Annotated in this window: 51 protein-coding genes and 1 tRNA gene (1 of these 52 only partly in view); 19 read left to right on the plus strand and 33 right to left on the minus strand. The window is 62.5% G+C overall.

Annotation, left to right across the window (positions count from 1 at the left end):
• The 4 genes from ACR0EF_RS16575 to ACR0EF_RS16590 all read right to left on the minus strand — a co-directional run.
• Window positions 1-54: the start of an NAD(P)H-dependent oxidoreductase gene (locus ACR0EF_RS16575; protein WP_170367509.1), read on the minus strand. It extends 432 nt beyond the left edge of the window; only the first 54 of its 486 coding nucleotides appear in the window; its start codon is at window positions 52-54; its stop codon lies off the left edge, out of view.
• A 5-nt stretch (window positions 55-59) separates the two neighbouring features.
• Window positions 60-530, minus strand: coding sequence for a 23S rRNA (pseudouridine(1915)-N(3))-methyltransferase RlmH (gene rlmH / locus ACR0EF_RS16580; RefSeq protein ID WP_170372503.1), 471 nt, complete (start codon window positions 528-530; stop codon window positions 60-62).
• 44 nt (window positions 531-574) lie between these two features.
• Entirely contained in the window at window positions 575-934 is a 360-nt protein-coding gene (gene rsfS, locus ACR0EF_RS16585) for a ribosome silencing factor (RefSeq protein ID WP_093963679.1), read from the minus strand.
• A gap of 164 nt (window positions 935-1,098) precedes the next feature.
• Window positions 1,099-2,460, minus strand: coding sequence for a mechanosensitive ion channel family protein (locus tag ACR0EF_RS16590; RefSeq protein WP_170373251.1), 1,362 nt, complete (start codon window positions 2,458-2,460; stop codon window positions 1,099-1,101).
• Window positions 2,461-2,726: 266 nt separating this feature from the next.
• On the opposite strand from ACR0EF_RS16590, the gene leuC reads away from it, so the two are divergent.
• From leuC to ACR0EF_RS16615, 5 genes are all read left to right on the plus strand, one after another.
• Window positions 2,727-4,130: a 3-isopropylmalate dehydratase large subunit gene (gene leuC, locus ACR0EF_RS16595; protein ID WP_170373252.1), complete on the plus strand. Its 1,404-nt coding sequence runs from the start codon at window positions 2,727-2,729 to the stop codon at window positions 4,128-4,130.
• Window positions 4,131-4,168: 38 nt separating this feature from the next.
• Entirely contained in the window at window positions 4,169-4,723 is a 555-nt protein-coding gene (locus ACR0EF_RS16600; RefSeq protein WP_170343176.1) for an HdeD family acid-resistance protein, read from the plus strand.
• A gap of 43 nt (window positions 4,724-4,766) precedes the next feature.
• Window positions 4,767-5,372, plus strand: coding sequence for a 3-isopropylmalate dehydratase small subunit (gene leuD / locus ACR0EF_RS16605; protein WP_170343177.1), 606 nt, complete (start codon window positions 4,767-4,769; stop codon window positions 5,370-5,372).
• Window positions 5,373-5,704: 332 nt separating this feature from the next.
• Complete coding sequence (locus ACR0EF_RS16610) at window positions 5,705-6,535, plus strand: hypothetical protein (protein ID WP_170359843.1); 831 nt, start codon at window positions 5,705-5,707, stop codon at window positions 6,533-6,535.
• The gene (locus ACR0EF_RS16615) at window positions 6,532-7,578 is read left to right on the plus strand and encodes an endonuclease/exonuclease/phosphatase family protein (RefSeq protein WP_170373253.1); all 1,047 of its coding nucleotides are present in this window, start codon (window positions 6,532-6,534) and stop codon (window positions 7,576-7,578) included. The genes ACR0EF_RS16610 and ACR0EF_RS16615 overlap by 4 nt, the downstream gene beginning before the upstream one ends.
• On the opposite strand, the gene ACR0EF_RS16620 is transcribed toward ACR0EF_RS16615, so the two are convergent.
• Complete coding sequence (locus tag ACR0EF_RS16620) at window positions 7,573-8,484, minus strand: Rossmann-fold NAD(P)-binding domain-containing protein (RefSeq protein WP_170373254.1); 912 nt, start codon at window positions 8,482-8,484, stop codon at window positions 7,573-7,575. The two genes, ACR0EF_RS16615 and ACR0EF_RS16620, sit on opposite strands and share 6 nt — an antisense overlap.
• 96 nt (window positions 8,485-8,580) lie before the next feature.
• Between ACR0EF_RS16620 and ACR0EF_RS16625 the strand changes: the two genes are divergently transcribed.
• Together ACR0EF_RS16625 and leuB are read left to right on the plus strand one after the other, a co-directional pair.
• Window positions 8,581-9,474 carry a LysR family transcriptional regulator gene (locus ACR0EF_RS16625; RefSeq protein ID WP_170343180.1) on the plus strand — a complete coding sequence of 298 codons (894 nt, stop codon included), beginning with the start codon at window positions 8,581-8,583 and terminating at the stop codon, window positions 9,472-9,474.
• A gap of 143 nt (window positions 9,475-9,617) precedes the next feature.
• Window positions 9,618-10,721 (plus strand): 3-isopropylmalate dehydrogenase, encoded by a 1,104-nt coding sequence (gene leuB, locus ACR0EF_RS16630; protein ID WP_170342523.1) that lies wholly within the window; start codon window positions 9,618-9,620, stop codon window positions 10,719-10,721.
• 48 nt (window positions 10,722-10,769) lie between these two features.
• Here leuB and ACR0EF_RS16635 read toward each other — a convergent pair whose 3' ends face one another.
• On the minus strand, window positions 10,770-12,956 hold the full coding sequence (locus tag ACR0EF_RS16635; RefSeq protein ID WP_170373255.1) for a transglycosylase domain-containing protein: 2,187 nt from the start codon (window positions 12,954-12,956) through the stop codon (window positions 10,770-10,772).
• Window positions 12,957-13,211: 255 nt separating this feature from the next.
• Here ACR0EF_RS16635 and ACR0EF_RS16640 point away from each other — a divergent pair, with 255 nt between their 5' ends.
• Window positions 13,212-13,550, plus strand: a complete 339-nt coding sequence (locus ACR0EF_RS16640; protein WP_093963790.1) for a P-II family nitrogen regulator — start codon at window positions 13,212-13,214, stop codon at window positions 13,548-13,550.
• Between the two features lie 34 nt (window positions 13,551-13,584).
• Window positions 13,585-14,913: an ammonium transporter gene (locus ACR0EF_RS16645; RefSeq protein ID WP_170365653.1), complete on the plus strand. Its 1,329-nt coding sequence runs from the start codon at window positions 13,585-13,587 to the stop codon at window positions 14,911-14,913.
• 67 nt (window positions 14,914-14,980) lie between these two features.
• Here ACR0EF_RS16645 and ACR0EF_RS16650 read toward each other — a convergent pair whose 3' ends face one another.
• From ACR0EF_RS16650 to ACR0EF_RS16665, 4 genes are all read right to left on the minus strand, one after another.
• Entirely contained in the window at window positions 14,981-16,165 is a 1,185-nt protein-coding gene (locus ACR0EF_RS16650) for an amino acid aminotransferase (protein ID WP_170365655.1), read from the minus strand.
• The gene (gene sseA, locus ACR0EF_RS16655) at window positions 16,165-17,019 is read right to left on the minus strand and encodes a 3-mercaptopyruvate sulfurtransferase (RefSeq protein WP_170373256.1); all 855 of its coding nucleotides are present in this window, start codon (window positions 17,017-17,019) and stop codon (window positions 16,165-16,167) included. The genes ACR0EF_RS16650 and sseA overlap by 1 nt, the downstream gene beginning before the upstream one ends.
• Window positions 17,020-17,099: 80 nt before the next feature.
• Entirely contained in the window at window positions 17,100-17,369 is a 270-nt protein-coding gene (locus tag ACR0EF_RS16660) for a CBU_0592 family membrane protein (protein ID WP_170343184.1), read from the minus strand.
• A gap of 22 nt (window positions 17,370-17,391) precedes the next feature.
• Complete coding sequence (locus tag ACR0EF_RS16665; protein ID WP_170343185.1) at window positions 17,392-17,955, minus strand: helix-turn-helix domain-containing protein; 564 nt, start codon at window positions 17,953-17,955, stop codon at window positions 17,392-17,394.
• A gap of 105 nt (window positions 17,956-18,060) precedes the next feature.
• Here ACR0EF_RS16665 and ilvD point away from each other — a divergent pair, with 105 nt between their 5' ends.
• Window positions 18,061-19,893, plus strand: a complete 1,833-nt coding sequence (gene ilvD, locus ACR0EF_RS16670; RefSeq protein ID WP_170373257.1) for a dihydroxy-acid dehydratase — start codon at window positions 18,061-18,063, stop codon at window positions 19,891-19,893.
• A 129-nt stretch (window positions 19,894-20,022) separates the two neighbouring features.
• Here the strand turns inward: ilvD and ACR0EF_RS16675 are convergent, their stop codons facing one another.
• A complete protein-coding gene (locus ACR0EF_RS16675; protein ID WP_170373258.1) occupies window positions 20,023-20,841 on the minus strand; it encodes a sulfotransferase family protein in 819 nt (272 codons plus the stop codon).
• Between the two features lie 143 nt (window positions 20,842-20,984).
• Here ACR0EF_RS16675 and ACR0EF_RS16680 point away from each other — a divergent pair, with 143 nt between their 5' ends.
• Window positions 20,985-22,562 carry a DUF5928 domain-containing protein gene (locus tag ACR0EF_RS16680; protein ID WP_170373259.1) on the plus strand — a complete coding sequence of 526 codons (1,578 nt, stop codon included), beginning with the start codon at window positions 20,985-20,987 and terminating at the stop codon, window positions 22,560-22,562.
• Between the two features lie 45 nt (window positions 22,563-22,607).
• Here ACR0EF_RS16680 and amaB read toward each other — a convergent pair whose 3' ends face one another.
• Window positions 22,608-24,107, minus strand: a complete 1,500-nt coding sequence (gene amaB / locus ACR0EF_RS16685; protein WP_437342653.1) for an L-piperidine-6-carboxylate dehydrogenase — start codon at window positions 24,105-24,107, stop codon at window positions 22,608-22,610.
• 17 nt (window positions 24,108-24,124) lie between these two features.
• Window positions 24,125-25,231 (minus strand): saccharopine dehydrogenase family protein, encoded by a 1,107-nt coding sequence (locus tag ACR0EF_RS16690; protein ID WP_170372527.1) that lies wholly within the window; start codon window positions 25,229-25,231, stop codon window positions 24,125-24,127.
• 245 nt (window positions 25,232-25,476) lie between these two features.
• Between ACR0EF_RS16690 and ACR0EF_RS16695 the strand changes: the two genes are divergently transcribed.
• Complete coding sequence (locus ACR0EF_RS16695) at window positions 25,477-26,475, plus strand: LacI family DNA-binding transcriptional regulator (protein ID WP_170372584.1); 999 nt, start codon at window positions 25,477-25,479, stop codon at window positions 26,473-26,475.
• On the opposite strand, the gene ACR0EF_RS16700 is transcribed toward ACR0EF_RS16695, so the two are convergent.
• Entirely contained in the window at window positions 26,476-27,609 is a 1,134-nt protein-coding gene (locus ACR0EF_RS16700) for a Gfo/Idh/MocA family protein (RefSeq protein ID WP_170372528.1), read from the minus strand. It lies immediately after the preceding gene.
• Window positions 27,610-27,652: 43 nt separating this feature from the next.
• A complete protein-coding gene (locus ACR0EF_RS16705) occupies window positions 27,653-28,756 on the minus strand; it encodes a Gfo/Idh/MocA family protein (protein WP_170373260.1) in 1,104 nt (367 codons plus the stop codon).
• Between the two features lie 96 nt (window positions 28,757-28,852).
• Between ACR0EF_RS16705 and ACR0EF_RS16710 the strand changes: the two genes are divergently transcribed.
• Genes ACR0EF_RS16710 through ACR0EF_RS16720 form a run of 3 tightly spaced genes read left to right on the plus strand, consistent with a single transcriptional unit; the run spans window position 28,853 to window position 31,539 of the window.
• Entirely contained in the window at window positions 28,853-29,857 is a 1,005-nt protein-coding gene (locus ACR0EF_RS16710; RefSeq protein WP_170373261.1) for a PfkB family carbohydrate kinase, read from the plus strand.
• A gap of 9 nt (window positions 29,858-29,866) precedes the next feature.
• The gene (locus ACR0EF_RS16715) at window positions 29,867-30,703 is read left to right on the plus strand and encodes a 5-deoxy-glucuronate isomerase (RefSeq protein WP_170373262.1); all 837 of its coding nucleotides are present in this window, start codon (window positions 29,867-29,869) and stop codon (window positions 30,701-30,703) included.
• A complete protein-coding gene (locus ACR0EF_RS16720) occupies window positions 30,700-31,539 on the plus strand; it encodes a class II fructose-bisphosphate aldolase (protein ID WP_170373263.1) in 840 nt (279 codons plus the stop codon). The genes ACR0EF_RS16715 and ACR0EF_RS16720 overlap by 4 nt, the downstream gene beginning before the upstream one ends.
• A gap of 42 nt (window positions 31,540-31,581) precedes the next feature.
• Here the strand turns inward: ACR0EF_RS16720 and ACR0EF_RS16725 are convergent, their stop codons facing one another.
• The 10 genes from ACR0EF_RS16725 to iolG form a co-directional block, all read right to left on the minus strand.
• The gene (locus ACR0EF_RS16725; RefSeq protein ID WP_170343196.1) at window positions 31,582-31,998 is read right to left on the minus strand and encodes a VOC family protein; all 417 of its coding nucleotides are present in this window, start codon (window positions 31,996-31,998) and stop codon (window positions 31,582-31,584) included.
• Between the two features lie 90 nt (window positions 31,999-32,088).
• Window positions 32,089-32,847, minus strand: a complete 759-nt coding sequence (locus ACR0EF_RS16730) for an SDR family NAD(P)-dependent oxidoreductase (RefSeq protein ID WP_170373264.1) — start codon at window positions 32,845-32,847, stop codon at window positions 32,089-32,091.
• Entirely contained in the window at window positions 32,844-33,650 is an 807-nt protein-coding gene (gene iolB, locus ACR0EF_RS16735) for a 5-deoxy-glucuronate isomerase (protein ID WP_170373265.1), read from the minus strand. Before iolB ends, ACR0EF_RS16730 begins: the two co-directional genes overlap by 4 nt.
• Before the next feature lie 43 nt (window positions 33,651-33,693).
• Window positions 33,694-34,875: a phytanoyl-CoA dioxygenase family protein gene (locus ACR0EF_RS16740; protein ID WP_170373266.1), complete on the minus strand. Its 1,182-nt coding sequence runs from the start codon at window positions 34,873-34,875 to the stop codon at window positions 33,694-33,696.
• Between the two features lie 42 nt (window positions 34,876-34,917).
• The gene (gene iolE, locus ACR0EF_RS16745) at window positions 34,918-35,817 is read right to left on the minus strand and encodes a myo-inosose-2 dehydratase (protein ID WP_170359795.1); all 900 of its coding nucleotides are present in this window, start codon (window positions 35,815-35,817) and stop codon (window positions 34,918-34,920) included.
• Window positions 35,814-37,646 (minus strand): 3D-(3,5/4)-trihydroxycyclohexane-1,2-dione acylhydrolase (decyclizing), encoded by a 1,833-nt coding sequence (gene iolD, locus ACR0EF_RS16750; RefSeq protein ID WP_170373267.1) that lies wholly within the window; start codon window positions 37,644-37,646, stop codon window positions 35,814-35,816. Before iolD ends, iolE begins: the two co-directional genes overlap by 4 nt.
• 158 nt (window positions 37,647-37,804) lie before the next feature.
• Window positions 37,805-38,626 carry an ATP-binding cassette domain-containing protein gene (locus ACR0EF_RS16755; protein WP_093963708.1) on the minus strand — a complete coding sequence of 274 codons (822 nt, stop codon included), beginning with the start codon at window positions 38,624-38,626 and terminating at the stop codon, window positions 37,805-37,807.
• 1 nt (window position 38,627) lies between these two features.
• Complete coding sequence (locus tag ACR0EF_RS16760) at window positions 38,628-39,734, minus strand: ABC transporter permease (protein ID WP_170343202.1); 1,107 nt, start codon at window positions 39,732-39,734, stop codon at window positions 38,628-38,630.
• 62 nt (window positions 39,735-39,796) lie between these two features.
• Window positions 39,797-40,717 carry a sugar ABC transporter substrate-binding protein gene (locus ACR0EF_RS16765; protein ID WP_170372544.1) on the minus strand — a complete coding sequence of 307 codons (921 nt, stop codon included), beginning with the start codon at window positions 40,715-40,717 and terminating at the stop codon, window positions 39,797-39,799.
• Between the two features lie 122 nt (window positions 40,718-40,839).
• A complete protein-coding gene (gene iolG, locus ACR0EF_RS16770; RefSeq protein WP_170372546.1) occupies window positions 40,840-41,853 on the minus strand; it encodes an inositol 2-dehydrogenase in 1,014 nt (337 codons plus the stop codon).
• A gap of 300 nt (window positions 41,854-42,153) precedes the next feature.
• On the opposite strand from iolG, the gene ACR0EF_RS16775 reads away from it, so the two are divergent.
• Genes ACR0EF_RS16775 through ACR0EF_RS16785 form a run of 3 tightly spaced genes read left to right on the plus strand, consistent with a single transcriptional unit; the run spans window position 42,154 to window position 45,181 of the window.
• Window positions 42,154-43,116 carry an HlyD family secretion protein gene (locus ACR0EF_RS16775; RefSeq protein WP_254434003.1) on the plus strand — a complete coding sequence of 321 codons (963 nt, stop codon included), beginning with the start codon at window positions 42,154-42,156 and terminating at the stop codon, window positions 43,114-43,116.
• Window positions 43,113-44,039: an ABC transporter ATP-binding protein gene (locus tag ACR0EF_RS16780; RefSeq protein WP_170365693.1), complete on the plus strand. Its 927-nt coding sequence runs from the start codon at window positions 43,113-43,115 to the stop codon at window positions 44,037-44,039. Before ACR0EF_RS16775 ends, ACR0EF_RS16780 begins: the two co-directional genes overlap by 4 nt.
• Window positions 44,036-45,181: an ABC transporter permease gene (locus tag ACR0EF_RS16785; protein WP_170343206.1), complete on the plus strand. Its 1,146-nt coding sequence runs from the start codon at window positions 44,036-44,038 to the stop codon at window positions 45,179-45,181. The genes ACR0EF_RS16780 and ACR0EF_RS16785 overlap by 4 nt, the downstream gene beginning before the upstream one ends.
• Window positions 45,182-45,245: 64 nt before the next feature.
• On the opposite strand, the gene ACR0EF_RS16790 is transcribed toward ACR0EF_RS16785, so the two are convergent.
• Genes ACR0EF_RS16790 through mgtE form a run of 4 tightly spaced genes read right to left on the minus strand, consistent with a single transcriptional unit; the run spans window position 45,246 to window position 49,057 of the window.
• Window positions 45,246-46,289 (minus strand): succinylglutamate desuccinylase/aspartoacylase family protein, encoded by a 1,044-nt coding sequence (locus tag ACR0EF_RS16790; RefSeq protein WP_170372550.1) that lies wholly within the window; start codon window positions 46,287-46,289, stop codon window positions 45,246-45,248.
• A 4-nt stretch (window positions 46,290-46,293) separates the two neighbouring features.
• The gene (gene rimK / locus ACR0EF_RS16795) at window positions 46,294-47,199 is read right to left on the minus strand and encodes a 30S ribosomal protein S6--L-glutamate ligase (RefSeq protein WP_093963715.1); all 906 of its coding nucleotides are present in this window, start codon (window positions 47,197-47,199) and stop codon (window positions 46,294-46,296) included.
• On the minus strand, window positions 47,196-47,681 hold the full coding sequence (locus ACR0EF_RS16800) for an ATP-dependent zinc protease family protein (RefSeq protein WP_170372552.1): 486 nt from the start codon (window positions 47,679-47,681) through the stop codon (window positions 47,196-47,198). The genes rimK and ACR0EF_RS16800 overlap by 4 nt, the downstream gene beginning before the upstream one ends.
• A 2-nt stretch (window positions 47,682-47,683) precedes the next feature.
• Complete coding sequence (gene mgtE / locus ACR0EF_RS16805; RefSeq protein ID WP_170373268.1) at window positions 47,684-49,057, minus strand: magnesium transporter; 1,374 nt, start codon at window positions 49,055-49,057, stop codon at window positions 47,684-47,686.
• 82 nt (window positions 49,058-49,139) lie between these two features.
• Here mgtE and ACR0EF_RS16810 point away from each other — a divergent pair, with 82 nt between their 5' ends.
• Window positions 49,140-49,427 carry a hypothetical protein gene (locus tag ACR0EF_RS16810; protein WP_217354748.1) on the plus strand — a complete coding sequence of 96 codons (288 nt, stop codon included), beginning with the start codon at window positions 49,140-49,142 and terminating at the stop codon, window positions 49,425-49,427.
• 48 nt (window positions 49,428-49,475) lie between these two features.
• Here the strand turns inward: ACR0EF_RS16810 and ACR0EF_RS16815 are convergent, their stop codons facing one another.
• From ACR0EF_RS16815 to ACR0EF_RS16830, 4 genes are all read right to left on the minus strand, one after another.
• On the minus strand, window positions 49,476-50,705 hold the full coding sequence (locus ACR0EF_RS16815; RefSeq protein WP_170373270.1) for an RNA polymerase sigma factor: 1,230 nt from the start codon (window positions 50,703-50,705) through the stop codon (window positions 49,476-49,478).
• 3 nt (window positions 50,706-50,708) lie between these two features.
• A complete protein-coding gene (locus tag ACR0EF_RS16820; RefSeq protein WP_480771328.1) occupies window positions 50,709-51,059 on the minus strand; it encodes a YciI family protein in 351 nt (116 codons plus the stop codon).
• A 37-nt stretch (window positions 51,060-51,096) separates the two neighbouring features.
• On the minus strand, window positions 51,097-51,489 hold the full coding sequence (locus tag ACR0EF_RS16825) for an MAPEG family protein (protein WP_170373272.1): 393 nt from the start codon (window positions 51,487-51,489) through the stop codon (window positions 51,097-51,099).
• A gap of 223 nt (window positions 51,490-51,712) precedes the next feature.
• Window positions 51,713-51,789 (minus strand) — tRNA-Met (locus ACR0EF_RS16830).
• Window positions 51,790-51,800: the final 11 nt, after the last annotated feature.

Raw genomic sequence — 51,800 nt, forward strand, 5'->3', positions numbered from 1 at the left:
CATCTGCCGGCTGCCGCCGGTGCGCGAATGATAGACGATCAGTAGACGGGCCACAGTGGTCAGGCCCGATGATACGGGCCGCCCGACAGGATCGTCGCGGCACGATAGAGTTGTTCCGACAGCATCACCCGGACCAGCATATGCGGCCAGACCATCGCGCCGAAAGAAATCGAAAAATCAGCCTCGGCCCGCAGCGCCGGGTCGATCCCGTCGGCGCCACCGATGACAAAGGCCAGATCCTGCCGGCCCATGTCACGCCACCCGGCCAGCTTCCGCGCGAAATCGGGGGAAGACATCACCTTTCCCCGCTCGTCCAATGTGCAGATCACCGCGCCAGCGGGCAGCGCCTTGCGCAGCAAGCCGGCCTCGGCGCCCATACCGGCGTTTTTCTTGTCTTCGACCTCGATCACGCGCGCAGGCCCAAGGCCCAGGCCGCGGCCGGTCCGGTCGAAACGGGTCAGATAGTCGTCAAGCAGGGTCTTCTCCGGTCCGGCACGCAATCGCCCGACCGCACAAATGCTGATACGCATGTCGCTCTCGCCGCCGGCCCTTTAATACGGGCCGGGATGGCGCCTCAGTTCGCCGAGGCGCTGCCGCCCTGAGGCAGCCACATCTTTTCCAGCTGGTAGAATTCGCGCACTTCGGGGCGGAAGATATGGACGATCACATCGCCCGTATCGATCAGCACCCAGTCACCGGCATCCTTGCCTTCGACCTTCGAGGTGAAACCGAATTCCTGCTTGATGCGATCCGTCAGCTTTTCTGCCATCGCCGACACCTGACGCGTCGACCGACCCGAAGCGATGACCATGTAGTCGGCCACCGAAGACTTGCCCTGCAGGTTGATCTGCACAACATCTTCGGCCTTGTCATCGGAAAGTGAGGAAAGGATGCGTTCAAGCAGCTTGTCGCTGATTGACTGAGAGCGGGCCATCACAGCGGCCCCTTCATCGGCGGGCAAACCCGCCTGTGTGTGTAGAGACAGGACATGGTCCTCCTTGCTAAAGCGCCGTGTAACCCCGGCGCCGGGGTACTATTAAGGTAGCAAGGCAATTGCAACATTTCAATGAACGGCAACCGCTGATGGCACGGGGCTGATCAATCCGTGTCCAGATGTGGCACAGCGGTGTCGGTGGCACCCTGCCCCAGCAGGCGCACTTCGCGCTGCGGGAAGGGGATCGAGATGCCCTCGGCCTGGAATGCATCCCACAGCGCCAGATAGACATTGCCGCGGATGTTGGTCAGGCCGGCCGTCGGGTCCCGGATCCAGAACCGCAGCACGTAATCGACGCTGCTGTCGCCGAACCCGGTGATGTGGCAAACCGGTTCGTGCTTGCCGCCGCTCAGAACGCGTTTGACTGATTTCACCGTTCGCACGGCGGTCTCGCGCACCTTGTGCGGGTCGTCGCCGTAGCTGGTGCCGAAGGTCAGATCGAGGCGGACGAACTCGTCGGAATGGGACCAATTCACCACCTGCCCGGTAATCAGATCCTCGTTCGGGATCAGGTATTCGCGCCCGTCGCGGGTAACGACCGAGACGTAGCGGGCGCCCAGCGCGTTGATCCAACCGAACGTATCGCCCAACGAGATCACGTCGCCCGGCTTGATCGACCGGTCCATCAGGATGATGATCCCCGAGATCAGGTTCGACACGACCTTTTGCAGGCCGAAGCCGATGCCCACGCCAACCGCACCGGACAACAGCGCGATCCCGGTCAGGTCGAATCCCAGCGTCCGGATCCCGACCAGAAAGACCAGCCCGTACAGCGCCACCTGGATCCCCTTGGCCAGCAGCACCTGCATCGAGGGCGAGATGTCGTCATTGCTTTTCAGCCCGCGTTCCGCCGCCCGGGTGCCGAGCCGCGCCAGCACCAACAACGTGCCGATCAGCAGAATGGCCTTGAGAATCCCCAATACCGAGATGTGAAGGCTGCCGATCGAAATCGCCACGCCGTCCAGGAACTCGGCGACGTCATCGGTCAGACTCAGCGCGACCAGCGTGGCGTAGATCCACATCGACCAGCGGAAGATGCGCCGAATCGTCCGGTTGCGGACCAGTCGCGAAATCAGCGCGATCGCAAGCCACGCGGTTGCCAGCGTTGCCAGAACACCGATGATGTAACTGCGCGATGGCCAGGTGACCTGCTGCATCACCAGATAGACGCCCCAGGCCAGCACGACAAAGTAGACCAGCGTCAACCGCTGCATCAGCTGAACCAGAACCCGCAACCGCCATTTGGGCCATCCACTGCGCGCCCGCGCCCAGGCTTCCCACCGGCCTTTTGTCAGCAGAGTCAAAAGGAAGGACAGCGCCACCAGCCCCAGGATGATGGCGATCTGATACTGCCGCCACCCCGGAGTCACGATCAACTCGACCAGGTTCCCAAGCTGCAACAGAAAGGCCTCGGCCATGTTGTCGAACAGTTCTGAAATCGAACTTGGGATCAAATCATTGTCCATGCGCGTCTCCTGCCGCCAGATTGAACAGCAATGTGGCGGCTTGCAAGGCCCACCGACCTGTCGTGGGACGCGGATTGAGCCTTGATTGACGAGGGGGCGCGATATATCTGGATCGCATGAGATTCCATCAGGCCCCTGCTCCCAACCTGCAAGACCGCGCGCGCCTGCGTGAACGGTTCTTCGGGGCCGCCCGCACGGTTCTGGCCCGCCTATAATCGGCGCCCAGCCACTCGCCAGCATTTCTCAATACAGACGGGAGAGGACCGATGTCCCCCAAAACACTCTATGACAAGATCTGGGATGCCCATGTCGTGCACGAAGCCGACGATGGCACCTGCCTGCTTTATATCGACCGCCACCTGGTGCACGAAGTCACCAGCCCGCAGGCGTTCGAAGGCCTGCGCATGGCGGGCCGCAAGGTGCGCGCGCCGGAAAAGACCATCGCCGTGCCGGACCACAACGTGCCCACCACGCCCGACCGCGTGAACGGGATCGAAAACCCCGAGTCGCGCATTCAGGTCGAAGCGCTGGACAAGAACGCCCGCGAATTCGGCATTCACTACTACCCGGTGAATGATATCCGTCAGGGCATCGTCCACATCGTCGGCCCCGAACAGGGCTGGACCCTGCCGGGCATGACCGTGGTCTGCGGCGACAGCCACACCGCCACCCACGGCGCGTTCGGCGCGCTGGCCCACGGCATCGGCACCTCCGAGGTCGAGCATGTTCTGGCCACCCAGACTCTGATCCAGAAGAAGTCCAAGAACATGAAGGTCGAGATCACCGGCAAACTGCAGCCGGGCGTGACCGCCAAGGACATCACTCTGGCCGTGATCGGCGAAACCGGCACCGCCGGCGGCACCGGCTATGTGATCGAATATTGCGGCGAAGCGATCCGCGACCTGTCGATGGAAGGCCGCATGACCGTCTGCAACATGGCCATCGAGGGCGGCGCCCGCGCCGGTCTGATCGCGCCGGACGAAAAGACGTTCGAATACGTCAAGGGCCGCCCGCACGCTCCCAAGGGCGCGCAGTGGGAGGCCGCCCTGGCCTGGTGGAAGACGCTCTATTCCGATGACGACGCCCATTGGGACAAGGTCGTCACCATCCGCGGCGAAGAAATCGCCCCCGTGGTTACCTGGGGCACCAGCCCCGAAGACGTTCTGCCGATCACCGCGACCGTGCCCAACCCCGAGGATTTCGAGGGCGGCAAGGTCGAGGCCGCGCGCCGCTCGATCGAATACATGGGGCTCAAGCCGGGCCAGAAACTGAGCGACATCGAGATCGACACGGTCTTCATCGGCTCCTGCACCAACGGCCGGATCGAGGATCTGCGCGCCGCTGCCGAGATCCTGAAGGGCAAAAAGATCAAGGACGGCATCCGCGCCATGGTCGTGCCCGGCTCGGGCCTCGTGCGCGCGCAGGCCGAAGAGGAAGGCATTGCCGAGATCTTCAAGCAGGCCGGCTTCGAATGGCGCCTTGCGGGTTGTTCGATGTGCCTGGCGATGAACCCCGACCAGCTGACCCCGGGCGAGCGCTGCGCCGCCACCTCGAACCGCAATTTCGAGGGCCGTCAGGGCCGCGGCGGACGCACCCATCTGCTGAGCCCCGCGATGGCTGCCGCTGCGGCAATCACGGGAAAGCTGACAGATGTGCGTGAATTGATGTAAGGTCCCCTCATATCTAGATATTTGAGGGAGAGACTGAAATGAGTGAATGGGTCAAATGGCTCCTGATGGGGCTTCTGTCGATCGTGTTCGGCATATTCGTGCTGGGCGCACCGGTTGTGGCATCCGTGGCAGTGACCGTGGTCACCGGCGTCCTTTTGCTGGTATCCGGCGTTCTGCAGGTTGTCGGCGGTTTCACCGTCGAAGGAACCGGCAACAAGATCCTTGCCTTCATCATGGGTGCGGTCATGCTGTTCCTGGGCTGGTCGTTTCTGGACCATCCGCTGGCAGGCACTCTGACGCTGGCAACAGTGGTGCTTATCTTGTTCATGGCAGGCGGGATCGCACGGATCATTCTCTCGTTTCAGATGCGAGGCACGTCATTTTTCTGGCCAACCCTGATCTCGGGCATCTTGTCGATCATCCTGGCAGGCATCATCTGGTCTTATGCAAGCTCGGAACCGGCGGTGCTGTTCCAGTTGCTGGGCATCCTGCTGGGCATCGAGATGCTGTTCAACGGGTTCGGATTGGTCTTCATGGCGTTCTTCGTCAAGAACGCGCCCAAAGACGAAACAACAGAAGCTCAACAAGCTTGAAACGCGGGGCATGGGGCCTGACCTCTCCCGCAGGAGTGTGAACATGGAAAAGTTTGAAAAAGTCCACGGTGTGGCAGCCCCCATGCCCCTGATCAATATCGATACCGATATGATCATTCCCAAGGTGCATCTGAAAACGATCAAACGGTCCGGCCTCGGCGTCGTCCTGTTCGACGAGATGCGCTATCACGATGACGGACGCGAGAACGAAGAATTCGTCCTGAACAAACCCGCTTATCGCAACGCCGAGATTCTGGTGGCCGGCGACAACTTCGGGTGCGGCTCATCTCGGGAACACGCGCCCTGGGCGATCAAGGATTTCGGTATCAAGGTGGTCATCTCGACCAGCTTCGCCGACATCTTCTTCAACAACTGCTTCAAGAACGGCATCCTGCCCATCGTCGTCGAAGAACACCACCACGTCATTCTGATGGAGGATGCCCACAAGGGCGAGAACGCACGTATGACCGTGCATCTGGAAGATCAGCAGATCGTCACCTCTGACGGCGTCGTGATCGAGTTTGATATCGACCCGCACCGCAAGCATTGCCTGCTGAACGGTCTGGACGATATCGGCCTGACGATGGAAAAAGACCACCACATCGACACGTTCGAATCCCATGCCGGACAGGCGCGCCCCTGGGTGTGATTCTGGGGATGAACCTGTGGATACTCAACCAGACGGGGTCGCCAAGGCGGCCCCGTTCGCATTCTTGGGGTTAAAGTCAAAGCAACCACAACATGTAGAGAATCATTTCCATTACACGTCGAATTTGCGACGTGAATGATGCAAAGCCGCACCAGTTTCGCCATCTTTTTGCCCGAAATCACGTGTTTTCTGCACCTCGGCTTGAGCGAAATGCCGCTTATCGCCAATGATGGCGCTAAAGGGGCATCCGCCAAATATCGAGATTGGCGGGCATCAAGTTGGAACCAAGTCGGCAAAGAATCGACTGGTCCGGTTTGGAAAGGGTTCGGATAGTGATTGCTCGCACAACAGGGGCTGCGATACGGGGATTGTTGGTGGCACTTCTGGTGCTGACACCCGCATTGTATCTGCCCGCATCAACGTCCAACGGGACCGAGATCGTTGTCTTTCTGGCAATCCTGGCATTCATCCTGACCTTCGCCGAATACAACTCAGCCTTTCCCAGCTTTATCGAATTCCGCGATGCGCCGCCCGTGAACAGGCTGCGCTTTGTCGGCCTGATGTCGATGATCTCGTTCCTGACCCTGATCTGCAAGAACGCCTATGCGCCGACGGAACTGACCAGCACCGTGTATTCGGTCGGCCTGGCGGTCGCGAATGTCGTGGACTTCCCCTATTCACCTGTCCGCCTGGTGGTGTTGATGCTGCCTGCTGACGCGAGCCAACCCCTGGTCGAGTTGGTACGCATAACGGCAAGTGTCGCCTATGTCGCCGCTTTGGTCACGATCGCCAGCTTTGCCTATGCGGTCAAACTGCGTGGATGGCCCACTGGCAATGGGGCATTCAATGTCTGGACCAACCTGCCCCTGTTTGACCCCACCAAGGGTGGAGACGTGGTGACTCGCCTGCAGCGCGACGGTCGGTTGAACATCTCGGTCGGCGTTCTGCTACCGTTCCTGATTCCGGCCCTGATCAAGCTGCTCACGGATTTCATTGATCCGCTGTCGTTGTCCAATCCGCAGACGTTGATCTGGACCATGAGCGCGTGGGCTTTCCTGCCGGCCAGCATGATCATGCGCGGGATGGCAACCCTGCGCATTGCCGGGCTGATCGTGGAAAAACGCCGCGCCTACTCGACCACCGAGACGACCCAAACCGCATGATCCGTATTCTTATTCTGCTGTTGCTGCCGTTTGCGGCGCAGGCAGAGCCAGTGCGCGTTGCCAGCTTCAATGCTGAGCTAGGCCGGAAAGGTCCGGGCCTGCTGCTGCGGGATATTCGGCGTGATGATCCCCAGGTGCAGGCCGTGATCGAGGTTCTGACCGCCGCTGCCCCCGATGTTCTGGCCCTGCAAGGCATCGACTGGGACCATGACAACCTGGCCCTGTCCGCTCTGGCTGATCGGTTGCGCGCGGCAGGGCTGGATTACCCGCATCTCTTCGCTGGCCAGCCCAACTCGGGGCTGATGACGTCGCTTGATCTGGACGGGGACGGGGAACGGGGCGGATCCGGGGACGCCCAGGGATGGGGCCGTTTCACCGGAAATGGCGGGCTGGCCGTGCTGTCCCGTTATCCGATCGCAAAGGATGAGGTTCGTGACCTTTCAGCGCTGCTTTGGAAGGACCTGCCCGGCGCGACGCTACCCACCCTTGGCGGGTTGCCTTTCCCGTCCGAACAGGCCCACGCTGTTCAGCGCCTGTCGTCGACCGCCCATTGGATCGTGCCGGTGGAGACACCTCAAGGCCGCCTGAACCTGATGACCTTTCACGCCACCCCTCCTGTATTCGACGGGCCTGAGGATCGCAACGGATTGCGCAATCGCGATGAGATCCGGCTATGGTCGGTGTTGCTGGACGGCGGGCTGGGTCCAGCCCCGAAAAGTCGTTTGATCATTGCCGGTGACGCCAATCTTGACCCGAACCTGGGCGAGGGGCGCAATGAAGCCATCCGCGATCTGTTACAGCACCCCAGCCTGCAGGATCCGCGACCCGTGGATGGCGCAGGCTCGGCTGTAACGGTGGTTTGGAAGGCGGTGGGTGAACGGCGTGTTGACTATCTGCTGCCGTCGGTCGACTGGGTGGTTGAAAACGCCGGCATCCACTGGACCGATGCCAAAGGCGTGCCCCTTGCCGCGGCCCGCAAGGCCAGCCGACATCGCCTGATTTGGGTTGACCTGTCACACCCTGACATGCCGCCGGGCCTATGACAGGCCCTGAACTCGATCCACGTCCGTGGTTCGCGGGCTATCATGCAACAGGTCAGACACAGCGGTTTTTAATGCCTCTTGCAGCGGTGTGGATGCGAAATCGCTGATCAACGAGTCGAAGAACGAGCCATCCAAGCGGTGCGGCGTGTCCCACAGATAGCGCATCTCAAGCAGATGCGGGGCCAGTTTCCAGAACGGCTGGGCCAGAACAATTGGCCACCAGTTCATCTGCTTCAGGCGCACAGGAGCCCCGGTCACTTCCGACAAGGCCTGTGCCAATTGGCGGCCGGTCAACGTGTATCCGGTAAAAGGAATGTCGCAATAGCGCGGCAAGGCATCCCGCATCTCGGCCAACTGAACCGCAGCGCGGGCCAGATCCGGCAGGTAGGCCCAGGCATGGGCAATGTCAGGGTCGCCGGGATAGACGAAACGCCCCTTGGCCAGCGGCTTGATCATGATCTGGTCAAACCAATTGCCAGAGGCTTGCGTGTCAAGGAAATCCCCGGCGCGCAGGATCACGGTGCGCACGCCCGACGACCGATAGGACTCCTCCATACGGATCCGAATCTGGCCCAGAGGGTTGGTTGCAAGATGCGGCGTATCTGCCGCCCACGGCCCAGGCGTGTCGGCCCCGAAAACATAAACGTTCCCGGGCACGATCACGGTCGCCCCGGTTGCCTTCGCCGCACCGATGACCTGAGCGTGCAAATCCGGCACCTGCCGCGCCCACTCGGTGTATGGCGGGTTCCAGCCATTCACGATGACATCCGCACCCCGGGCTGCGGTGGACAGATCATCCCTCGCGCGGTCAAATCCCCGCACCGTCCATCCGGCCGCTTGAAACGCGTCTGCGGCATTGCGGCCAAAACGCCCCGAAGATCCCAGAATCAGCGCCTTTCCCGTCATCGCAACCTCCTGTCAGCCCTGGCGGTTGAACAAATGATATCCATTCACTCACCTTTGGGAATTGCCGAAAAACGCAGAGCATGTATTCATCTGCGCATGGATAAAACCTTGGCACTTTCTGATTGGTCTTTGGTGCAGAGCTTTCTGGCAGTTGCGGAAACGGGATCGTTGTCGGCGGCCGCGCGGGAACTGGGGCGCAGTCAGCCGACGCTTGGTCGCCAGGTGCAGGCGCTCGAGACGGATTTGGGCGTGTCGCTGTTCGATCGCCATGCGCGAGGCCTCAAGCTCAGCGCCGCCGGCCAGCAATTGCTGCCGATGGCGCAACAGATGCACGCGGCCATGCGTCAGCTGAGCCTGGCCGCCGCCGGGCAGTCGCAACAGCTGGGCGGTACGGTCCGCATCACCGCGTCGGTCTTCGCATCGCACCATATCCTGCCGTCCATTCTGGCGGACATCCGCAGGCAAGAACCTTCGATCCAGCTGGAACTGGTCGCCACCGACACCAGCGAGAACCTGCTGTTCCGCGAAGCTGATATCGCAGTTCGCATGTACCGCCCCGAGCAGGTCGATATCGTGACCCGGCATCTGGGCGACGTACCGTTGTGTTTCTGCGCAGCCCGGTCGTATCTGGACCGCGTCGGTCGGCCAACCACCCCCGAAGAGTTGTTTCAGCATGACCTGGTGGGTTTCGACTCCAACGACCTGATCATCTCGAAAATGCAGGCCAAGGGTTGGCCTGCCAGCAAGGAAAACTTTGCCACCCGTTGCGATCTTCAAAGCGCCTATTGGGAGTTGATCCGTGCGGGTTGCGGCATCGGTTTCAGCCAGGTTCAAGTGGCCGAGGCTGATCCAGCGGTGGAAATTCTGCCGTTGGATGTGGATATCCCGGTCCTGCCGGTCTGGCTGGCTGCGCCGCAGGCCATGCGGCAGACGCCGCGCATTCGCCGGGTCTGGGACCTGCTGGCAGAAGGGCTGAAAGCCAGCTTGTAACCCAGATCGGGTGCCCGGCGCATGTTCAGCGGCGTATTTCGCGCTGTACGGCCCTGAATCTGCGCATTTTGGCCAGAACGCCTCATTGACCAGATGCACCGCAAACGCTAGGCCCGATGCTGAAAAACGCAAGGAGACCGTTCATGTCCAACCCCTCGCTCCTCATCCTGCCCGGAGACGGAATTGGCCCCGAAGTCATGGCCGAAGTGCGCAAGATCATCGGCTGGTTCGGCGCCAAGCGCGGCCTTGAATTCGACGTGAGCGAGGATCTGGTCGGCGGTGCCGCCTATGACGTGCACGGCAAGCCCCTGTCGGACGAGACGATGGCCAAGGCGCAAGAGGTCGACGCGGTTCTGCTGGGCGCCGTGGGCGGCCCGAAATACGACGATCTGGATTTCAGCGTGAAGCCCGAGCGCGGCCTGCTGCGCCTGCGCAAGGAGATGGACCTGTATTCGAACCTGCGCCCGGCCCAGTGCTTTGACGCGCTGGCCGATTTCTCGTCGCTGAAAAAGGACGTGGTTGCCGGCCTCGACATCATGATCGTGCGCGAACTGACCTCGGGCGTCTATTTCGGCGAGCCGCGCGGTATCTTCGAGGAAGGCAACGAGCGCGTGGGCATCAACACGCAGCGCTACACCGAATCCGAGATCGAACGCGCCGCGCGCTCGGCCTTCGAACTGGCGATGCGCCGCAACAAGAAGCTGTGCTCGATGGAAAAGGCCAACGTGATGGAATCGGGCATCCTGTGGCGCGAAGTCGTGACCCGCGTTGGCAAGGACTATCCCGAGGTCGAGCTGAGCCACATGTATGCCGACAACGGCGCCATGCAGCTGGTGCGCGCACCCAAGCAGTTCGACGTGATCCTGACCGACAACCTGTTCGGCGATATCCTGTCGGACTGCGCGGCGATGCTGACCGGCTCGCTGGGCATGCTGCCGTCGGCCTCGCTGGGCGCGCCGATGGCCAACGGCCGGCCCAAGGCACTGTACGAGCCCGTCCACGGCTCGGCCCCCGACATCGCCGGCCAAGGCAAGGCCAACCCGATCGCCTGTATCCTCAGCTTTGCGATGGCGCTGCGCTACAGCTTTGACCAAGGCGCCGAGGCCGATCGCCTGGAAGCTGCGGTCGAAAAGGTTCTGGCTGATGGTGTTCGCACGGCTGATCTGCTGGCCGAAGAAGGCGTTCAGCCGGTCTCGACCAGCGAAATGGGCGACGCGATCGTCGCCGCACTGGACGAAAGCCTGTAACGACCGATCCGGGCGGCGCCCAGCGCCGCCCGTCTGATCATCTGCGGTCTAGTTGCCGCCAAAGAGATCCTTCAACAGGCTGTCGACGGCCTTGGCAAAGCCACCCTGCTGCCTGCGGCGTGGTTGGGATTGCTGCGTCGTCTGGACCGGAGCGGCCGGAGCCAGCATCGGCAGCGGTGTCGGAGTCATACCTTCGGTGACCCGCACCATGGTTTCCTTCCAAATCTCGGCTGGCAGCCCACCGCCGGTCACGCCCGACAACGGCGTGTTGTCGTCATAACCCATCCAGACACCGGCCACATAGTCTGCGGTAAAGCCGATGAACCACGCATCCCGGGCGGCCTGGGTCGTGCCTGTTTTGCCTGCAACCTGCCATCCCGGCAACTTGGCGCGTTGTCCAGTTCCCTCGGATACCACGCGTTCCATCATCCAGGTCAGTTGTTTGGCAGCTTCGTCTCGGATCACCCGCTCGCCGATCCCGGTTGTCGTTACCATCATCGGGGCATCGTCACCCAGCAGTTTCAACTCGGTCAGGCCGTACGGCTCCACGGACGAGCCGCCATTCAGGATACCGGCATAGGCGCCGGTCATTTCGATCAGCGTGCTTTCCGACGCGCCCAGCGCCAGCGCAGGGCCCGCCGCCAGATCGCTTTCGATGCCGAACCCGCTAGCCACCGTGCGCACATTGTCCAGCCCAGCAACCTCGGCCACCTTGACCGCCGGAATGTTCAGCGAATTCTTGAGCGCATCCGCCAGGGTCACGCGACCGTAGAACTTGTTGGTATAGTTCTTGGGGCACCACTGGCCGGACCCCGGGATGTCGATGCAATAGGGCTCGTCCACCACCGTGGCCAATGGCGAATAGCCCAGCTCCAGCGCGGTGGCATAAACAAAGGGTTTGAACGAGGACCCGGTCTGGCGCAGCGCCTGCGTCGCGCGGTTGAACGCACCCGACACCTTGGTCTTGCGTCCACCCACCATGGCCCGGACCGCACCATCGGCCGACATCACCACGATCGCGGCCTGTGCCTTTGACCCTTCGCTGACCTTTTCTTCGAACACCTGTTTCAGCGCCGCCTCGGCCGCCTGCTGGATCCGCTGGTCCAGCGTGGTCTTGATCACCACGTCCTCGGTGGTGTTGCGGGTAAAGAATTCGGGGCCGCTGGCCATGACCCAGTCGGCAAAATACCCGCCAGCGCGGGCGGCGGCGGCCTCGGACAGCTCGGCCGGGTTGTTGCGCGCCACGGTTGCCTGTGACGTGGTCAGGTAACCCTGATCCTCCATCAGGCTGATGACCACCTTGGCCCGGTCCTGCGAGCGTTGCAGGTCGTTGGTGGGCGCATAACGCGTGGGCGCCACCAGCAGCCCCGCCAGCATCGCCGCCTCGGCCGGGTCCACCTCGGCCGCGGACTTGCCGAAATAGCGCTGGCTGGCCGCCTCGAATCCGCGGGCCCCGGCCCCCAGAAACGCCCGGTTCAGATAGATGGTCAGGATCTCATCCTTGGAGTATTTGACCTCCATCGCCATCGCGTAGATCGCTTCCTTGGCCTTGCGCCACAGCGAGCCCTGACGGCAGTCGGCTTCATACGCCGCTTCCGATTCCCACTCGGTCGGATCGTACGGGACGCCCAGACACAGCAGCTTGGCCGTCTGCTGGGTGATGGTCGAACCGCCATGCCCCGACAGTGGGCCACGCCCCTCGGACAGGTTGATCTTCACCGCACTGGCAATGCCGCGCGGGCTTACGCCGAAGTGACGGTAAAACCGCTTGTCCTCGGTCGCGACAACCGCATTCTTCAGATGCGGCGACACGGTGTCGGTGGTGATAACTCCGCCGAACTGATCTCCGCGCCATGCAAAGACCTTGCCGTCCCGGTCCAGCAGCGTGACCGACCCGCGCGCACGCCCGTCCAGCAGGGCATCGACCTCGGGCAGGGTGGAGTACACAACCCCAACGGCAAGCGCCAGCAGAAGAGCGGCTATCGCACCCACCCGCCAGGTCAGCCCCCAGATCAGGCGCCATATCCAGCGGAACAGCCGGCGAAAGAAGCCGCCCTGCCCGCCTCCCGAACGTTTGCCCCGGGGTTTGCGACTGGTCTTTCGGGTCGTAGTCTTGCGCGCCGTCGCCTTCTTGCCCGCCGGTTTCGCCGTCCGCTTGGCAGACGCGGTCTTGCGGCCTCCGGACGGATACCGTTTGTCCGCCACCAGCGGTTTTCGACGCTTGGACTCAGTCATGCTCAAACTCTGCCCGTTTTTGCTTTTGTGGCACCATACCGCGCTGTCGCGCCCATGTAGAGGTGTGAAATAGCGCGAATTCCCCTCTCACACTTGCGCATTTTTTAATCACTTTGCCGTTTTTGTGCAAAAAATGTGCAACTTTGCCCCTCTTCCCCAGCGTCTTTTTGCCGAAATCGTTCCTTGAGCGGCCATGTCGGGCTCTTTTTCTGCAGGTGCAAAGCCGGACCCACCGGAACAGAAGAGGGGAAAGACGTGAAACTGATCATTGCGACAATCAAGCCGTTCAAGCTCGAGGAGGTGCGCGAGGCACTGACCGAGGCGGGCGTGCGCGGCATGATGGTGACCGAGATCAAGGGCTTCGGCTCGCAATCCGGTCACACCGAAATCTATCGGGGCGCCGAATACGCGGTGAACTTCGTGCCCAAGATCAAGCTGGAAATCGTGGTGCCCGCCGCGATGACCGACCAGATCGTCGAGACCATCACCAAAACCGCCAAGACCGGCAAGATCGGCGACGGCAAGATTTTCGTCCTCGATGTCGAGCAGGCCCTGCGCGTGCGGACCGGGGAACTCAACGAAGAGGCGCTGTAAGGCGCCGCGACCGACAATCATTCGAGGACTGAACATGAACCTGATGAAATCCCTCATCCCTGCCGCCGCGATCGTCGCGCTGCCGCAGATGGGCCTGGCGCAGGAGGCCGCCGCAACCGGCGAAACCGCGCAGCATACGCAATACATCCTGACCTCGCTGCTGTTCCTGATGGGCGGCTTCCTGGTGTTCTGGATGGCCGCGGGCTTTGCCATGCTCGAGGCCGGTCTGGTGCGCTCCAAGAACGTGGCCATGCAGCTGGTCAAGAACATCGGCCTGTTTTCCTTTGCCGCCATCATGTACTGGCTGGTTGGCTTCAACCTGATGTATCCGGGCGACGGCTGGACCATCACCAACATTCTGGGCGCCTTCTCGCCCACCTCGCTGGAACCGGTCGGCCTTGATGGCGTCGAAACCGATCTGTCCTATGCGTCGGTCGGTTCGGACTTCTTCTTCCAGCTGATGTTCTGCGCCACCACCGCCTCGATCGTGTCGGGCACCATGGCCGAGCGGGTCAAGCTGTGGCCCTTCTTCATCTTCGTGATCGTCCTGACCGGTGTCATCTATCCGATCGAAGCCTCGTGGCAGTGGGGCGGCGGCTGGCTGTCCGAAATGGGCTTCAGCGATTTCGCGGGCTCGACCCTGGTGCATGCGGCAGGTGGCTTTGCCGCGCTGGCCGGAGCCATCGTGCTGGGCCCCCGGATCGGCAAATACAGCAAGGACGGCAAGGTCGTTCCGATCCCAGGCTCGAACCTGGCGCTTGCCACCCTGGGTACGTTCATCCTGTGGCTGGGCTGGTTCGGCTTCAATGGCGGCTCGCAGCTGGCCATGGGCACGATCGGCGACATGGCTGACATCAGCCGCATCTTCGCCAACACCAACATGGCCGCAGCCGCCGGCGCTGTCGCTGCCCTGATCCTGACGCAGGTGATGTACGGCAAGGTCGACCTGACCATGGTGCTGAACGGTGCGCTGGCCGGGCTGGTCTCGATCACCGCGGAACCGCTGGCACCGTCGCTGTTCCAGGCACTGATCATCGGTGGCATCGGTGGCGTGATCGTGGTCTACACCGTGCCGCTGCTGGACAAGATGAAGATCGACGACGTGGTCGGCGCCATCCCGGTTCACCTGATTGCAGGTTTCTGGGGCACCTTCATCGTGGCCTGGACCAATGGCGACGCGTCCTTCGTGACCCAGATCATCGGCTTTGCGGCCATCGGGATCTTCGTCTTCGTGGTCAGCTACATCCTGTTCTCGATCCTCAAGGCCACTGTCGGCCTGCGGGTTGGCGAGGAAGAAGAGATCAACGGCCTCGACATGGGCGAGCTGGGCATGGAAGCCTATCCCGAGTTTTCGAAGGGCTGAGCTCTCTTCAAACCAAACAAAAAACCCGGGCATTCGTGCCCGGGTTTCTTTTTTTAAATGCCTTATCTCAGACGCCGACGTCGATGATGGCCTTGGCCAGGATCGGCACGGTGGCCTCGTTCAACCCGGCAATGTTCATGCGGCTGTCGCCGACCATGTAGATGCCGTGCTCGACCCGCAGCTTCTCGACCAGCTCGGGCGCGGCGCCCAGGCGCGAGAACATGCCGCGATGCTGGGCCAGGAAGCCGAACCGGTCCGATCCGCTCAGCCGCTGTAGCTCGTCCGCCAACTGGCGGCGCAGGCCCAGCATCGACAGGCGAACCTCCTCCAGTTCGGCCATCCAATCGGCGCGCAGGCCCTCATCCATCAAAATCGTGGTCACTACGCGCGCGCCGTGATCCGGCGGGAACGAATAGTTCTGGCGGTTCAGAAACGCCAGCGTGCCCTGGTTCAGCGCGGTCTGGCCCGCATCGGCGCTGACGGCCATCAGCAGGCCGGTCCGCTCACGGTAGACACCGAAATTCTTCGAACAGGACGCCGCGATCAGGCATTCCTTGACAGACGCAGCGACAAGCCGGGTCGCCTGCGCATCCTCGTTCAGACCGTCGCCAAAACCCTGATAGGCGATGTCGATCATCGCAACCAAGCCACGGTCGTTGATCAGGTTCACCACCTCTTGCCACTGGACCATGTTCAGGTTGGCGCCGGTCGGGTTGTGGCAGCAGCCATGCAGCAGCACCACGTCGCCCGCCTTGGCGGTCTTGAGGTCCTCGATCATGCCGTCGAAATCGACGCCACGGGTTTCCTCGTCGAAATAGCAGTAGGCGACGGTTTCGATGCCCAGGTAGTTCAGGATCGAGATGTGGTTCGGCCAGGTCGGGTTCGACACGAACACCCGGGCCGAGGGGTTGGCCATGCGGATCAGCTCGAACGCTTGCCGACAGGCACCGGTGCCGCCCGGGGTGGCCGCGGCGGCGATGTTGGCGCGCGGCACGCTGGTGCCGAGGATCAGGCTGATCATCGCATCGGCATAGACCGGATCACCGGCCAGCCCGGTATAGGCCTTTGAGTCCTGCTCTTCCCAGATCCGCTGCTCGGCGGCCTTGACCGCCCGCATCACCGGGGTCACCCCATTGGCGTCTTTGTAGACGCCGACACCCAGATCAATCTTCTGTTCGCGCGGGTCCTCGCGATACATCTGCATCAGGGCCAGGATCTTGTCGGCTGGCTGCGGCTTGAGGTTTTCAAACATCAGGAGTCTCCGGTTGCGACGGGCAGGGTCGGGAAGGCGCCCCATTCGGCCCAGCTGCCGTCATAAAGCGAATGGTCTTTCTTGCCCATGCGCTCGAGCGCAAGGCTGAGGATCGCGGCGGTCACGCCTGACCCGCAGGTGGTGATGGCGGGTTTCGACAGATCGACGCCTGCGGCTTCGAACACCGCACGGCAGTCCTCGGGCGATTTCATGGTGCCGTCGGCATATAACAATTGTCCGAAGGGCACGTTGCGCGAGCCGGGGATGTGCCCTGCCCTCAAACCTTCGCGCGGTTCGGGCTGCGATCCGGCAAAACGGTCCGCGGCGCGGGCGTCGATGATTTCGTGATCGGCCAGCTTAGCGGCGGCTGAGACCTGCGTCACGTCGCGGACCAGGTGGTTCTGCACGCGCACGGTCATGTGGCGATCGCGGATGACGGGGGGCAGATCCTCGATTTCGCGCCCCTCGGCGACCCATTTGGGCAGGCCGCCGTCCAGAACGGCGATGTTCTCCTGCCCCATCAGGCGGAACAGCCACCAGACCCGTGCGGCCGAAAACAGGCCCGTGCCGTCATAGACCACGACCTGATGACCGTCGCCCACGCCCATGGCCCGCAGGCGCGACATGAATTTCTCGACCGGAGGCGCCATGTGCGGCAGGTCCGAGCGGTGGTCCGAGATCTCGTCGATGTCGAAGAACCGCGCGCCGGGAATGTGCCCAGCCTCGTATTCGGCGCGGGCGTCGCGCCCCTGCTGCGGCAGGTACCACGAGGCGTCGAGGATCCGCAGATCCGGGTCCTTGAGGTGGGCGGCAAGCCACTCGGTGGAAACCAGGGTTTTTGGATCGTCCAGCATCAAAGCCTCCCCTTTACGCGCAGGGATTTCCCTATACGCGCAAAGGTGCGGGTTCAAGGCTGGATCGGGTCCCTGCGGCCCTATCGCGCCCGTCGCAGGCGGAAATGCTGGATGATGCCGATCACGCTGATGGCGATCCAGAAACTTTCGATCAGCATCGAGGCCAGGTTGAAGTTCTGCAGCAGCGAATAGGCGATCAGCACCGAGCCGACGAGGTTGACCACCGGAAAGGCCAGATCGTCGGAATTCATCATCCGCATCTGTGTTGCGAAATAAGCCGCAACCACGATCAGCGCCCCGAAGGACCCGATGCCATCGGCCAGCGTCAGGCCGTTCAGGAATTCCGCCATCAGGTTGTCCCTTTCCGCCGTATCACCCGACCGCAGCGGTCGCAGGCCGGTGTCCGTAGTGATGCATGTTCAAGAAGGCCGCGCCCTCGGGACCGGCGCGATAGCCATGCGGCAAGTCGGCCGGAAAGCGCAACCCCTGGCCCGCGCTCAGCGGCACCCATTCGCCGTTCCGCAGCACCTCAAGCGCGCCGCTCAGGACGAAGACTTCCTCGGTCACGCCGGCGGCATGGGCGGGGGATTCGTGGCACTGATTGGGGTCCAGTTCGACGTGAAAGGTCTCGGCCCCCAGAACCGGGTCGAAGGGAAAGACGATCTTGACCTTCAGACTGCCGGGAAAGGTCACGGTGCGGAACCGGGCCGCATCTGCCGGATCACGCAGGGCGCCGGTTCCGATCAATGCGCTCAGCGGCATCTGGAACCCCTTGGCGATCTTCCACAGCGTCGCGATGGTGGGGCTTGATTCGCCGCGCTCGATCTGGCCCAGCATGGCCTTGCTGACTCCGGTCAAATCGGCCGCTTTGGCCAGGCTCAGCCCCGATGCCGCCCGGACGTCTCTGAGTTTCAGGGTGATGTCGTCCGATTCCATGGCCAAGTCCCGCGATTTACCTTGTGCGTTATAACGCACATGTGCTACGTGCGCTATAACGCACGCAACACTGGTTTTGCAACCGGGCAAAAGGGAAACAGCATCATGCCAATGTACCGATCCAGAACTTCGACCCATGGCCGCAACATGGCCGGTGCCCGCGGCCTGTGGCGCGCCACCGGGATGGGCGACGACGATTTCGGCAAGCCGATCATCGCCATCGTCAACTCGTTCACGCAATTCGTGCCGGGCCATGTCCACCTCAAGGATCTGGGTCAGATGGTCGCCCGCGAGGTTGAGGCCGCCGGCGGTGTAGCCAAAGAGTTCAACACCATCGCCGTCGATGACGGAATCGCCATGGGCCATGACGGGATGCTGTATTCGCTGCCCTCGCGCGAGATCATCGCCGACAGCGTCGAATACATGGTCAACGCACACTGCGCCGATGCGATGGTCTGCATCTCGAACTGCGACAAGATCACCCCGGGCATGCTGATGGCAGCGATGCGCCTGAACATCCCGGCCATCTTCGTCTCGGGCGGGCCGATGGAAGCCGGCAAGATCGACATCGCCGATCTGGATGTGAAGAAGATCGACCTGGTCGACGCCATGGTCGCCGCCGCCGATGACAAGTACACCGACGAGCAGGTCAAGCATATCGAAGAAAACGCCTGCCCCACCTGCGGATCGTGCTCGGGCATGTTCACCGCGAACTCGATGAACTGCCTGGCCGAGGCGCTGGGTCTGGCGCTGCCGGGCAATGGCTCGACCCTGGCCACCCATGCCGACCGCAAGGAGCTGTTCCTGGAGGCCGGCCGCCGCATCGTCGAAATCACCAAGCGTCACTATGAGCTGAACGAAAAAGGCTTCCTCCCGCGCGAAATCGCGACCTTCGAGGCCTTCGAGAACGCCATGAGCCTGGACATCGCCATGGGCGGCTCGACCAACACGGTGCTGCACCTGCTGGCCATCGCGCATGAGGGCGGGGTGGATTTCACCATGTCCGACATGGACCGGCTCAGCCGCAAGGTGCCCTGCCTGTGCAAGGTCGCGCCCAACACCGAAAACGTCCACATGGAGGACGTGCATCGCGCGGGTGGCATCTTCTCGATCCTGGGTGAGTTGAGCCGCGCCGGCCTGCTGCATGACGACTGCTGCACGGTGCATTCGGCCAGCATGGCCGAGGCCATCGCCAACTGGGACATCACGGTGACCAACAACCCCAAGGCGCAAGAGCTGTTCAAGGCCGCCCCCGGCGGCGTGCGGACGACCCAGGCGTTCAGCCAGTCGAACCGCTACAAGGAACTGGACACCGACCGGGCAAACGGCGTGATCAGGTCCAAGGACCATGCGTTCAGCCAGGATGGCGGTCTGGCCGTGCTGTTCGGCAACATCGCGCGCGACGGCTGCATCGTGAAGACCGCGGGTGTGGACGAGAACATCCTGAAATTCACCGGCACCGCCTATGTCTGCGAAAGTCAGGACCAGGCGGTGAACGACATCCTGACCGGCAAGGTCAAGGAAGGCGACGTGGTCGTGATCCGGTATGAAGGCCCACGCGGCGGGCCTGGTATGCAAGAGATGCTGTACCCGACCTCATACCTGAAATCCAAAGGTCTGGGCAAAGCCTGCGCGCTGCTGACCGACGGACGCTTCTCGGGCGGCACCTCGGGCCTGTCGATCGGTCACGTTTCGCCAGAGGCGGCCGAAGGCGGCGAGATCGGCCTGGTTCAGAACGGGGACACGATCGAGATCGACATCCCCAACCGCTCGATCCATCTGGCCGTGTCCGACAAGGAACTGGCCGAACGCCGGGAAGTCCAGGACGAAAAAGGCTGGGTTCCCGCTGCACCGCGCAAGCGCAAGGTGTCCACGGCACTGAAGGCCTATGCCAAGCTGGCCACCAGCGCTGCAAAAGGCGCGGTGCGTCAGGTTTGAACACTACCGGCCTGCGCAATGCGGGCTGGTCCGTTCCCTGAAACCGAAGTGCTCCCGCGCCTGACAGGACCCATCGGCTGCGCCGCTGCCTCCATCAGTCTTGGGCCGGGCGCACTCCGGAAAGTTGGGTCAGTCACCCAATTTGGCGTGAATCTCATCCAAGTCGATTTCACCTGTCGGCATCTTGTTGGCCGGATTTTCGAAATCGTATTTGAACAGTTCGAAATCCTGCTTGTAGATTTCATAGACCAGATGCATCGACAGGTCGTCGAAATAGTCCTCGACCGGATGCGCACGTTTGGGGCCGTGGCCTTCGGATTCGTTGAAGCGCGGGATTTCGGACAAAGTTACAGTACGTGGCGTTTCGACCTGGTCCAGCACGCCCTGCATGCCCTCGTTGAACTTCTCGGTCCAGAAAATCCGGTCATAGCGCCCGCCATTCACGATGAAGGTCGACACATGCCCCGACATGGCCGACCAGTGGATGTCCGGGTCCATTGGCCGCCGCCAACGGATCGTGTCGCGGGCAAACAGAAGAAACCGGCGGAAACTGGCAATCTGGTCGAATTCGCCCTTGCCGTCCTCGCCCCCGACCTCGATCCCGTAATTGTAGATCAGCGTCGGCACCAGATTGCCCCGGTACCGTTTCCCGTTGCGCTGAATGCCGCAGATCTTGTCGAAGAACGAACTGAGGATCCGCGTGTAGGGGTTGCGCACGCAGGTGAACGCGAACGACTTGTGTCCGCGCACATTGGCCGAGATCACATCCTGGCTGTGGTCAAACGCCCATTTGTGCATCCCGTCTTTGGCGTCGTGGATATCGCCGTCAAAGAACCGACCGTGATCCGAGTAATACATGATCTGCCCGATGGTCGAGCAGGCGCATTTGGGCACCACGCGATAGACCATGCTTTCGCTTTCGGTCATCCATGTACCGGGAAATCCCATCTGCCATGCCTCCTTAGCCGGCCGAGTCTCAAGGTGATGCGCCAGCTTTTGACGCCAGAGAAGCAAAAATATTCTGTTTATTCAATCGCTCATCCTCAGTATCACGGTTGGAACCGGGCAGTAACGGACTTCATGCAACGCCAATGGCCAAGATCGCCTACATTCTGTTGTGTCACAAAGACCCTGATGCGATTATCGCACAGGCCGAACGGCTGACGGCCGCAGGGGACTGCATGGCCATCCATTTCGATGCCAGCGCATCCGCCCGGGATTTTGACCGGATCCAGACGGCCCTGAAAAGCAATCCCAATGTGACCTTCGCGGCCAGGCGGATCAAATGTGGTTGGGGGGAATGGTCGCTGGTTCAGGCCACACTGAACGCGGTGCACGCCGCAGTCGACGCCTTCCCGCGAGCCACCCATTTCTACATGCTGTCGGGCGACTGCATGGCGATAAAGACCGCGGAATATGCGCATCGGCTTCTGGATGAAACCGACAAGGATTTCATCGAAAGCCACGACTTTTTCGAAAGCGACTGGATCAAGACCGGCATGAAGGAAGACCGGCTGATCTACCGTCACTATTTCAACGAGCGTACGCAAAGCAAACTGTTCTATGCCGCCTACGAGGCCCAGAAACGTCTCGGCCTGACCCGCGAGATCCCGGAGGATCTCCAGATCATGATCGGCAGCCAGTGGTGGTGCCTGCGCCGCCGGACAATCGAGATGATCCTGGACTTCCTGCGCCAGCGTCGGGACGTGGTCCGTTTTTTCTCGACCACCTGGATTCCGGACGAGACGTTCTTTCAGACCCTGGTGCGCCACCTGATCCCCAAAACCGAGATCGAAAACCGCACGCTGACTTTCCTGATGTTCTCGGACTACGGGATGCCGGTGACGTTTTACAACGATCACTACGACCTTCTGCTGACGCAAGATTACCTGTTCGCCCGCAAGATCAGCCCCGAGGCGCAGTTGCTGAAGCAGAAATTGGGTGCGCTCTATGCCAGCGAAGGGGTCGAATTCCAGATATCGAACGAGGGACGGAATCTGCACGGATTTCTGACCGGCCGTGGCCGCGTGGGACGCCGGTATGCGCCCCGCTTCTGGGAGACGGCCAACACGCTGGGCGCCGATCGCGATCTGTACATGGTCGTCTGCAAGAAGTGGCATGTGGCCAAGCGGCTGATCGACCAGATCGCCTCTGAGACCAACCTGCCCTGCATCGAGTACCTGTTCAACGAGGAAACCGCCCCGCTGCCCGATCTTGGGGGCTTGGAGACCACGCTGGTCAAACGATCCCGGCATCGCAGGGCGGTCACCCGGATGCTGTACGATCACTTCGGCACCGACCGGTTGCTGATCTGCCTCGATCCCGCCAGTCTGGATATCGTACAGGATTTCTGCTCGGACAAGGCGCGCACCCATGTGCTTGAAATCGAGTGCACCTATTCGGACGCGTATCTTGTGGGCCACGCCATCAGGGTCGGGCTGGCCGGAGAAAACAGCCCAGCCGCAACCGTCGAACGCCTGTTACCGACGATCCGCAGCGATCTGGCCTACGAATCCGAACAGCTTCGCGGTGCCGGGATCGAGAGGTTCTTCCGATTGCGCGAAACCGCTGACCCGGCTGAGAACGTGGCCGCGATCGCAGGATTCCTTGGGGTTTCGGAGGAGACCGCCCAGTCGATCATGCGGCTTGATTACCTGTTCACGGACTGAACGAAAGTGTTGGCCCGGCCGCGCTAGGCCGCCGGGGCCGGGTTATCAGATGTCGAACTTCACGCCCTGCGCCAACGGCAATTCGGCCGAGTAGTTCACGGTGTTCGTCTGCCGCCGCATGTAGCCCTTCCAGGCGTCCGAACCGCTTTCGCGTCCGCCACCGGTTTCCTTCTCACCGCCGAACGCGCCACCGATCTCGGCGCCCGAGGGGCCGATATTCACGTTGGCGATGCCGCAATCGGACCCGGCGGGCGACAGGAACTGTTCCGCCTCGCGCATGTTCAGCGTGAACACGCAAGACGACAGGCCCTGCGGCACGTCGTTCTGCATCTCGAGCGCCTCGTCGAAACCGTCATAGCCCATGACATAGAGGATCGGCGCAAAGGTTTCGGTCATTACGATCTCGGTCTGGCCCGGCATTTCGACGATCGCGGGCTGCATGTAGACACCGCCCTCGGGCACGCCGTCGGACACGCGCTTGCCGCCGAAGACGGTGCCGCCCTCGGCCTCGGCCGCCTTCAGTGCGGCCTCCATCGCCTGCCCCGAGGCCTCGTCCACCAGCGGACCGACCAGCGTGCCTTCGGCCAGCGGGTCACCGATGGGCAGACCGGCATAGGCCTTTTTCAGCCGCGCAACCAGATCGGCACGGATCGAGTTGTGCACGATCAGCCGCCGCAGCGTGGTGCAGCGCTGACCCGCGGTGCCCACGGCCGAGAACACGATGGCCCGCACCGCCATTTCAAGATCGGCCGAGGGGCCCACGATCATGGCGTTGTTGCCGCCCAGCTCCAGGATGCACTTGCCGAACCGCTGCGCCACGATCGGCGCGACCGCGCGGCCCATCCGGGTCGAGCCGGTGGCCGAAATGATCGGCACCGCCTCGCTGGCCACAAGCGCCTTGCCCAGATCGGCACCGCCGATCAGCAGTTGCAGCAGCCCGTCGGGCGCATCGCCGAACCGGGCCACGGCCTTTTCAAAGATCTTCTGACAGGCCATCGCGGTCAGGGGCGTTTTCTCGGACGGTTTCCAGATCACCGGATCGCCGCAGACCAGCGCCAGCGCCGCGTTCCACGACCAGACCGCGACCGGGAAGTTGAAGGCCGAGATCACGCCGACCGGACCGGCCGGGTGCCAGGTCTCCATCATCCGGTGGCCGGGGCGTTCCGAGGCGATGGTCAGGCCATACAGCTGGCGCGACAGGCCCACGGCAAAATCGCAGATGTCGATCATCTCCTGCACTTCGCCCAGACCTTCCGAGGTGATCTTGCCGGCCTCCCAGCTGACCAGCGCGCCCAGGTCTTCCTTGGCAGCGCGCAATTCCTCGCCCAGCAGGCGGATCAGCTCGCCCCGGCGCGGGGCGGGCACGGTGCGCCAGGCCTTGAAGGCTGCCGTGGCGCGGGCAAAGACCGCATCCATGTCGGCAACGGGCGTTTCATGCACCCGCGCCAGCACGCGGCCGTCGATGGGCGAACGGACCTCCAGCGACCCGCCGGTCAGCTCGGCTGCCGTCAGGCCCAGTTTTTCGAGTGTGTGTTCTGCAGTCATGACTACGTCTTTCATGTTCAGGCCGCCTTGTTCTGGGGGGTCACTTCGCCAGCGCGGTACAGCTGGCCGAATTCGGTGTTCAGGAAGTCATCCAGCCCGACCTGCTCTTGCCGGACAAAGCCTTGGGTGGGCAGCGCGCCGGTGCGCATCAGGTCGACCACGCCCAGAACGCCGGCGGCGGTGGTGATCTGGATCGCGCTCCAGACCTGGCCGTCGATGGTGCGGGCAAAGGATTTGTTGATCAGGGATTTCTCGCGCAGGGCCCCGTCGATCATGCCCTTGGCCGTGCAATAGACCAGAACCACATCCTGATCGGTGCGCGGCAGCGCGGTTTCAAAGATGTCCTTCAACAGGTCGCGGCGCTGGCCCAGGCCCAGATCGGTCAACAGCAGCTTCAGGATGTCGCGATGGCCGGGATAGCGGATCGAGCGATAGGACACCGCCCGCGCCTTGCCGGCCAGCGTCTCGGGCAAGGTGCCCAGGCCGCCCGAAGTGTTGAAGCATTCGTATTCCACACCGTCATGGCCGATGATCTCGTAATCCTCGAGCGGCGCGGTCTTGACCCGTTCGCCATTCACGATGGCGTCGCAGGGGTTGCAGTATTCGTTGATCAGCCCATCGGTGGACCAGGTCAGATTGTATTTCAGCGCATTGGTCGGATAGAGCGGCAGCGCGCCCACTCGCATGTGCAGGCTGTCCAGCGTGTCGAAGTCGGCCGCCAGTGCGGCTCCCGCTATGCCGACGAAACCCGGGGCCAATCCGCATTGCGGCATGAAGGCGGTGCCGCTGTCGCGGGCCAGTTCGCGCACGGCGTTGGTCGCGGCGACATCCTCGGTCAGGTCGAAATAATGCGCACCCGCCGCCTTGGCTGCCTTGGCGATGGCAGGCGTCAGGAAAAACGGTGCGGCCGAGATCACCGCATCGAACCCCGCAAGCCCCTGTGCCAGCCCGGATTCGTCGCCCGCGTCGATCTGGCGGGTGGTGATGCCCTGCCTGTTCAACGCCGACAAGGCCGTCAGGTCATGGTCGGCCACGGTTACGGTATAATTGTGCGATTTCTTCAACAGGGCGGCGATCATCTGTCCGATCTTTCCGGCCCCGACGACGCAGATGTTCCAACTCATTGCGCGCCTCCTCCTCTGCTCTGGTTCCAGTATGACCGCGCCGCCGTCCGGGCACAGCAATCGAGTTGACGAAACGGGCGGCTTTTCCGCCATAATGACGAAAATTGAATCATAATGTCGGATCACGGCCGCAGCGTCTTGGAACCTGACGTCAGGGGTGGAAATGCCTTGCAACCGATTGCACCATTTTTGCAATGATGCGACATTCAACAGACCCGATCGACCTCACGAAGGAGACCAGGCAAGTGGGCGTTACGCTGAAGGAAGTTGCGGCCTTGGCCGGGGTGTCGCGGTCGGCGGTGTCGCGCACCTTCACGCCGGGCGCCTCGGTCTCGGCCAAGACCCGCGCCAAAGTGGAAAAGGCCGCCAAGGAACTGGGCTACAGCCCCAACGCGCTGGCCTCGTCGTTGACGACGGGGCGGACCAAGCTGATCGGGCTGATCTCGAACAACTTCCACAACCCCATCTTTCTTGAGGTTTTCGACCAGTTCACCCGCGCCCTGCAGGAACGCGGGCTGCGCCCCCTGATCGTGAACCTGACCGACGAGACCGAGCCCGCCAATTCCGTGCGCATGCTGCGGCAATATTCGGTGGATGCGGTGATCGTCGCCTCGTCGACCTTGCCGCCCAGCTTTGCCAAGGCGTTCCACGATGCCGGCGTGCCGGTGGTGCACACCTTCGGGCGCTCGGCGACCTCGCCCGAGGTGCATGTGGTGGGCATCGACAATGTGGAATGCGGACGCATGGCCGCCCGCGAGTTGGTCTCGCGAGGCTATGCCAGCGTGGGCTATCTGGGCGGGCCGATCGATGCGACCTCGGCACGGGACCGGCAACGGGGCTTTACCGAGGAAATGGCAAACCACCCACAGGTTCCCGTCAGCCATTCTTTCGCCGGGGCCTACTCCTTCGAGGCCGGCCGGGCCGAGATGCTGCGCCTGCTGGCGGGTGAGCCGGCGCAGGCCTATTTCTGCGGCGACGACATCCTGTCGATCGGGGCGCTGTCGGCGCTGGCCGATCACGGGCTGAAACCGGGTTCCGACATCGGGATCATCGGCCTGAACGACATGGAGATGTCGCGCTGGGAATACATCAACCTGACGACCATCCATCAGCCGATCAAGCAGATCATCACCGCCTCGGTCGACCTGGTTGAAGAGATGCTGAAGACACCCGATCGCTACCCCGAGGCGCGGATCTTTCCCTGCCGGGTGATCGAGCGGGGCACGTTGCGGCCCCGCCCCTGATCAGCGAAACATTGGCGGGCGCGCGTCCTGCCAGGCGCCCTCGGCCCGGGCTGAGGCCACGGCCGCGTGAACCGCGGCAATCGAGCGGACGCCATCGGCGGCGTTGGGCAGCCCATCGCGCGGTTCGCCCCGGATCGCGTCGGCCAGATCGCAATAGATATTGGCCACGGCCAGCGGAAAGCCTTCGGGATGGGCAATCGCCACGCGCGACAGACGCATCGCGTCGTCATGCAGGCCGCCCTCGCCCTTTTCGATGATCTGGGTTCGTCCACCGACCGGGGTGTAGATCAGCTGGTTGGGGTGTTCGGACGCCCAGCGCAGCCCGCCGGTCTCGCCGAACACCTGGATGTCGAACCCGTGCTGCCGCCCGATCGCCACGGACGAGGTCCACAACCGGCCCACGGTGCCGCCCTCCATGCGGAAATTGACCATCGCGTCGTCTTCCAGCTGGCGGCTGGGAATGGTCGAGGCCATGTCGGCCGACAGCGTCGCGACCTCGTCATCGCAGATGAAGCTGGCCATGTGCAGCGCGTGGATGCCGCAATCGGCGAATTGCCCCGACACGCCCGCCATGGCCGGATCATAACGCCAGCGCACGCGCGGATTGTCCGCGTCGGTGGCGTCCCCATGATGGCCGTGGCTGAAATTGGTGACGACCAGGCGCACCTTGCCGATCTCGCCGGCGCGGACCATGGCGCGGGCCTGCCGCACCATCGGATAGGCCGAATAGCAGTAGTTGACCGCACAGATCTTACCCGACTCCCGGGCCACGCGCACGATCTCTTCGCCCTCTTCCACGGTCATGGTCATCGGCTTTTCGCACAGCACGTTGAACCCGGCCTCAAGATAGGCCTTGGCGATCTCGAAATGGGTGGCGTTCGGGGTGGCGATGGTTACAAGGTCGATCCGGTTGGGCCGGTCCTTTTCGCCGGCCAGCATTTTCTGCCAGTCGCCATAGGCGCGGTCGGCGGGCACACCCAGCCGCTGCGCATAGGCGCGCCCCGCCTCGGGCCGGTGGTCCAGCGCGCCGGCGGCGAATTCGAACAGGCCGTCGGCCTGTGCGCCCAGACGGTGGGCGGGTCCGATCTGGCTGCCTTCTCCGCCCCCGATCATGCCCCATTTCAACTTTGCCATGGTCTTGGTCTCTCTGCGAACGATGTTGGAAAACGTGCCGGGCCTAGAACGCGCCGACGTCCTGCCAGCCGCGACTGTCGGCCGAGGCCAGCGCCGCCGCCAGCACCCGGTTGACCTCGTGCCCGTCCCGGAAGGTGGGCCAGTTGCTCCGGCCGGAATGAATGGCGGTCAGAAAATCCTTGGCTTCGATGATGATCTGATCCTGATATCCGGTGCCGTGGCCGGGACCCTGGCAAAAGGGCTCATAATCGGGATGCTCCGGACCGGTCAGGATCTTGGTGAAACCGCGCTGGGCCTCGGGGCCTTCGCGGCGATAGAGCCACAGGGCGTTCTGATCCTCCTGGTCAAACCGGATCGCGCCCTTGGTGCCCGAAATCTCGTAGGCATAACCCATCTTGCGGCCGGTCGCGATACGGCTGAAATATAGGTTCCCCATGACGCCGTTTTCAAACCGACACATCATCTGGGCGTGGTCGTCATTGGTCACTGCACCGCCCGGGCGGGTGTGGTGAACGGTTTCCACATCGGCCATGACCTGCGCGATCGGCCCCACCAGAGCCAGCGCGCCATTGACCATGTGCGGCGCCAGATCGCCGATGGTGCCGTTGGCCATGCCGGTCGTGCGCCAGGTCGCCGTGGCCTCGGGGTCGGCATAGAAATCCTCGGTATGTTCACCGCGGAACCATGTGATGTCGCCAATCGCGCCGTCGGCGATCAGCTGGCGGGCAAACTGGCTGGCCGGGGTGCGGATATAGTTGAACCCGACCATGTTGACGGTGCCCGAGGCCTCGGCCGCCGCCACCATGGCACGGCTGTCCTCAAGCGACGCGCCCAGCGGTTTTTCGCACAGCACCGGCTTGCCCAGCGCCAGCGCCGCCTCGGCGATCTGCCGGTGGGTGGACTGGGGCGATGCAATCACGACGGCCTCGACCACCGGATCTTTGACCAAGGTCTGCCAGTCGGCGGTGGCACGGCGGAACCCGTAGGCGGCGCGGTAGCGTTCGGCACTGTCAAGGCTTGAGGCGCAAATCATCTCGAGCCGCGGTCTGAGCGCGGTGTCGAACACGGCGCCCACGGCGGACATGGCCACCGAATGGGCTTTGCCCATATAGCCGCCTCCGACGATTCCAATTCCGATTTCTCGCATTTTGGGCGGCTCCGAACATACTGATTGCAACCGGTTGCAAAATCAGTATCGTGAGAATCGATCCAATGCAAGGTCCATCGGATCGGCGGGATCAAAATGCCTGGGAGGAACAGTTTGAGTCACTTGATCGACGGCATCAAAGGAAACCGGTTTGCCGTTTTCGGGCGCGCTGGCATGGACATGTTCGCCGATCCGGTCGGTGTCAAAAGCGAACATGCCGACATGTTCCGCGCGGACTTGGGCGGTTCGTCCGCGAATATCTGCGCGGGTCTGGTCAAGCTGGGCAGCCAGGCGTCGCTGATCACCTCCGTCTCGGATGACGCGGTTGGGCGGTTCTGCCTCAACAAGTTGCATCACTATGGTGTCGACACCTCTTTCATCCGCGTCGTCGGCGGTGAATACCGCATGTCCTTGGCGGTCTATGAAAGCTGCATCGAGGACTTTCAGAACGTCATCTACCGAAACGGCGCCGTCGATTTTCAGGTCACCGAAGATGACATGGACCGGGTCGACTATGGCCGCTTCAGCGCGGCGATCTCGGCCGGAACCGTGTTTGCCGCCGAACCGTCGCGCAGCGCTACGTTCCGCGCCTTCGACAATGCGCGCAAGGCCGGCCTGCCGGTGATCTTCGACATCGACTACCGGCCCTACAGCTGGCCCTCGGCGCAGGTCGCCGCCGACGTGCTGTCGCGCGCGGGCGAGGCCAGCGACATGATCGTCGGCAATGACGAAGAGTTCGGTTTCATGGCCGGCGGGATCGAGAAAGGCTTCCGGAAAGCCTGCGATCTGGCCGAGAAACCCGGCCGCATCGTCATCTACAAGATGGGCGAAAAGGGCGCCGTCACCTTAACCGACGGGCAAGAGATCCACACGGGCATCTACCCGGTCACCGCCGTCAAACCCAACGGCGCGGGCGACAGCTTCATGGCCGGGCTGCTGGCCTCGGTCGCGGCGGGCCATTCGCTGGAACAGGCGGTGTTGCGCGGATCGGCCTGCGCCTCGATCGTCGTGTCCAAACCGGGCTGCGCGCCCGCCATGCCAACCACCGAAGACCTGGACGCCTTCCTTGCGTCCCACCCCGGCCCCACCCCGGCCGGATAGGAGAGCCCGATGCACATCCCCCCGTTCGACAACCAGAACAAACCCATCGTCGATGTCGATAACCCGACCGTGCCGCTGAACTATTTCAACATCGTGAAGTTGAAGCGAGGCGAAGCGTTCGAATACCAGGTCCCGGGGTACGAGACCTGCATCGTGCCCGCCACCGGCAGCGTCGACGTGGATGTCGAAGGCGTGCGCTTTGCCCATCTGGGCAACCGGGGCGAGGATGTCTGGGATGGCGAGCCCGAGGGGGCTTATGTCCCGTCAGGGGCACGGGCGCAGATGGTCTGCGTCTCGGATACGGCCGAGGTGTTCGTGGCCGGCGCAAAGTATGACAAGGTGCTGGACCCGTTCGACGTGCGCGAGCATGACTTGGTGCAATATGGCAGCGACGACACCAAGACCCATCGCAAGATCAAGCATATCCTGGGCCAGAAACAGCATGACAAGGTCGGCCGCCTGCTGGTGAGCGAGCTGTTCACCGTGGGTCAGGGCGGCTGGTCGGGCTTCCCCAGCCACAAGCACGACACCAACCGTCTGCCGGACGAGACCCGGCATGACGAAACCTACAATTTCCGTTTCAAACCCAACTGGGGCTCGGGCCTGCAGATGTTGCAGCGCGAGGACAACGAACCGGGCGATGCCTATCACATCGCCGATGGCTCCACGATCTGTATCGACAAGGGCTATCACCCCTGCTGCGTTCTGCCGGGATACGAGATGTATTACTTCACCATCCTCGGCGGACTGACCCAGCGGTCGCTGGTGCAGTATTTCCAACCCACCCACGCCTATCAGATCGAAACGATCCCGGGCATCAAAGACATGATCGCCAAGTTCAAATGACCCTCGTTACGCTCAAAGACGTCCTGCAACCCGCCTATGAACAGGGCTATGCCGTCGGCGGCCTCGTGACGTTGGGCTGGGAGGACATGCGCGCCTATGTCGCCGCGGCCGAGGCCGAGAACGCCCCGGTGATCCTGCAGGCCGGCCCCAGCTGCCGCGAGCACACGCCGCTGCCGGTTCTGGGCAAGATGTTCCGGTATCTGGCCGAAAACGCCTCGGTGCCCGTCGTGGCGCATCTGGACCACGGCTATACGTTCGAGGAGTGCAAGATCGCGCTGGACAGCGGGTTCACCTCGCTGATGTTCGACGGATCGCGCAAGCCCCTGCAGCATAATATCGACGAGACCGCCGCGATCGCCGAAATGGCCCATGCCGCCGGGATCTCGTGCGAGGGCGAGATCGGCTTCGTCGGCTACTCCGGCGGCGAAGGCTCGGCCGGGACCGACCCGGACGAGGCCGCCACCTTCGCCGCCCAGACCGGCGTGGATGCGATGGCGATCTCGGTCGGAAACGTCCACCTTCAGCAGAACAAGGAAGGCGGGCTGGACGAGGACCGCATCCGCCGAATTCAGGCCGTGACCAACGTGCCGCTGGTGATCCATGGCGGATCGGGCGTGCCCGTCGAACAGCGCGCGCGGCTGGCGCGTGAAACCGCGATCTGCAAGTTCAACATCGGGACCGAGCTGCGCATGGCCTTCGGCGCCGCCCTGCGCGCGGCCGTGAACCGCGACCCCGACCGGTTCGATCGGGTGACGATCCTGAAGGAAACCCATGATCCGGTCGTTGCTGCCGCCCGCGCCGTGATCCGCGCCTTTGGTGCACCGCCGCAGCGCTAACCGTCCGGACCTGTGCCGTTCTTCAACACGCGCAGGCGGATCCTAATCGTCGCGCCCCGGTTCGTTTGGATTGCTGGAAAACAGGGCAATCTTGTTGCCCTGTGGGTCCCGCAGATAGCCGACATAAAAACGTGGCCCGTACATGGCGCGAAAGCCCGGCTGACCTTCGTCCGATCCGCCGGCCCGCAGCGCGGCGGCGTGCAGGTCTCGTACCTGCTGCTGATCGCAAGCCTCAAAGGCGACCATCGCACCATTCCCGGCCGAGGCCGCGGCCCCGTCAAAAGGCGGTTTGACATAAAATTCCGGCAGAACCGGTTGCTGGCCCGGCGGCACCGGCAAGGCGAAACTCAGCCCCTCGGGACCCTCTTCCAGCGCATAGCCGAGATCCGGCAGAAAGGCGCAGTAAAACCGTTTTGCACGCGCGATGTCGTCCGCGCCAACCGTGACATAGGAAATCATCCCGCATCTTTCCTTGCCGGGTGTCGATCCGTCAACCGGCCCCAGTGTATCGACGCACGTCCATTCCGGACGGGAACGACCCCATGGGCGTCAGATCGAGCCGCCCTCGACCATGAAATTGCCCGCGCTGCACATGGCCGCGTCGTCCGAGGCCAGAAACAGCACCATCCGCGCCACATAGACCGGGTCGATCGGGTCGGGCAGGCATTGGCGGTCGATCTGTTTGGCCAGCGCCTCTGGGGTGACCCACAGGTCTTTCTGGCGCTGGGTCATGATCCAGCCGGGCACGACCGTGTTGACCCGGATCCGGTGATCGCCCAGTTCCCGCGCCATGGTGCGGGTCAGGCCGTGCACTGCAGATTTCGCGGTGGCATAGGCGGGAAAGCCCGCGCCGGCCTCCCACCAGGAATTCGAGCCGATATTGATGATCGACCCCGCGCCCTTGTCGATCATGCCCGGCGCCACGGACTGGATGGCAAAGAACATGTGGCGGATGTTGGTCGCCATGCGCTCGTCCCAATAGTCCGGCGTCACCTCGCGCCAGTCGTGCCGGTCGTCATGCGCGGCGTTGTTGACCAGAACGTCCGCCGCGCCCAGCGCGCCCGCCAGCTCGTCAAAAGCGGACCGCAGCGCCGCGATGTCGCGCAGGTCGCAGGCGGCAAAGGCGTGGGTTCCGTACAGTTCTTCCAGCAGCGCGTTTCCGCCCTCGGCGTTGATGTCGACAAAGCCGACCTTGGCCCCCTGCTCGGCAAAGCCGCGCACGATCTCGCGTCCGATGCCCGAGGCCCCGCCGGTCACAAACACGGTGCGCCCCTTCAGGCTGGGATAGATGGCAAATCCCTTGGTCATTTGTCGCGCTCCATGATCCATTCCACTTCGGGCGCCGGAACGAAACGCCATTTGCGCAGCGGCCCGGCCATGACGTTCAGATAATACATCTCGAACCCGTAGGGTGCCCCGCAAGGGTGGTGCCCGCGCGGCACCAGTACCACATCGCCATCGGACACGGCCATGGTTTCGTCCAACTGACCGTCATCGGTATAGACGCGCTGGATGCCAAAGCCGCTGGCCGGGTTCAGGCGGTGGTAATAGGTCTCCTCCAGATAGGTGATGCGGGGATAGTCGTCCTCGTCATGCCGGTGGCTGGGGTAGGATGACCAATGGCCGCTGGGGGTGAAGACCTCGGTCACCAGCAGGCTGTCGGCGTAATCCTCGGCCTCCATCGCGATGTTGTTGATGTGGCGCGTGTTCGTTCCCTTGCCGCGCTCGGTCAGGGTGATGCCCTCGGGCCCGATCCGGCGCGGGGCATGGCCGCCCTTGCCCGGGGCCGAGCACACGGCGATCACGCAGTCGGTTTCGGCCACGGCCTCCCACTCGGTGCCGTTGGGTAGGTACAGGCAATGCGGCGGGGACTTTTCGAACACGTTCATCCGGTCGCCCAACACGCCCCAATCCTGCCCGGCGCCGGTGATCCGGGCCTTGCCCTCGACCATCACCAGAATGACCTCGCGGTCGCCGGTGACCTCGGCGGCGCGCTCGCCGGCCCGCAGGTGATAAAGGCCAAAGCCCACATAGCGCCAGCCAGCGTTGGCCGGCGTGATGTCATGAACCTTGCCATGGGTTCCGAACGGTTTTCTCAGCAGTTCTGCCATCGGTTTCACCTGTGTTGGGGCAGCACCGGCCGCCCGGGTTCCGTCATACCGCCTGCCGCGCCTGTCGCGCGTCCAGCGCCTGTTCCAACTGTGCCTGCGTCCAGCTTTCCGACACCGCCCGGCGCAGGATGTCGGCCTGGCTGGGCGGAGCGTTTCCGCCCACCGGCGGATCGGTATCCAGATTGGTCGGAAAGGGATAGCCTTCGGCCGTGGCCGCGATCGCGGCGCCGATGCGGGCATCATCCAGATCGCCGCGCTGTTTCAACGCCATCAGTGCCGGGAATACGGCCAGACACATCGCCTTGCGGTCCACCGCCTCCATCGCCCGCCCGAAGGCCGACGAGACCTGCAGCAGGTTGGCCATCCGGTGGATGTCGGCGCTGCGGTTTTCGCCGGCGGCATGGAACAGCGCCGGGTTGAAAAATACCGCATCGCCCTTGGCCAGCGGCAGCTGGATGCAGGCGTGTTCGAAATGCGCCCGATGCGCATCGTCGTGAAAGGCGACATAGCCGGGGCCATACAGCTGCGAGAAGGGCAACAGCTTGGTCGGGCCGCTTTCAATGGGCATGTCGCAATGGGCGACCGCGCCCTGCAGGGTCAGCGCTGCGGTGACCATATGGGCATGCGCCGGGAACCGGGCCGCCTTGTCGGCGGTCTGGAACCCCAGGTGATAGTCGCGATGCGCCTGCTGCGCCTTGCCGCCTGGCCGCACCTGGTTGATCTGCGCGGTCACCTGGTAATCGGGGCCCAGCCAGGCCTCGCAGGCGGCGGCAATCACCGTGTTGCCGAAATAGAGCGCAAAGCCCTCGGGGTCGCGCAGGCATTGCTTTTGCAGCGCGTTCCACACCCGGTCATTCGCGCCCGAGGCCGCAAAGTGATCGCCCTCGCCACCCCCGGCCTGACGCTCATCTTCGATGATCCGGCGAAACACCTCGGTCGCCCGATCGATGACCGAGGTCTCGGCATAGGCCCCTTTCAACGCGATCACCCCGGCAGATCGGCCCAGAACCCAGCCCCATTCGGCCAGCAGGGCACGCCGGGTGTCCGGCGTTTCCAGGGCGGGCCGCAGCGCGTGCATGTCATAGATGGGCACGTTCTTTTCCACCGCGGCGGCGTGGGGCACCTGCTCGGGCAGAAGGCTCTGCGATGTCAGCACCTTGAATTCGTCGAGGTCACAGGACTCACGACCGAAATAGCCGACGAACCCAGTTTGCTGGCGGACCATGAAACGCTCCTTTCCCATGGCGGCGCCCCGGGGGGCGAAAGATCAGGCCGTGATCGTCAATCCGGCCTGACCGCAGACCTCGACGATGTGGTCATAACCCATCTTCGAGTATTCATAGGGCGGGGCCTTGGCCGGGTCCTGTTCGGCCTCGACCACGATCCAGCCTTCGTAATCCAGGGCTTTCAACGCATGGGCGACCTCCTGAAAGTCGATGCAGCCATCGCCGGGCACGGTGAAGGCCCCCGCGATCACTGCATCCAGGAAACTGCGCCGGTTGCCGCGGGTGTCGCGCACGATGCCGGGGCGGATGTCCTTGAAATGCACGTGATGCACCCGATCACCCCAGCGGTTCAGCGTAGCCAGTACATCACCGCCGCCGAACAGCAGATGCCCGGTGTCAAAGCACAGCTTCACCTCCGGTCCCGACCCCTCCATCAACCAGTTCACGTCATCTTCGCTTTCTATGATCGTGCCCATGTGGTGGTGATAGGCCATCGGCATCCCCTGATCGGCCATCCACTTGGCCAGTTCGGTGATCTTGGCGCCGTAGGCCTTGATCTCGTCTTTCGACAGCTGCGGGCGGTCATTGACCGGGGTGCCGATCTGGCCCTGAACCGTGTTCGAGCATTCGGCATAGACGATGCAGGGGCTGTTCAGCGCCACGAACTGTTCGACCTGCGCGCGCACCGCGTCGCGTTCGGCAGCGAAATCGTTGATCAGCGAATTGCCCGAACACCAGCCGCCGCACAGGGCAAGGTCATTTTCTTCCAGATAGGCGCGCAGCCCCTCTGTGTCGGCGGGCATACGCTGCCCGCGCTCGACCCCGGTATAGCCGATCTGACGCGCCTCTTTCAGGGCCTGTTCCATGGTGAACCCCGCCGTCAGGTCGGGCAGGTCGTCATTTTGCCACGCAATCGGAGAGATGCCGATCTTCACGCTCATTTGGTGTTTCTTTCCGTGATGGCAGCCTCGTAGGCTGCGCGTTTTTCATTCACTTCGGGGCGGGTGCTGACCTCGGGCACCGCCACTTCCCACCACGTGCCGCCATATTCGGTCGAGGGGTACGGGTCGGTGTCGATGACGATCACATAGGGGCCTTTGACTTCGCCGCGTTTGGCCAGCGCCTCTTCCAGCTCGGCGATCGAGCCGACCTTGACCGAGGTCGCCCCCATTGCCGCCGCGTGGGCCGCAAAGTCGATGGCCGAGGGCGTCTCGTGCACCGCATGGTCCAGCAGGTTGTTGAACTCGGCCCCGCCGGTGCCCATCTGCAGCCGGTTGATGCAGCCAAAGCCCCGGTTGTCGGTGATCACTACGGTGAAGGACACCCCCATCATCGCCGCCGTCGCCATTTCCGAGTTGGCCATCATGTAGGTGCCGTCCCCGGTGAAACAGATCACGTCGCGGTCGGGCTGGGCCATCTTGATACCCATGGCGCCCGCGATCTCGTAGCCCATGCAGCTGAAGCCGTATTCCATGTGATAGGCCCCCGGACGCGGCGCCTTCCACAGCTTGTGCAGCTCGCCCGGCATGGTGCCGGCGGCGCACATCACCACCGTGTCGCCATGCGCCGCGCGCTGCACCGCACCCACCACCTGCATGTCGGTGGGCAGCGCGTTGGCGTCACCCGGCGCATCGGTCAGCGCGTCGACCTTGGCAAACCACTCGGCCTTGAGCGTGTCGGGAACCGGATCGGCGCGATAGCCCTGCAGGGCCGCGCCCAATTCCTCGATCCCGACCCGCGCGTCGGCCAGCAGCGGCATCGCGCCGTGTTTCGCGGCGTCATAGGCGGCGGTGTTCAGGCAGACCATCTTGCGCGCTGGGTTGGAAAACAGCCCCCAGGACCCGGTTGTGAAATCCTGAAACCGCGTGCCGATACCCAGGATCAGATCCGCCTCGGCGCACACGGTGTTGGCGGGTTCGCCCCCGGTCACGCCGACCGGGCCCAGGTTCAGCGGGTGATCCCAGGCCAGGGCCGATTTGCCGGCCTGCGTCTCGGCAACAGGAATGTTGTGGGTCTCGGCAAAGGCCTGCAGCGCGTCGGTCGCGCCGGAATAATGGACACCGCCGCCGGCCACGATGATCGGGCGTTTGGCCGACCGGATGGCCTCGGCCGCGCGGGCCAGCTCACCTTCGTCGGGGCGGATGCGGCGCTGGTGCCAGATGCGCGGCTCGAAGAAGCTGAGCGGATAGTCATAGGCCTCAGCCTGCACGTCTTGGCAAAAACCCAGGGTCACCGGCCCGCAATCGGCCGGGTCGGTCATGGTGCGGAAGGCGCGCGGCAGGGCAGTCAGCAGATGTTCGGGCCGGGTGATCCGGTCGAAATAGCGGCTGACCGGGCGGAAACAGTCATTGGCGCTAACGGTGCCGTCGGTGAAATCCTCGGTCTGTTGCAGCACCGGGTCGGGGCCGCGGGTGGCGAAAACGTCCCCCGGCAACAGCAGCACCGGCAGGCGGTTCACATGCGCCAGCGCGGCGGCGGTGACCATGTTGGTCGCCCCCGGCCCGATCGACGAGGTGACCGCCATGGCGCGGCTGCGCCGCATCTGCTTGGCATAGGCGATCGCGCAATGGGCCATGGTCTGTTCATTGTGACCGCGATAGGTGGGCAGGCTGTCGCGCGCACCGTGCAGCGCCTCGCCCAGACCGGCCACGTTGCCATGGCCGAAAATCGCCCAGACACCGGCGATGAAGGGCTGGCCGTCTTCGTTCATCTGCGCGCCAAGGTAACGCACCAAGGCCTGCGCCGCGGTCAGTCGGATTGTCTTGCTCATCATGATCCCTTTCAGAACGAGGCCGCTATGGGCAATCCGTTGCAATCATTCTGTCGTGAAAGGATCCGACACGCCCACCACCCAGACCGGGTGGCCCGGCCTGCCGGACCCTGGTGATATTGGTGCCCCGCACGATACGGGACACCGGGGAGAAACCTTCAGACGGTACCGCCCAGCGACCCTTCCAGCTCGGCCATCTCCTGCCCGCCGGCCATCATGTCCTGCAGCTCTTCGGGCGAGATCTCGCCGCGCCGGGCGGTGCCCAGCGTCTTGCCGCGGTTCAGAACCGTGAACCGGTCGCCCACGGCCAACGCGTGCCGGACATTGTGGCTGATGAAGACCACGCCGATGCCCTGGTGGCGCACCTTGTCGATGGTGGCCAGCACGTTCGATGTCTGCCGCACGCCCAACGCCGAGGTCGGTTCGTCCAGAATCAGGATCTTGGCGCCGAAATAGACCGCACGGGCAATCGCCACGGTCTGACGTTCGCCCCCCGACAGGGTGCCCACCGCCTGATCGGGGCCCCGCAGGTTGATGCCCATCTTGCGCATCTCTTCCATGCAGACCTCGTTGGCGTGCTCGATGTCGAACCGTTTCAACAGGCCTTTCCCCTTGGTCGGCTCGCGCCCCATAAAGAAATTGCGCGTGACGCTCATCAGCGGGATCATCGCCAGGTCCTGGAACACGGTGGCGATGCCCGCCTCCATCGCGTCGCGGGGCGTGTCGAAGGACATCGGCTGGCCTTCGAAATAGATCTCGCCCTTGGTGGGTTTGTGCACCCCGGACATCGTCTTGATGAAGGTCGATTTGCCCGCCCCGTTGTCACCCAGCAGGCAGTGGCATTCACCCGGCTTGACGTCGAAACTGACGCCCGCCAACGCGATGATGTTGCCGAAGTGCTTTTCGATCTCTTTCATTTCGACGACCGGGGCCACGTCCTTGACCGCGTCGCCGTGATGGAACTTGGTATCTTCGGTCATGTCAGCGCTCCCCGGTTACGCGTTTGCGGATCGCGTTGTTGAACAGAACGGCGATCAGCAGCATCGCCCCCAGGAACACCTGAAACCAGTCCTGATCGAAATCGGTATAGGTCAGGCCGATGACCACCATGCCGAAGATGATCGCCCCGAAGAACGCCCCGATGGCCGATCCATACCCTCCGGTCAGCAAACAGCCACCGATCACCGCGGCGATGATCGCCTCGAATTCCTTCTGGAAGCCTCGCCGCGCGTCGGTCGAGCCTGCGTCGATCACGGTGATGATCGCCACCAGCGCGGCACAACAGGCAGTCAGCATGAACAGTGAAATCTTGACCCGGTTCACCGGTACGCCCGAGTTCGACGCCGCAACCCGGTCGCCGCCCGAGGCGAAGATCCAGTTGCCGGCCGGGGTGCGCAGCAGAACATAGGTGGCGGCAATGGCGAAGGCCACGAACCACAGGATTTCAACCGGGACACCCGGCACTTTGGGCGCGCCGCTTTTGAACGTGTCGATCAGGCCCTTTTCGGCCAGCCAGGTGAACAGGCTGGCAAAGGCTTCGCCGGAAAAGAACGGCGCGAGCCAGTCATTTTCGACCTGATCGCGCACGCCGCGCAGCTGGGTCGACCCGCCGGTGGCCGCCTTCAGCCCCACCAGGGACAGGCCGCGCAGAATGAACAGAAAGGCCAGCGTCACGATGAAGGATGGCAGACCCGAGCGGATGACGATGGTGCCGTTGATTGCCCCGACAAAGGCGGCAAAAACAAAAGTCATCGGGATCGCGGCCACCAAGGGCAGCTGCCAGGTCACCACGCAGACCCCGAAGAACAGGCCGGCAAAGGCCACCATGGAGCCGATCGACAGGTCAAACTCGCCCCCGATCATCAGCAGCGCCGCGCCGATGGCCAGAATACCCAGTTGGGCGGCCGGGGTCATGAAGTTCATGATGCCGGCAAGCGTGAACATCGATTCATCGGCCGTGATGGCGAAGAAGATGAAGACAAGGATCGCCCCTGCGATGGCCCCCAGTTCGGGCCGCTTCATCAGCTTGGTCAGGAACGGTTCCTTCTTGATCCGTTCGTCCATCGCCGCTTGTGCAGACTCGGTCATGGTTTCCTCCCGTTTGGCAGGGGCGGCGCCCTGACGCCGCCCCGATTTTCAGCCCGCCGGTATCAGCGGATACCCTGAGCGGACAGCTCGACCACCTGACCGGCCTTGTCGGCGGTGATCAGGTTCGGACCCGAGGGCACGTTGCCGCCCGGCATCAGGCCGTACTTGGCGTTCAGCGCCATGAACACGACCGGCAGGTAACCCTGCAGATACTGCTGCTGGTCCACGGCAAAGGCCGCGTCACCATCGACGATCGACTGCAGGAAGTTGGCCGACAGGTCGAACGAGGCCACGTTCACATCGCGCCCCGACCCTTTGACGGCGGCCACTGTGGGCTCACCGGCCGAGCTTGCGCCCAGCGCCATCACGGTATCGACGCTTTCATCCGAAGCCAGAGCCGCCGACACTTTCGACTCGATCTCGGACGGGTCGTTCGACGTGGGCAGAACAGTCACGTTGCCGCCAAAGCCTTCGGAAAAGCCCGCGCAGCGCAGGTCCAGCGCGACGTTTCCGACCTCGTGGTTCACACAGATCGCGTTCTTGCCGCCCATTTCGGCCAGCTTCTCACCGGCGGCCTTGCCGGCGTCGAACTCATCCTGGCCGACATGCAGCGCCGCGCCCAGTTTCTTGGACACGTCCGAGCCCGAGTTCATCGAGATCACCGGGATGCCTGCGGCGACCGCGCGTTCGATCGAGGGGCCAAGCGCGTCGGCGTCCGGGATCGAGACGATCAACCCGTCGGGTTCCTGGTTCACGGCGGCATCGATCAGCTGCGACATGGCGACCATGTCGAAGGTTTCGGGCGCGCGGTATTCGACGTTCACGCCCATATCCGTGCCGGCTTGCTCGACCCCGTTCTTGACCACGTTCCAGAACGCGTCATTCGCCTGGCCGTGCGATACCACGACGATGTCCTGCGCAAAGGCCGGAGTGGCCAGCGCCAGCGCGCCGGCGGCCAAAGCACCTTTGAAAAATTTGTTCATTACGTTTCCTCCCACTAGGACAGATTTTTGTCTTGTCCGGGTCCTGGACCCATTCATCCGGCAAGGCCGAATCTCTGTCGCACCGATACGCATCGGGGCCGTTTCAGTTTCAATACTTCACGTCATTTTGCAACCGGTTTCAAAATTTCCTCCAGCTTTACCGGAATACCCGTCCTGGCCGATCGGGTCGCAGCTTCGGCCAGGGCCAGCGCTGCGACGCCGTCTTCCAACGTCACCGGCACGGCGGATCCGGTCTTGACCGCAGTCACGAACGCATCCCATTCCGCCCGATAGGCAGGCATGTAGCGTTCGAGGAAGAAGTAGGTCGGCTTGGCACTGATCACGCCGTCGGACGTGGATTTCACCAGGTTGTTCTCGAGCACGTTGCGCGCCTGCAGCAGCCCGCCGGACCCCAAGACCTCGACCCGTTGATCATAGCCGTATACGGCCCGGCGAGAATTCTTGATGACGGCGATCCGACCGTCCTTGTAGGTCATGGTGACGACGGCTGTGTCCACATCCCCCGCCTCGGCGATGGCGGGGTCCACGGTCGATGTGCCAACGGCCGAAACAGTGACCGGTAAGTCACCCATGATGAAATTGGCGAGGTCGAAATCATGTATCGTCATGTCCCGAAATAATCCGCCCGATACTTTGACATAGGAAATCGGGGGCGGCGCCGGATCAAAAGAAGTGATCGACAGCAATTCGGGGCTTCCGATCTCGCCAGACTGAACGGCGGATTTCAGTGCGGCAAAGCCCGGATCGAAACGCCGATTGAACCCGATCATGACCGGTTGACCGGTACCTGCCACGGCTTGCTGGCAGGCAAGGGCGCGGTTCAAGTCCAGATCGACCGGCTTTTCGCACAGAACGGCCTTGCCCGCGGCGGTCGCCGCCTCGATGAGGTCCGAATGCGTATCCGTCGGCGTGGCGATCAGTACCGCGTCGATATCCGGGTCGGCGATGATGTCTTCCGACGTGCGCGCTACAGCTCCATGCGCTTGCGCCAGACGTGCGGCGGCGTCTTCCATTGCGTCCGAAACCGCAACAAGCGTGCTGTCCGGGTGGTCCGAAATGGCTTGCGCGTGGACGGTTCCGATGCGCCCTGCTCCAAGCAATCCGATTCTGAGCATTGTGACCTCTGGGTATATTTCTGGCGGGAGCATGTTCTTTTTTGCAACCGGTTGCAAGGATTATTTGCGGCCTGTATGTGCCCGCGCTCTTGCCCATAATTGCACCGCGGTCAGGACAGAACTCAGCCGGTCGTGGGCGGGGCCAGTCTCTTGAATTTGCAGCCTGGGCGACCTTGGATGGCTTGGTATTGGCCCATTCGGTTCGGCTTTTGTGATTTCTCCGTCCTCTGTTAAACCTTTGAGTCGGGGCAGAAATTGACACAGATACCAAACCGCCCCGACCAAGGAGACGATGATTTGATGAATTTGTCCCTGCCGATTCCGCTGCTGGTCATGGCCATTCTCCCTGCTGCATTGCTGGACCGATGTTCGGGCCAGAACACCGGCACCGCGCTGGGAGTTCTGGCGCGGGACCGAGTCGCGCTGACGGCGACGGCCAATGAGATCATCGTGGAGTTGCCTGTTGCAGAAGGGTCTCCGGTCAAGGTCGGCGACGTGCTGGTCAGGTTTGACACGGATCTGCAGACCGCGAAGCTGAACCTCGCGCAGGCGGAACTGGAAAAATCGCAGGCCACGCTACTGAAACTGGAAGTCGGCCCGCGCGAGGAAGAGATTGCGATCGCGCGCGCCAACGTCGCCGGTGCCGAGGCGCGTCTGCTGGACGCAGAGGCCGTGTATCAGAGGAATTCCCAGCTGGTCGTCAACTCGGTCGTCAGCCAGGCGCGCCTGGACCAGGATATTGCCGCACGCGATTCCGCTCGGGCGGCACTGGAAAGCGCTCGGGAATCCCTGAAAGAACTGGAAAACGGAACCCGCCCCGAAGATCTGTCGGTTGCCCGGGCCAATGTGCGGGCGGCCGAAGCGGCGGTTGCCGCCGAACAGACCGTCCTGGATGACCTGACGGTTGTTGCGACACGGGACGGCATCCTGGATTCCCTGCCCTGGAACCTGGGGGAACGGGTCGCCCAGGGCAGCCCGGTCGCCGTGCTGGTGTCCGGCGCGGCCCCTTACGCCCGCGTCTATGTCCCCGAACCCAGCCGGGTGGACATCGCGCCCGGAGACTCTCTCGAGGTTCGGGTCGACGGGCTGGACCCACCTCTGACGGGCACCGTGCGATGGGTCAGCGACGATCCGTCCTTCACCCCCTACTACGGGTTAAACAAGGATGATCGGACGCGCTTGGTCTATCTGGCAGAAATCGACCTGCCGGAAACCGCCCGAGATCTGCCCGCAGGCGTTCCCGTCCAGGTGAAGATGCCATGAGCGATCTGGTGGTCTCGACCCAGGGTCTGACGCGCCGGTTCAAGGAAAAGACAGCCGTCAGCAACCTGGACCTGGAGATACGCCAGGGTCAGATCTATGGGTTTCTGGGCCCGAACGGCTGCGGCAAGACAACGACGATGCGAATGCTGACCGGACTGCTGACACCCAGCAGCGGATCCGTCTCGGTGCTGGGCCGACCAATGCCGCAATACGCCGAGCCGCTGAAGAATGAAATCGGGTACATGACGCAGATCTTTTCGTATTACCGCGACATGACGGTGCTTGAGAACCTGCGCTTTGCCGCCGAGATCTATGGAATGCCGCGCCGCAAATCCGCCGACCGGATCGACGAGTTACTGACAACCTACGACCTGACCGAAAACGCCAATCAACTGAGCGGCAGCATGAGCGGCGGGCAGCGGCAGAAACTGGCGCTGGCCGCGACGGTGCTGCACGGCCCCAAGCTGTTGTTTTTGGACGAGCCGACATCGGCCGTCGACCCCGAAACCCGCCGGTCTTTCTGGGAACAGCTGTTCGACCTGGTCGATCAGGGCGCGACGATGATCGTGTCCACGCATTTCATGGACGAGGCGGAACGGTGTCACAAGCTGGCCATCCTCGAGCATGGGGTAAAAAAGGCGGATGGATCGCCCCGGCAACTGATGGAAGACCTGAACGCCACCGTGATCGAGGTCGAAGGCGAGGGTCTGCGGCAGGTCAAACACCTACTGGATGATACGCCCAAGGTGCTGTCGACGGCGCAGGTGGGTGCCCGATTGCGCGTTCTGGTGGACAAGTCGGAAACCGATCCGATGGCGATGATCACGTCGCGCCTTTCGGACTTTCCCAACGTGGCGATGTCGGTACAGCGCCCCAATCTGGAAGACGTGTTCGTCAGCGCGACGAAGGGGCCCGCCCAATGAAATCGCTCCGCCGCATCACCGCCGTTCTCAAGAAAGAACTGCTGCAACTGCGGCGTGACCGGATGACCTTTGCCATGGTCGTCATGATCCCGCTGATCCAGCTGCTGCTGTTCGGATACGCAATCAACACAAACATCCGCCATATTCCGGTCGGGATCGTGGATCAGGCCGACTCGTCGCTGTCCCGGACCTTGGCTCAGATCGTTCAGGCCACGCAGGTCGTGACCATCACCGAGGTCTTCTCGACCCCGGAAGAGGCCGAACAGGCGATCACCGAATCCACCGTGCGCGCCGCGTTCATCATTCCGCCCGACGTCGATGACCGGCTTGCCCGAAGCCCGTCCATCGGATTGGGCCTGCCCAACGCCACCAACCAGACATCCAGCCGCCCCGTGGCTCATTGGATCGTGGACGGGTCGGACACCATGGTGGCCAGCGCCATCAAATCCCTGCGCAGCATGCCACTGACCGAATTGCTGCGACAGCCGCCAAACCGTCAGGTCCCGACCTTCGAGGTCACGCTGTATTTCAATCCCGAGCAACGATCGGCGGTGAACATCGTTCCCGGCCTTGTGGGCGTCATCCTGACCATGACCATGATCCTGTTCACCTCGGCCGCCATCGTCCGAGAGCGCGAGCGGGGGAACATGGAGATGCTGATCAACACCCCGGTCAAATCCATCGAGCTGATGATCGGCAAGATCATTCCCTACATCTTCCTGGGCTTGCTGCAGGTCGCGATCATCCTCGGGCTGGGACATTTCCTGTTCGACGTCCCCATTAACGGAGGAATGATCCCGCTGCTGGTGGTAACGCTTCTGTTCATCATCGCCAGCCTGTCGCTTGGCCTTGTGATCTCGACGCTGGCTCAGAACCAGCTGCAGTCCATGCAGATGACGATTTTCGTTCTGCTGCCCTCGATCCTGATGTCGGGGTTCATGTTCCCGTTCGACGGGATGCCCAAACCGGTTCAGGTGATCGCCCAAGTGCTGCCGGCCACCCATTTCATGGACATGATCCGCGGCGTGGTTCTGCGGGATGCAACGCTTTACGCTCTGCGCGGTGACATTCTGTGGATGATCGGGTTTGCCGTCCTTGGGATGCTGGCTGCGACGCTCAGGTTCAAGAAACGCCTGGGATGAAAGAAGGGCGGCCAAGGCCGCCCCAAGTGTCTGGATTGCCAGTCTCTTATCCGTGTCGGACCGTTCAGATGATCTCGTCCTCGTCGAACATGGGATCATCTTCCAGCTGCGCGTTGATATCTTCCATCGAGTCTTCGGCTTTTTCCACGGACCCGACCCGCCCCAGGTGAAACACGGCATCGCCCTCATTCACCACAGGCATGACCGCACGCCCGACGATCAAGCCGTCGAACGGAGCGATGATGTCCTCCCTGGCTTCGCCGAACGGGTCCGATACGGCACCCAGCAGATCACCTTTGCGAACCAGTTCACCGTCCGCTTTGTAGATCCGAAGGATTCCGCCCATCGGGGCGCGCAACCACTTGCTGGACGAACAGAACTGCGGTGCCGCTTTGGGCTTGGAGATCCGCTTGGCGGGAACCATCCCCATGTGCCTCAGCACCCGCAGAATGCCCGCAAGGCCCGCGCGGATCGACAGTTCATCCAGGCGAAGACCCTCGCCCGCTTCGTACAACAGGATATCTTTACCCTGCGCCTTCGCCGCGCCACGCAATGATCCGTCGCGCAGGGGCGATTGGATGACGATCGGTGCTCCGAAAACGCTGGCCAGTTCCTTGGTCCGAGGGTTGTCGGGCGAGATCCGGATCTGCGGATAGTTCGTGCGATGTATCGCCGCCGAATGCAGATCGATCCCCAGATCCGAGCGGGCGACGATTTCGGTCATGAACAGATGCGCCAGCCGCGAGGCCAGCGACCCGTTCTCGCTGCCGGGAAACACCCGGTTCAGGTCGCGACGGTCGGGCAGATAGCGGGAATGGTTGATGAAGCCGAACGCATTCACGATCGGCACCGCGATCAGCGTGCCTTTCAATGTCGCCAGGTTGGGCGCACGCAACAGACGGCGAATGATCTCGACGCCGATCACCTCATCACCATGCACCCCACCGCTGACAAAGACGGTGGGCCCGTCCTGTCGGCCATGCACCACATGCGCGGACATGGTCACCGGGGTATGGTCCGACAGAACGCTGACCGGCAGATCCACGGTAAGCCGCGATCCCGGCGCCACCGTGGCGCGGCCGATCGTGAATGGCTGCCGCTTTGCCATGCCGTTACCCTTTACCCTTGGTCTTGGTGGCCCCGGCTTTTGCGTTCTTTTCCAGGAACTCGATCATCTTTCCGGCAATATCCAGACCCGTGGCTTTTTCCACACCCTCCAGGCCCGGCGAGGAATTGACCTCCATCACCACAGCGCCGTGGTTGGCGCGCAGCATGTCGACGCCGCAGGCATTCAGGCCCATCGACTTGGCCGCGCGAACGGCCGTTGCACGCTCTTCCGGTGTCAGCTTGACCACCTTGGCCGAACCGCCGCGATGCAGGTTCGAGCGGAAATCGCCCTCGGCGCCGGTGCGTTTCATCGCAGCGACAACCTTGCCGCCCACCACGATGGCCCGAATGTCGGTTCCTCCGGCTTCCTTGATGAACTCCTGCAGCAGGATGTTCACACCCGCACCGCGGAACGCCTCGACAACCGATTTGGCGGACCGGTCCGTATCGGCCAGAACGACACCGATGCCTTGCGTCCCTTCCAGCAGCTTGATGACGATGGGCGCGCCACCGGCCAGTCTCAGCACCTCGTCGGTCTGTTTGGGGTCGTGAGCAAAGGTTGTGACGGGCAGGCCGACACCGTCGCGGGCCAGCAACTGCATCGACCGCAGCTTGTCGCGCGACCGGCCGATGGCGACGCTTTCGTTCAACGGGTAGACACCCATCATTTCGAACTGACGTAACACTGCGGTTCCGTAGAAGGTGACCGAGGCACCGATCCGCGGAATCACCGCGTCATACCCCGTCAGCTTTTCGCCGTTGTAATAGATCTCGGGGCGACGGGTTGCGATGTTCATGTAGCACCGCAGGGTGTCGATGATGTCGAGCTGATGCCCACGCTCCTCGGCCGCTTCCTTGAGGCGGCGGTGCGTGTACAGGTTGGCATTGCGCGCCAGCATGGCAATCTTCATGACAAATCCCCTTTGTCCTGGTGTTTTGGTTTGCCGCGCAACAGATGCGCGCGCTTGGTGTGAACGGCGATCGCGTGGTTCTTCAGCGCCGCCCGGCCCACGATCATCTGAAAGGTCATGTTCGTGCGATCGGTCAGAGACAGATCCAGCGGCCAGGTTTCGTCGCCCAACCGGATGGTGGTTCGGATGACGATCCTGTTTTCAGGAATTCCGCTGGTGTTCTTGATGTTGCGCCGTTCCTTGATCGGAGCCTCGATACGGATCATGCCTTCTCCGCCCGGCACCTCCGTCAGGAAGGACACCCAGTGATGTCCGTCCCGTTGAAACCGCCGAAGGTCGGTTGCATGCAGCGCTGACGTGCGGGCGCCTGTGTCGATCTTGGCCTTGATGTCGTTCAATGGCAGGTCGGGAAGGTCGATGTATTCCATCCAACCAATGACCTTCGGCATCTGCGGCTGACCCTTGTCGGAAACGTTTGCCATAATCACACCAGCCAAGGCATCAGAAGGGTTGCAAGGCTCAGCACGAAGAAAAAGCCGGCCATGTCCGTAATCGTGGTCAACAGCGGGCCACTTGCGGCGGCCGGGTCCTGTCCGATCCGCTTCAGCAGCAAAGGAACAACACCGCCGATGGATACCGCCAGCATCGTGTTGAGTGCCAGCGCAGTACCAATCACCAGACCCAGAGCCGGATTGCCTTTCCAAAACCACGCGACCAGCCCGATCAGAATACCCAGCGCAATCCCATTGATGACCCCGACTGAAATCTCCTTGATCCAGACCCGCACGGCATCTTGCGGCCGCACCAACCCCAGGCTCAATTCACGCATGGTGACGCCAACGGCCTGGTTGCCGGAACAGCCGCTCATGTCCGATACCATCGGCAGGAAGATGGCCAGCGCAATCACGGCGGCCAGTGTTTCTTCGTAGGCCGAGATCACGCTGGCCGCGATGATGTTGAGCACGATGTTGGCCGCAAGCCAGGCCAGCCGGCGACGGGACCGCACCGACAAAGGCATCGAGCGCAGCTCGTCGCCAACCACACCCTGACGTTTGAGGCTTTCACTTTCCGAGCGTTCCAGAGTGGCTTCTGCCACCGCCGTGCGGGACACGACACCCGCCAGGACACCGTCGGCATAAACCACCGGCACCCCCAGGAAAGGATGATCGTTGAACACGTCTTCCAACTGTTCCAACGGGGTATCCACGGTCACGGTCAGTGGTGGAACCATGATGCTTGTCAGCTTTTCGCTGCGCTTGGCGGTCAGCAGGCTGCGCAGCGATACCACGCCCACCGCGCGCCCCTCGGAATCGACAATATAGGGGTGCTGCCCGCGATACCTTTCAAAATCCTCGTCGTCCGAAGCAAGTTCGCGCAGGACATTGCCAACGGTCTGCGTGTCGCGGAACTTGAACACCTCGGTCATCATCAGACCGCCGGCGGTGTCATCCTCGAACGTGCTGAGCAGGCGGACATCCGCAGCCTCTTCGGCGTCCATTTCGGACAGGATGGCCTCGGCATCCGGCGTATCCAACTCGCCGATAACGTCGGCCTGAATGTCCGAATCCAGCTGTTCGATGATTTCGGCAGCACGCTCGGGCTTGAGGCGTTCCACAAGCTCGACCGCCATCTCGTTTGGCGCTTCTTCGACCAGTTCCGCCGCAAGTCCAACGGGCACGATCTCCAGAACGGTATCGCGCTCGGCCGGTGTCAGCTGAAGAACTTCGCGCAGGGCTTCGCTGCTGGTCAGCGGATCCAGAAGCGCCTCAAGCTCGGACGCATTGGACTGCTCGACCGCTTCCTTGATCCGAAGCGAAAGCTCTTCGTCGGTTGAGGGAATGTCTACGTTTCCGTCCATGCCTTGGCCATTCAATTGGGTTGTCGTTCCTTTATATAGGTGATAAATTTTTGTCTATAGACAAAATTTCATGAGATATAGAATGTCTGACTTCACGAATGTCGCCGAAACCCTAGCCGGTCTCTATACCAGGGAATTCGGAGGAAAGGCCTCGGGCCGGTATCGCATCCCGCAGAAGCTGCTGCGTGAACTGTGTGGCCGGAGAAGGCTGTACCAGGAGGACATCACGGCTCTGACCCGTGAACTTCTGGAAATGGGCTATGTCATGATTGATATGGACAGCTTCTTTGTCGTCATGAGCGCCAATTCCTTCGTGAACTATCGGCGAGTCGGCAAGGAAATGCTGGCCCACACGGAAGGCACCAGCTGAGTCCCATTCCAGGCAATCGGCGCAATGGCGCCCGATCTTGTCAGATCCTCAGTGCGCGAGCCGCCGCAGTCTTTGTTTCAGAAACTTTCTGGACGCCTGGTTTGGTGCCGCTTCTATGGCCTGCCGATAGGCCGCGACCGCCGCAGCGGTGCGGCCCGTCTTCTGCAGAATATGCGCCCGGGCCGCGTGCCAAGGCTGAAAATCGTCAAGATCGGGCCGCAGGCTGTCCAGCTTGTCCAAGGCCAGTTGGGCATTACCTGTCTCGGCCATCACGACGGCCCAGTTCAGGGCAACCACCGGGGTTGGCTCGCAGGCCCACAAGGACTGATACAGCAGCGACATCTGCCGCCAGTCCGGGACCGGCGCCATCATGTGGCAATCCGCAATGGCGGCCTTGAGTTGAAACGGTCCCGGTTTTCTCTGGTCTACCGCAGCTTGCAGGAGCCGCTGCGCCTCACCTATCTGACCCTGCCGCCAAAGCGTTCGGTCCTGATCCTCTACGGGCACCATAGCGCCATCAGCGTCGATACGCGCAGGGCGGCGGGCATCGGTCAATAGCATCAGGGCCAGCGCACCTTCGATTTCGGGCTCTTCCGGTCGGAGGTCTCGCAGAATTCGCGCAAGGTAGATACCTTCGTGGCAGAGATCCCGCGGCCCTGTATCCGCGTTCACGTATCCAGTGGTGAAGATCAGGTAGAGGGTCGTCAACACCGTATCCAAACGTTCCGGCCAGATTTCCGGATCGGGAACAGAGTAGCCAATCCCCTTGGCGCGAATCTTGGCCTTGGCTCGGGACAGGCGCTGGCCCATGGTTTGGTCGTTGTCCAAAAATGCCGCGGCGATTTCCCGTGTGGTCAGGTTGCAGACCGTGCGCAAAGTCAGCGCGATGCGTGACTTCTGGTCCAGCGCGGGGTGGCAGCAGGTGAAGATCAGACGCAACCGGTCATCCGGTATCGGCTCAGGCATGTCGTCCGCCACGGACTCGGGCAGGGTTATGGCCAGGGCTGCTGTTTTTCGAACTTCCCTGTGTTGCGCTCGGATGCGATCAATGCCCTTGTTCAGACCAACCCGCATCAACCATGCGGTCGGGTTGTCCGGAACTCCGTTGCGGCTCCAGTGTTTCACAGCCGAGATTGCGGCCTCCTGCAGTGCGTCCTCGGCCAGTTGGAAGTCACCCAACCGGTTGATCAGACCGGCCAAAAGCCGCCCCCGATCCCGCCGCAACACATCATCAATGACATGTCCAACTGCGATCGCTTTGGGGGCGGCGTTCTTCATGGGTTATCCAGCCGGATTGTAGTCCATCAGAGGCCGAACCTCGATGGTACCGTAGTTGGCGGCCGGGATCAGTGCCGCGTATTTCAGCGCCGCATCCAAGTCGACAACGTCAACCACATAGTATCCGCCCAGATGCTCACGCGTTTCGGCATAGGGCCCGTCCATGGTTTCAGCTTTACCGGAGCGGATCCGAAGGGAGGTTGCAGTTTCGATCCCTTGCAGACCCTCGCCATCGCAAAGAACACCATCGGCTTTCATCCGCTCATTGGCGGCAAAGAAGCCACTCATCATCTCGTCAACCTCCCGGGTGCCATAGGCCGGTTCCTGCGCGGGGTCAGTGTAGATCAACAGCATGTATTTCATAGCAATAATCCTTTTCAAAAGTTCTGGGTCAAAGACCGAAGATCCGGGTTGCGATGCAGAACATCATGATCAGCGCGGCCAGAACATTGGTGCCATTACCGACATAGCGGAGCGGGTGGCCGGCATTGTCAATCTTCAACCCGAAAGGATGCGCCGCTCGTCCGATCACCAGCAAAATGCCCGCCGCGTTGAGGAAAAGCGCTGATGTACCGACCCCTTCGCCCAGCATCATCAATATCAATATGAAGGTCGCCCAGTCCTGGCAGTTTCCGTGTTGGCGCACGCGCAACATCAGCGCCATGTCGCCGCCATCGCCGATGGATTGGCCCGTGGCCGACCGCATCCCCGAGACACGAAACCATAAGACGAGCCAGATCATCGCCACTAGCAACGCATAAATCGGTGTCGTTGAAAAAACCATCTATCGTCCTTCCTGTTTTTAGGTTCGTGCCCCAAGGACGTCGGGTTTTCTCAGATTTCGACAGGTGCTGAGATTTTTTTTGGTCGCACGCTGCAATTCTTGCGCATATTGCGCGTTTCTTTTCTTTAGTTAGTTGGGGATTGTTGGGTTGGTGCTGAACGAGCGGTTGAGAACGAGCAAAGCCGCCCTTGGGCGGCTCGTTCGGTGTTTTGTTCGGCTGTTTTGGTTGCGGGAGCAGGATTTGAACCTGCGACCTTCAGGTTATGAGCCTGACGAGCTACCGGGCTGCTCCATCCCGCGACACTTTGGGT

Source organism: Ruegeria sp. CG8, from assembly GCF_056537165.1.

Bases quoted from the DNA above. Each gene is read 5' to 3' on its own strand.
- amaB (WP_437342653.1), bottom strand. From the start codon at position 24,107: ATGACTGCAGAACACACACTCGAAAAACTGGGCCTGACGGCAGCCGAG.
- ACR0EF_RS16600 (WP_170343176.1), top strand. From the start codon at position 4,169: ATGAGTGAATGGGTCAAATGGCTCCTGATGGGGCTTCTGTCGATCGTG.
- leuC (WP_170373252.1), top strand. From the start codon at position 2,727: ATGTCCCCCAAAACACTCTATGACAAGATCTGGGATGCCCATGTCGTG.
- ACR0EF_RS16635 (WP_170373255.1), bottom strand. From the start codon at position 12,956: ATGACTGAGTCCAAGCGTCGAAAACCGCTGGTGGCGGACAAACGGTAT.
- ACR0EF_RS16815 (WP_170373270.1), bottom strand. From the start codon at position 50,705: ATGAAGAACGCCGCCCCCAAAGCGATCGCAGTTGGACATGTCATTGAT.
- ACR0EF_RS16810 (WP_217354748.1), top strand. From the start codon at position 49,140: ATGTCTGACTTCACGAATGTCGCCGAAACCCTAGCCGGTCTCTATACC.
- ACR0EF_RS16625 (WP_170343180.1), top strand. From the start codon at position 8,581: ATGGATAAAACCTTGGCACTTTCTGATTGGTCTTTGGTGCAGAGCTTT.
- ACR0EF_RS16740 (WP_170373266.1), bottom strand. From the start codon at position 34,875: ATGGTCCGCCAGCAAACTGGGTTCGTCGGCTATTTCGGTCGTGAGTCC.
- ACR0EF_RS16760 (WP_170343202.1), bottom strand. From the start codon at position 39,734: ATGACCGAGTCTGCACAAGCGGCGATGGACGAACGGATCAAGAAGGAA.
- leuD (WP_170343177.1), top strand. From the start codon at position 4,767: ATGGAAAAGTTTGAAAAAGTCCACGGTGTGGCAGCCCCCATGCCCCTG.
- rsfS (WP_093963679.1), bottom strand. From the start codon at position 934: ATGGCCCGCTCTCAGTCAATCAGCGACAAGCTGCTTGAACGCATCCTT.
- ACR0EF_RS16680 (WP_170373259.1), top strand. From the start codon at position 20,985: ATGGCCAAGATCGCCTACATTCTGTTGTGTCACAAAGACCCTGATGCG.
- ACR0EF_RS16755 (WP_093963708.1), bottom strand. From the start codon at position 38,626: ATGACCGAAGATACCAAGTTCCATCACGGCGACGCGGTCAAGGACGTG.
- ACR0EF_RS16780 (WP_170365693.1), top strand. From the start codon at position 43,113: ATGAGCGATCTGGTGGTCTCGACCCAGGGTCTGACGCGCCGGTTCAAG.
- iolB (WP_170373265.1), bottom strand. From the start codon at position 33,650: ATGGCAGAACTGCTGAGAAAACCGTTCGGAACCCATGGCAAGGTTCAT.
- iolG (WP_170372546.1), bottom strand. From the start codon at position 41,853: ATGCTCAGAATCGGATTGCTTGGAGCAGGGCGCATCGGAACCGTCCAC.
- iolE (WP_170359795.1), bottom strand. From the start codon at position 35,817: ATGAGCGTGAAGATCGGCATCTCTCCGATTGCGTGGCAAAATGACGAC.
- ACR0EF_RS16730 (WP_170373264.1), bottom strand. From the start codon at position 32,847: ATGACCAAGGGATTTGCCATCTATCCCAGCCTGAAGGGGCGCACCGTG.
- ACR0EF_RS16825 (WP_170373272.1), bottom strand. From the start codon at position 51,489: ATGGTTTTTTCAACGACACCGATTTATGCGTTGCTAGTGGCGATGATC.
- ACR0EF_RS16790 (WP_170372550.1), bottom strand. From the start codon at position 46,289: ATGGCAAAGCGGCAGCCATTCACGATCGGCCGCGCCACGGTGGCGCCG.
- ACR0EF_RS16720 (WP_170373263.1), top strand. From the start codon at position 30,700: ATGACCCTCGTTACGCTCAAAGACGTCCTGCAACCCGCCTATGAACAG.
- ACR0EF_RS16800 (WP_170372552.1), bottom strand. From the start codon at position 47,681: ATGGCAAACGTTTCCGACAAGGGTCAGCCGCAGATGCCGAAGGTCATT.
- ACR0EF_RS16705 (WP_170373260.1), bottom strand. From the start codon at position 28,756: ATGCGAGAAATCGGAATTGGAATCGTCGGAGGCGGCTATATGGGCAAA.
- ACR0EF_RS16665 (WP_170343185.1), bottom strand. From the start codon at position 17,955: ATGGAATCGGACGACATCACCCTGAAACTCAGAGACGTCCGGGCGGCA.
- ilvD (WP_170373257.1), top strand. From the start codon at position 18,061: ATGCCAATGTACCGATCCAGAACTTCGACCCATGGCCGCAACATGGCC.
- sseA (WP_170373256.1), bottom strand. From the start codon at position 17,019: ATGCTGGACGATCCAAAAACCCTGGTTTCCACCGAGTGGCTTGCCGCC.
- ACR0EF_RS16660 (WP_170343184.1), bottom strand. From the start codon at position 17,369: ATGGCGGAATTCCTGAACGGCCTGACGCTGGCCGATGGCATCGGGTCC.
- ACR0EF_RS16615 (WP_170373253.1), top strand. From the start codon at position 6,532: ATGATCCGTATTCTTATTCTGCTGTTGCTGCCGTTTGCGGCGCAGGCA.
- ACR0EF_RS16765 (WP_170372544.1), bottom strand. From the start codon at position 40,717: ATGAACAAATTTTTCAAAGGTGCTTTGGCCGCCGGCGCGCTGGCGCTG.
- ACR0EF_RS16650 (WP_170365655.1), bottom strand. From the start codon at position 16,165: ATGTTTGAAAACCTCAAGCCGCAGCCAGCCGACAAGATCCTGGCCCTG.
- ACR0EF_RS16690 (WP_170372527.1), bottom strand. From the start codon at position 25,231: ATGAGTTGGAACATCTGCGTCGTCGGGGCCGGAAAGATCGGACAGATG.
- iolD (WP_170373267.1), bottom strand. From the start codon at position 37,646: ATGAGCAAGACAATCCGACTGACCGCGGCGCAGGCCTTGGTGCGTTAC.
- ACR0EF_RS16785 (WP_170343206.1), top strand. From the start codon at position 44,036: ATGAAATCGCTCCGCCGCATCACCGCCGTTCTCAAGAAAGAACTGCTG.
- ACR0EF_RS16775 (WP_254434003.1), top strand. From the start codon at position 42,154: ATGAATTTGTCCCTGCCGATTCCGCTGCTGGTCATGGCCATTCTCCCT.
- ACR0EF_RS16700 (WP_170372528.1), bottom strand. From the start codon at position 27,609: ATGGCAAAGTTGAAATGGGGCATGATCGGGGGCGGAGAAGGCAGCCAG.
- mgtE (WP_170373268.1), bottom strand. From the start codon at position 49,057: ATGGACGGAAACGTAGACATTCCCTCAACCGACGAAGAGCTTTCGCTT.
- ACR0EF_RS16820 (WP_480771328.1), bottom strand. From the start codon at position 51,059: ATGCTGTTGATCTACACTGACCCCGCGCAGGAACCGGCCTATGGCACC.
- ACR0EF_RS16620 (WP_170373254.1), bottom strand. From the start codon at position 8,484: ATGACGGGAAAGGCGCTGATTCTGGGATCTTCGGGGCGTTTTGGCCGC.
- ACR0EF_RS16590 (WP_170373251.1), bottom strand. From the start codon at position 2,460: ATGGACAATGATTTGATCCCAAGTTCGATTTCAGAACTGTTCGACAAC.
- rimK (WP_093963715.1), bottom strand. From the start codon at position 47,199: ATGAAGATTGCCATGCTGGCGCGCAATGCCAACCTGTACACGCACCGC.
- rlmH (WP_170372503.1), bottom strand. From the start codon at position 530: ATGCGTATCAGCATTTGTGCGGTCGGGCGATTGCGTGCCGGACCGGAG.
- ACR0EF_RS16725 (WP_170343196.1), bottom strand. From the start codon at position 31,998: ATGATTTCCTATGTCACGGTTGGCGCGGACGACATCGCGCGTGCAAAA.
- ACR0EF_RS16710 (WP_170373261.1), top strand. From the start codon at position 28,853: ATGCCTGGGAGGAACAGTTTGAGTCACTTGATCGACGGCATCAAAGGA.
- ACR0EF_RS16715 (WP_170373262.1), top strand. From the start codon at position 29,867: ATGCACATCCCCCCGTTCGACAACCAGAACAAACCCATCGTCGATGTC.
- ACR0EF_RS16675 (WP_170373258.1), bottom strand. From the start codon at position 20,841: ATGGGATTTCCCGGTACATGGATGACCGAAAGCGAAAGCATGGTCTAT.
- ACR0EF_RS16645 (WP_170365653.1), top strand. From the start codon at position 13,585: ATGAACCTGATGAAATCCCTCATCCCTGCCGCCGCGATCGTCGCGCTG.
- leuB (WP_170342523.1), top strand. From the start codon at position 9,618: ATGTCCAACCCCTCGCTCCTCATCCTGCCCGGAGACGGAATTGGCCCC.